This is a genomic window from Streptomyces sp. SD15 (genome assembly GCF_054462255.1).
Window position 1 is genome coordinate 1 of record NZ_JBTLMO010000029.1, and the last position, 55,962, is coordinate 55,962.

Consider the following 55,962-nt stretch of genomic DNA (forward strand, 5'->3'; position numbering starts at 1 on the left):
GCCCAAGGAACTCGCCGTCCAGCGCACCCTGGTCGAGGACCTCGGCGGCACCTTCCACCACGTCATAGGCGAAGACACCCCCTCGGCCCTGCTCGACTTCGCGCGCGGTGTCAACGCCACGCAGATCGTCCTCGGGGTGTCCCGCCGCAAGGGATGGCAGTACGTCTTCGGACCGGGCGTCGGCGCCACGGTCGCCCGCGAGTCGGGACCGGATCTCGACGTCCACCTGATCACCCACGACGAGGCGGGCAAGGGGCGGGGCCTGCCGGTCGCGCGGGGCGGGCGGCTCGGTCGCTCCCAGGCAGCCGGACGTGGTGAACATGATCTCCACCGCCGGCGTCCCCGGCCACCACCGCTCGGACGCCCACGCCGCCTTCTACGCCGCCAAGAGCGCCCAGGCGGGCTTCGCCGACATCCTCTCCAAGCGGCTGCGGCCCGAGGGCGTGCGAGTCATCTCCCTGTACCCGCCGGATTTCGCCAACCCCGACCCGCTGTCCCCGGACTGGGACGCCACGCCGCGCAGTGCGCGGGACGGACTGACCGCCCACTCCCTCGTCGACTGCGTGATGTTCGCCGTATCCCAGCCGCGGGACTGCTTCATCCGCGCCATCCATTTCGAACAGCTCGACTGACCCCGGAGCCGCCTGGATCGACGGGCGGCGCGGTCAACCGGCTGCTGTTGCCTCCACCACCTCCACGGAGAGGTCGTTGTCCACCGTGTAGTAAGCACGCACGGCGACACCGCCCACCGTGACCGCCGGACAGACGAAGATCTCCTTGCGGTCCGCCACGTCGTCGAGCAGACGGCCCATCCGGATCAGTGGGGCTCCCACAGCGGGTCGGGCCTGGACGAGGATGTCCCAGACGCGGTTTCCGGTGCCTGTCTCGGCGGTCAACTCCTCGTGATCCATGGTGAAGGAGAACCCCCGGCCGTCCTTCTCGGCCCGTGGCTCGAGGGTCCGTATGAGGCCGTCCCCGCCCCGCAGGCGCAGTCGTACGGTGGCTTCCTCGGCGAGTGAAGCACCGTGCAGCCGTGCCCTGACCGTCATCGACCGGTCCGTGACGTCGATGCCGCCGACCTCCGCATGGGCGGTGCGCAGCCAGGCCCGTACCGCGAGGTAGCCGTCCTTGGTGGCGTACGGAACCCGCACGGCCACCGGCGACGACCAGTCACGGACGTGTCCGTCGACGAGGGCCCGCAGGTCTCGCGGACCGGGGCGCAGCCGCTGCCGCTCCGCTCCCGGCTCGCGGAGCAGGTACACGTCCCACCGCCCTTCCGCGAGAACGGTCCCCGGCTTCAGGACGGCGCGTCGGCGGCCGTCGTCCACCGGCTCCAGATCGAGGACATGCAGGATCTTCTCGGGCTGTCCCTTCCTGGGACGCAGCCGCAGCAGCAGCTGGGGTCGGACGGCCGCCGCCCCCAGCTGAAGGACGAAGGTGATCCGGCCGTCCGCGTCGACCGTGCAGGCGGTACGAGGTTGCGTGTCGTGTTCCATGCTCATCACCGGCTCCTCCGCACCGTGTGCAGCACGCTGCCGGCCGCGGCATACGCGGCGTCGCGTGCGGCGAAGCCCTGGCTGACCAGAGCGCGCTGCATCCGACCGCGTTCCGGTGCGACCGGTCGCCCGGTCTCTCTCGCCGAGATCGCCTCGCCGAACAGGTGCTCGGCCTGCTCCACGACAGGGACCGGGGCGAACCGTCGTGCGTTCTCCAGGGCCTGACGGCCCATCCGCCCGCGCCGCTCGTCGTCGCGGACGAGCTCCAGCAGTGCGGCGCCCATCGCCTTGTGGTCCCCGACCGGCACCAGCCGGCCGTCGACCCCGTCCTTGATGATCTCGCCGGGTCCGTAGGGACAGTCGGTGCTCACCACCGGCAGTCCGCAGCGCATCGCCTCGACGATGGTCATACCGAACGGTTCGAAATTGGACGCGGCCGCGCCGATCGAGCCCTTGACCCACTCCGCCTCCATGGGAGCCGCCGCGCCCATCAGGAATACGTTGTCGTACAGGCCGAGGCTCTCGATGAGCCGCCGCAGCCGGGCGTGTTCCTCGCCCTTGCCGTAAATGCGCAGCTGCCAGTCCGGGTGCTCGGCGGCGACCAGCGCGAACGCCTCGATGAGCAGGTCGTAACGCTTCACCGGGACCAGCCGGCCGGCCGCGATCACCACTTTCGCGGTGCCGTCCGCGGCAGGCAGCACGGGATCGGGAACGCTGTTCGGGAGCGCCTCCACGCGGACCCCGGGCAGCCGCATCTTGCGCCGGTAGGTGACGGCGTCCGCCTCCGTGACCGTGGTGATCACATCGAGCCGGCGGTAAGCCCGGCGCAGTGTGGTGCGCAGCCGGGGTGGATGGTTGTCCAGGGTGAGGTGTTCCTGCCCGACGCGCACCACCCGTCGAGGGGCCTCGAGCGCGAGATGCACATTGAGCCCCGGCCGGGTGCCGATGACCACGTCGGCGTCGGTCGCCGCCAGGCTCTCGGCGATCCGCTGGTCGGTCAGCTCGCTGTACTGCTGGTAGCGGTACTCGGCGGTGGGGAACACTCTCGCCGGTCTCAGATGCAGCGGATGTTCCTTCTCCTGCCGCAGATCCACCAGCGGCCGTAGCGAAACTCTCGGGTCCAGGGTGAAGTTCGGGTGTTCCCGGTGCCGCAGCACGGAGACGATCTCCACCTCGTGCCGCTCGGCCAGCGCTTGGGCCAGGTTGAAGGTGGTGGTGATCGTGCCTCCGATTCCGTAGGCGTTGTGTATCAGGAAGGAAATCTTCATGGCGGACTAGACCCCGTCAACTGCCCCAAGGTTGCCCGCCGTTACCGCTTCGTTCACCGGACGCTTACCTCCAGCCACACGTACTTTCCCAACCACCTTTGCCGTGACACGGTTTGACCAGGGAATCGCCTCCAATGATCCTCGGCGGCTCGGCCCCTACCGGCTGCTGCGGCGGATCGCCACGGGCGGCATGGGCCGCGTCTATCTCGCCCGGCAGGAGGCGCCCGGGACCCCCGCCAGCGCTGCGGGGCCCACCGGAACCGTGGTGGAACACGGGCTCGTCGCGGTCAAGACGCTCCTCGCCGAAGGGATCGTGAGCAGGCCGGAACGGGAGCGGTTCGCCCGCGAGGTGGAGCTGGCGGGGCGGGTCGACAGTGCCTACACCGCCACCGTGGTCGACGCCAACGCGAAGGCGGAGCGCCCGTGGCTCGCCATCGAGTTCATCCCGGCGCCCAGCCTGGCCGAACTCGTCGTCAGTGCCGGGACGTTGCCCGTCGACGCGGTGCGCTGGGTCGCGGCCGGAGCCGCGCGGGCGCTGGTCGAGCTGCACGGCCTGGGGGTCGTCCACCGGGACATCAAACCGTTCCTAAAGACTGAGTGGGAGTGAGTCCTGTTGCCAGGACTCCTGCTCAGCCGCGTGCCCCGAACGGTCTTGGGCACACTGGTCCCCCGCTTTCGCTCCACGGCCCGGTGGCGCGCATCCGGTGCGCGGTCCGGGCGGGTGGGGGCGGGTTTCCTCACGCCGTCGGGTGTCCGGTCGGGCCTGGACGGTCCGATGCCCACCACGATCACTCTGGTCGGGGTGGGGCGGTGCCGTCCGTCGCCGGATCGGATGCCCGAGAGCGCGTCGCCCGACCGCGACGCTTGCCGCATCGTGCCGGGACGTCTGACGTCGTGGGGCGGTCAGCGGTTTCTGCCAGTGCTGAGCGCCCCACCGGCTGGTGTAGGCGGGGTCGACCGCGACACCGCCACCTGCTGCTCGGCGGCCATCGACACCAGCCGGGCCTTGAGCTTGGCGGTGGGGAAGCGGGAGATCAGGCGGCGGAAGCGCTTGTTGCGGCCGTGCTTCTCCCGGCCCTTCTCCGCCGCGAAGTCGAGGTCCTCGATGGCGATCGCGGCGGCCCCGCACCGTCGGGTGTAGTGCAGCAGCCGGGTCAGCGCGTGCCGGATCTGCGCGTCCCGGTGTTCGGTGCTGCCCGAGAGGTCGTAGAAGTAGCGCTGCGGCTCGCCGACCGGGTTGCCGTGCCCATCGAGTTGCCAGGCCGCGAGGTGGTCGTCGTTCATGTCCACCCCGACCACCCCGTGCGCGAGGGCCGCCTGTAGCGGCAACACGGGGGCGGCGGCGCGCTGCCAGGAGGCGGTCACATACCAGCGGCCACGTGCAGTGTCGTGGTGGATGCGGTAGGCCACCGCCCGGTTGGCGGTGATCCGGTCACGCCACTCCGCGCCCCGGTGCTGGAACCGTACGGGCGCATCCAGCAGGTACCGGCCGTGCGGCGCGTTCGCCAGGTGGGCCAGCGGGGCGGGGAGTCTGATGGAGATCTGTCCGGTGTCGGTGATGCGAATGGTTTCGTTGCCGAAGCGTTTGCCGGACTCCCCGTCGGCGGCCAGGAACATCCGCTCCGCCTGCCACCGCTCCCGCCACCCCTGCTCGCTCAGCCCGGCCGCCTGAAGGTGGTGGCGGGTGTTCGCGAGGCGTTTGCCGCCGCGCACCACGCGCACCCGGCCCGCCGCCCAGTCTGCCTCCACCACCGCCAGCCGGTCCTTGAGGGTGTGCAGGCGGCGGGACTTGGCATGCCACTCGCCGCGCGTGGCATACCCGCGCGCCAGCCCTTCCCGCTTGTTCGCCTTGGCGCCCAGCGGCCGGGCCAGCCGCGCCTCGACCGAGACGATCTGGCCGCGCAGCCAGGCCAGATGCGCCACCTGGCCGCGCCGGGCCAGCGCCCACTGGTCATGCGTGGCCTTGGTGATACTGCCCGACCAGCGCGCCGACGACCGCCCCGTCAGCCCCCGCTTGCGCACCGCCCACCCCGCCGCATCATGCGCCAGCCCCTGACGGGACCGCTCCGCGAGATCACCAGCAGCCAGCGAACCCAGAAACATCCCCACCTCGGCCAGCACCACCGCATCCGCCGCTGACACCCGCAGCTGGTCCCGGATCGCCACCCCGACAGGACCGGGCACCACGAACGACGCCGCCAACTCCCGCAGCCCGCCCACCCGTTCCCCCTCCCCACCGGCCGAAGATCCCCGTCACGACAGTCAACGAGCAGCCCCTGCAAAGGTCACCCATTCGACCCAAGAACTCCAGTTCCCCTCCTCGAAGAACGAAGGGCAGAGCCACACCCCCCATAGCAGAGGCGCCCCGGCGCACAGCGGAACAACCGTATCCAGCCCCGGCGCTCAACCACGCTCACCAGAAGTCACTCCTGCTCAGTACACCGGCAGCAGTTCCCAACCCCTCAACATCCTGCTGCCCCATGACGGCCCCCGCCTCATCGACTTCGGCATCTTGCACGCCAACGACCACACCAGCTCGACGACGTCCATCGGCACCTTCGCGTTCACGTCGCCGGAGCAGGCGTGCGGCAAGAAGTCGACCGCCGCGTCCGACATGTACTCCCTGGGTGCCACCCTCTTCTTCCTCGCGGTCGGCCGCCCGCCGTACGAGCAGACCGACCACTCCATCGGGGTCCTCGCCCTCGTCCAGCGCGGCGAGCTCGACACGAGCGGGCTGCCGCCGGAACTGGAACCGCTGATCCTTCCGTTGCTGGAGGTCGCCCCCGAGAGGCGTCCCGCTCCGTCCGACGTGCTGCGGGACATCCTCACCGACCTCGACGACCAGGCGCTGGCGGACCGGAACGCCGAGCGGTGGCTGCCGGGGGCCTGGACCGCGCTGATCGAGGAGTACGCGGAGCAGGGGCGGCAACTGCACGACGGAACAGTGGACTTCGACGCGGCCGAAGCGCCGACGCGGATCAAGTCCGAGGGCACCCCGGAGGGTTCGGACGAGGAGATCAGCAAGATGCGCGTGCAACTCGAGGCCCTGCACAAGCAGCGGGACGCCTTGATGCGGGCGCAGGCCGAGGAGCAGGCGGAGGCGGAGGCGCGGGAGCGCAAGGAACAGGAGAGGAAGGAGAAAGAACAGAAGGAGAGGCAACGCAAGGAGAAGCAGCGCAAAGAGCGCGAGCGCCTGGCGCGCGAGAAGACCGAGACCTCCACCAAGAACAAGAGCACCGGCACGACTTCGACGCCCAAGGCCCCGCCGAAGTCCGCGCCGCCCCCGAACCCCGGAGCGACCGGGAAACCCACCAAGAAGTCGGGTTCCTCGGAAGGCTGGGGCGGCCTGCTCGTGGCCGCACTCATCATCGGCGTCCTGGTCTGGCAGCCCTGGGACAAGAAGGAGGACGACGACACTCCGACAAGCAGCCCCACCTCACGTTTCACCTTGTCCAGCAGCGGCGGCACCAGCGGCCTCGGCACCGGCGGCAACCTCGGCGACACCGACACCGACAGCTCCTCCGTGTCGTCGAGCGGCGGCTTCGACGACACGGAGCCCGAGCCGGAGCCCAGCTCCCTCGAGCCCGACCCCACCGAAGACGCCTTCAAGGCCGTCTCGTACGGGGACTGTCTGGACGTCGTCGACACCGGTTACGGCGGTCTCAGCAAGTTCGACTGGAGCGAGGAGGAGCCGAACACGACGTCCTGCGGCTACGGGACGCGCGTGAAAGTCACCGGCACCACCGACGACTGCACGTCCGGCGTGGGCAAGGCCACCTGGTCGTACTACTCCACCAGCAGCGGCGAGCGGACCGCGCTCTGCCTCACCGGCCAGTACCACCAGGGTGACTGCCTGCTCGCCAAGCACGAAGACAACGACGTCCTCAGCAGCATCGCGATGCTGTCGTCCCCGAACTGCACGGACCGGAGGGTTCCCGCCGCGTACAACGAGATCCTGGTCGTCACGGACGTCTACCGGGCGACGGCGGGCGCCGGCGCCGAGGTCTGCCGCCACGGGCAGTACGACGCCGGCACGTACTGGTCCACGAAGGTGGACGACGGCGCGACGCTGCTGTGCCTGAGGGCGTACGACTGAGGCCTCCTCCACCGCCGCCGACCTGTAACCCCAGGTCAGGGCCACACAAGGCAGTGTGGAGGGAGCGCGGAATGGCTGCCAGGGGGTCAACGGGTCCTGGCGGTTGACCATCGACTGTGTCGAGTCTCCTGGCGCACCGCCGGACACGGACACCCGGCAATAAAACTCTTAACTCCCTTGCCTCTCAGGTAAGTTCAGGCGCCAACAGTTGTCCGAAGAGAGGAACACTGCCTTGCGCACGTCCTACCGCCGTCTGACGACCGCCCTCGGGATAGCCGGGGCCTCCGCGTCGGCGCTCGTCCTGGCGACCGCCCCGGCACAGGCCGCCGGCTACATCTTCGAGGCCTACAACGCCATCTCTTCGCCGAGCGCGAAGACCGAGTTCGCCCAGGACGGCGAGATCCTCACCGCCCTCGACATGAAGAGTGACGGTCACGGCGTCGCCGCCCAGTGGCGCTACAACTCGAGCTCCGCCACCCACTCGTACTACAGCGCCAACGGCTACGCCGTCCCCAAGAACTGGAACCTGTCCTTCGCGGAGGGCACCACCCTGCAGATCCGCGCCTGCCTGCAGGAAGGGTCCAGCGGCACCCCGTACAGCTGCGGCGGCTGGGAGTACGCCCAGGCCTGACCGTCAGAACACGAAAGGGGCGGGCCCGAGGGCCCGCCCCTTTCGTGTTCTGACGGTCAGTGCGGACATGCTCCTGGCCGGCAAGGCGTATTCCTCCCGCGCGATCCGCAGCCACTTGCGCACGCGCGGTATCCGGACGGTGATCCCCGTCCCGGCCGACCAGCGACGTCACCGACTGCGGGCGGGGAAGCCGGGGCGGCAGGCCATCGGCCTTCGAGCGCGAGACCTACAAGCAGCGCAACACCGTCGAGCGGTGCATCAACCGCCTGAAGCAATGGCGCGGCATCGCCACCCGCTACGAGAAGACCGCGACCATCTACCTGGCCGGACTCCACGTCGCGGGCATCTTTCTCTTGGTCCGCTCGGTGATCTAAACGAAACCGCTTAGTAGCTGTCGTAGCTGGGCTTACCGTTCGGCCGGTAGACGCCGACGATGGTGCCGCCCTTCGTCGTCGAGACGCTGACGGGCTCCAGCGCAGTGGGGATCGCTCCGTCGGCGAACAGCCGCTTGCCGGTTCCGATGATCACCGGATGGATGGTCAGCCGGTACTCGTCGACGAGGCCGTGCTGCATGAGGGTCTGGGCGAGGTCGCCGCTGCCGACGACGTTGATGTTGCCGCCGTCGGACGCCTTCAGCTTGCGTACGGCATCGACGGTGTCGCCCTCCAGCAGCGTGGAGTTCTGCCACTCGACGGACGTCAGGGTCCGAGACGCCACGTACTTGTGCATGCTGTTCATCCGATTGGTGAACGGGTTGTCGGGATCGGCGGTCGGCCAGTACGACGCGAAGATCTCGTACGTCTTGCGGCCGAGCAGCATCGCGTCGGAGTGCTCGTACCAACCGGCGATGGCCGTGCCGACCTCGTCGTCGGCCACTGGTTTCTGCCAGCCGCCGTGCTCGAAGCCGCTCTCAGCGTCCTCGTCCGGACCGCCCGGCGCCTGCATGACGCCGTCCAGCGTCAGGAACGTGCAAACGATGATCTCGCGCATGGTGCGCTCCCTTCGTCGGCGGGTAGACCGGACAACCGCCGGAAACTCATCGGCGGAACTTCCGCGGCGCAGCACCAGGGCCGTCGTTTGGATCAGCCCTGCTGTGAGGTGCGGTATCTCTCGGGATGATCCAAACGACAGGCCCGTTTCGTCGCTGAAGGAGGCCCCCAGCTGGCCTTCGACAGGGGCTTCCCTCATGGCCTCGGGCCCTTTGCCAGCCTTGTGTCCGAGGCGCCTCTTAGGATGCCGCCGCTTGAACCGCTGGCTGGCCGGCCATGACCCGCATCGCCTGGACGACAAGGGCCTGTACCTGTATGGGCGTTCACTCGTCTTGCCCGGCGACGTCCAGCGAGACCAGGGGGCGATCCTCGGTCCGCTCTCCGCCCGCCAGTCCTACCTGAACGCGCGCGGCATGTTCACCGAGCTGGACATCCCTCGCCGGGTGGCGCAGATCGAGCTGTCTCTCGCCGTCGTCCAGGAGATGTCTGGTCAGCTCGAAGCTTCCGCTCGCAGGTACGAACTACTTGCCGCTGACGAGCGGTTGAGTTCTCGGGATCGTGCCCGTGCCCGTCTCTGGGTGGGCACGGCGCTCAGCAAGGAGGGCAACAACACGTACGCCACCGAGGTCATGGCTGCCGCCACCCGCGAGTTCGAGACGCTGGGCGAGCCGGAGGACTGGTCGGTCGCGCACCAGAAGCCGGCCCTGGCCCACCGGGGCGCCGACCACCTGGACCAGGCTCTGCACTACATCGACATCGCACGCACCACCGGCTCCCCGATGCAACGGGAGCGGTTGGACACCGCGTACGGGCACATCCTTCTGTCGGATGCGGCGACCCGGAATGATGGGCTGTCCGTCCTCGATCAGGCGGCACAGGTGGCCCGCCAGTACGGGCTGAGCCACCAGCTGCGCAGCATCGAGGGCATCCGAAAGGGCCAGCAAGGATGAGCCAGGGAGTGCCAGTGCCGGAGCACCAGCAGCGCCAGATCACCGACGAGCAGTTCCACGACGCGACGTTGATCTGGAACTACCACCAGATGGGCCACGAGCTGCGGCCCTGCTCGGCGGCGATCGGTCTGGGCAGCCACGACCTGGGCGTCGCCACCGCTGCCGCTGATATCTACCGTGTCGGCCTCTTCCCGGTCGTGGTGTTCAGCGGCGGCAACAGCCCCACGACCCGCGCACGCTTCCCGCGAGGCGAGGCCGTTCACTACCGCGAGCACGCGCTGAGCCTGGGTGTCCCGGACGAGGCGATCCTCGTGGAACCGAAGGCCGCGAACACTGGCCAGAACATCACGTTCTCAAGGGAGTTGCTGTCCGAGGCCGGCATCGCGGTCGAGTCGCTGCTGTTGATTTCCAAGCCGTACATGGAGCGCCGCTCCTATGCCACCTGCCGCAAGCTGTGGCCCGAGGTGGACGTCGTCTGTGCTTCCGAGCCGCTGGAGTTGGACGACTACATCAAGTCGATCGGCGACGAGAAGCTCGTCGTCGACATGCTCGTCGGCGACCTGCAGCGGGTGATCGAGTATCCGAAGCTCGGGTTCGCCGTCGAGCAGGACGTACCGGGGGATGTGCATGACGCTTACGAGCGCCTCTTGGGCGCCGGCTTCGACAGCCGCCTCATCAGCACCTGACACACGCCGATTCCAGACGTCCGGCGGGGTGTGCGCGATCCACCAGCCGAACCTGTTCCCGCGGCTGTCCACGCTGGCCAAGCTATACGCCGCCGACCGGTGGATCGTCCTCGACGACGTGCAGTTCGCGCGACGCGACTACCAGCACCGTGCACGGCTCGCCGCCCTGGACGATCCCGACCGGCAACAGTGGCTCACGCTCCCCACGCGCCTGCCCCACGGTCGCCCCACGCGCGTCAACCAGGCACGACTGGCCGACGCAGAACGTTCCCGGCGTACCGTCCGACTGCTCATTCGCCAGTACTACGGCCGTAGCCCCCACTGGCCTGCGGTGGAAGAGGTTCTGGACGCGGTCCTCGACCGGTTCGAGACCACGGAGCGCGTGGCGGACCTGGCCAGGACGTCCACGATCGCCTTGCTCACCGCTCTCGGCTGGAGCGGGGAAGTGCTGGACAGCAGCGCTGTCCCGACCCGTGAAGGCCGGTCGGAGCGCCTCGCCGACCTCGCCGTGACCAGCGGCAGCACGTACTACCTGTGCGGCCCCGGCGGCTGGCGCTACCTGGATCACCAGCCGTTCGTCGCCCACGGCATCCCCGTTCTTGCTTTCCACACGCCTGTGGATACAGACGACCGGCTCTGGAGCCGGGCCCGGCGGGTCAGCAGTCTCTGGGCATTGAGCGAGCTTGGGCCTCACAACCTCGCGGTCCGGCTGGATGCCGTACGAACAATGTGCCCTGGCCGCCTGACGGCCGCTCTCCGGCACTGAAAAGGGCGAGGTCCGAAGACCCCGCCCGCTACCAGTGAAACCCCAGGTCAGGGCCACACAAGGCAGTACGGCTGATGCCCCGCCTCATGCAGCCGGTGGCTGAAGTCCTGCCACTCGTGCAGCAGCTGGTACACGTTGAACGCGTCCCGCGGCCCGCCCCGGTCCGGGACCGTCGACCAGATGAAGGCGGCCGCGCCGACCGCTTCCTCGCCGATGCCGCGGAGGGGGTCGACGACGGTCATGGGGAGTTTCACCACGGCGTAGTCGGGGTGGAGGACGACCAGCTCCAGCGGGGGCACCTTGTGGAGGGGGACGCCCTCGATGCCGGTGAGGACCATCGCGGCCATCGTCTCCGGCTTGATCTTGGTGAACATGCCGTTCATGCCGAGCTCGTCGCCGCCGAGTTCTTCGGGGCGCATCGAGATCGGTACCCGGGCCGCCGTCGCGCCGTCGGGCGCGCCGAAGTATTTGTACGTCACCCCCACCCGGCCACCATTCCCGCTCCCTGCCCCGAGCCGGTCTGCCCTACGGTCCATGTAGTCCATACCGTCCATACGCGCCGACTGGTCGATCCGCTCAGGTGTCTCTGCCGCTTCCTCCGCCTCGCGCCGGTGCTTCCCCCGCCGGGCACGCCGAGGGCCGAGGTCATCGGTCCCCTCGCCCAGTCCGCCACCGCGATGCATATCTCCACCCGACTGCTTTTCTAAGGCGCGCGACCCCCGCCACGCAACCCGATCATCGTGACAGTGACCTCCCCCACGGCCGCACGCCGAAACGTGCGTTGAAACACCTGTCCGCAGGATCTTCGCAGCCTCTGACACCATGGCTCGTGTGAGCTATCCGTACGAAGCCCCAGTTTCGCAGACTCTTTTCGACCGTGCGGCTGCCGTCACGCCCGGCGGCGTGAACTCTCCGGTGCGAGCGTTCCGTGCCGTGGGCGGTACGCCCCGTTTCATGGTGTCCGGTAACGGTCCATACCTGACCGATGCCGACGGGAGGGAATACGTCGACCTTGTTTGTTCGTGGGGGCCGATGATTCTCGGGCATGCGCAGCCCGACGTCATCGCCGCCGTCCAGGAGGCCGTGGCGCGCGGCACCTCTTTCGGTACGCCGGGGGAGGGCGAGGTCGCCCTCGCCGAGGAGATCGTCGCGCGGGTCGAGCCCGTAGAGCAGGTCCGGCTCGTTTCCAGCGGGACCGAAGCGACCATGTCCGCCATCCGTCTCGCGCGCGGGTTCACCGGGCGCCCCAAGGTGATCAAGTTCGCAGGGTGTTATCACGGGCATGTGGACGCCCTGCTCGCGGCGGCGGGGAGCGGCGTGGCGACGTTCGCGCTGCCGGACACCCCCGGTGTCACCGGCGCCCAGGCCGGGGACACCATCGTCCTTCCTTACAACGACCTCGAAGCCGTGAACGAGGCCTTCCACGCGCATCCCGGTGAGATCGCCTGCGTGATCACCGAGGCCTCCCCGGGGAACATGGGTGTCGTGCCGCCGCGGCCCGGGTTCAACCAAGGGCTCAAGGACGCCTGCGCGAAGAACGGCGCGCTGTTCATTTCCGATGAGGTCATGACCGGGTTCCGGACCAGTAAGGCCGGCTGGTATGGAATTGATGGGGTTCGTCCCGATCTCATGACCTTCGGCAAGGTCATGGGCGGCGGGTTTCCTGCCGCCGCCTTCGGTGGGCGCAAGGACGTCATGGGGCATCTCGCGCCCGCCGGGCCGGTCTACCAGGCCGGCACGCTGTCCGGGAACCCGGTGGCGACGGCGGCGGGGCTCGCGCAGCTGCGGCTGCTCGACGACGCCGCGTACGACAAGGTCGACGCCGTCTCCGAGCAGATCCGTGGGCTCGTCACGGAGGCGCTGAGCAAGGAGGGCGTCGCGCACCGGCTGCAGAACGCCTCCAACATGTTCTCGGTCTTCTTCACCGGGCGCGAGGTGCGCGACTACGAGGACGCGAAGGCGCAGGAGTCCTTCCGGTTCACCGCGTTCTTCCATTCGATGCTGGCGCAGGGCGTCTATCTGCCGCCGTCGTCCTTCGAGTCGTGGTTCGTGTCCACGGCCCATGACGAGCGGGCCGTCCAGCGGATCGCCGACGCCCTTCCGGCGGCGGCACGGGCGGCTGCGGAGGCCACGGCATGAGCGACACGGGGATCGGGGCCAACATGGGGATCGGGACCGAGAAGAACGACAGCGACATCACCGTCGTACACCTCATGCGGCACGGCGAGGTCGCCAACCCGGACGGGGTGCTGTACGGGCGGCTGGCCGGCTACCACCTGTCCGAGCTCGGGCGGCAGATGGCCGACCGGGTCGCCGAGCATCTCGCGTCGCGCGACGTCACCCATGTCGTCGCCTCCCCGCTGGAGCGGGCGCAGGAGACGGCGACGCCCATCGCCAAGGCGCACGGGCTCGACCTGAACACCGACGGGCGGCTGATCGAGGCCGACAACGTCTTCCAGGGGAAGACGTTCGGGGTGGGCGACGGGGCGCTGCGGCGGCCCGAGAACTGGAAGCACCTCGTCAACCCGTTCAAGCCGTCCTGGGGTGAGCCGTACGTGGAGCAGGTCGTACGGATGATGGGGGCGCTGGACGCCGCCAAGGACGCGGCCCGGGGTCATGAAGCGGTGCTCGTCAGCCACCAGTTGCCGATCTGGACCGTGCGCAGCTACGTCGAGCGGCGGCGGCTGTGGCACGACCCGCGCAAGCGGCAGTGCACGCTGGCGTCCCTCACCACCTTCACCTACCGCGGCGACAAGATCGTCTCCGTGGGTTACAGCGAGCCCGCCCGGGATCTCGTCCCGGCCCATCTCCTCGCGGGCGCCAAGCCGGTGAAGGGGAAGGGCAAGGCGTTCGGGGCGTAGGGCGCCACCCGGTCGGAGTCTTCGTAAAATACGATTAATGTGAGTTTGGTGGAACCCGTCCCCTCCTCGCGCCCTCTCATTGAGTGCCGGCCGAGAGCCGGCTGAGAGGGAGCGAGGAGATGGGGACCGAATGCGGGACATCAGCCGACGGGGAATCCTCGGCCTTGGGGTGGGTGCCGGAGCCGCGTGGGGACTCGCGGCGTGCGGCACCGCACCACAGGACGGTGCGGGGGGAGCGGGTGGTTCCGGGTCGGGCGAACCGGGTCGGCCCGCTCGACCCGGCCCTTCCCGGCACACCGCCCGCCCACTCGGCGACGGCTCCACCGCCTATACGGGCAAGCAGCCGAACCAACCCGCGAAGCCCGTGCCCCTCGAACCCGGCGAAACCCCGCCGCAGTTCGTGATCTTTTCCTGGGACGGGGCGGGAGAGGTCGGGACCGGTCTCTTCCCCCGATTTCTCCAGCTCGCCGAAGAGCACGACGCGCACATGACCTTCTTTCTCTCCGGGCTGTATCTCCTGCCCGAGTCGAAAAAGCGTTTGTACGTGCCGCCCAATAACCCCAAGGGCGCTTCGGACATCGGTTATCTCACCGACGACCACGTCAAAGAGACGCTGAAGTACGTCCGGCAGGCCTGGCTCGACGGCCATGAGATCGGCACGCACTTCAACGGTCACTTCTGCTCCGGCTACGGCACTGTCGCCAACTGGACGCCGGAGCAGTGGCGCAGCGAGATCGACCAGGCCAAGTCCTTCGTCACCCAGTGGCGGACCAATACGGGCTGGAGCGATCTGCCTGCCCTGCCCTTCGACTACGAGAAGGAACTCGTCGGCGGGCGCACGCCTTGTCTGCTCGGCCAGAACAACCTGCTGCCCACGGCCAGGGAACTCGGCTGGCGCTACGACGCCTCCTCGCCCGGCGGCCGCCAGTGCTGGCCGCGCAAGAACCAGGGGCTGTGGGACCTCCCGCTGCAGGCGATCCCCTTCCCGGGGCACAGCTTCGAGGTGCTCTCGATGGACTACAACATCCTCGCCAACCAGTCGCTCAACTCGACGCGGGCGCCGTCGTACAACTACCCGGGCTGGCTCAGGCAGTCGACCGGGGCGTACATCGCCGGATTCAAGCGGGCATACGAGACAAATCGCGCACCCTTCTTCATCGGCAACCACTTCGAGACATGGAACGGCGGCATCTATATGGACGCCGTCGAGCAGGCCTTCACATACATAGGCCGGGAGAAGGAGAAGGGCGGGGACGTACGCCTCGTCTCCTTCAGGCAGTTCGTGGACTGGCTGGACGTGCAGTGCCCCGAGGTGCTGGCCAAGCTCCAGACGCTGGACGTGGGGCAGCAGCCGGACGGCGGCTGGAAGACGTTCCTCGGCGATGCGGGCAAGGGCGGTACGGGCAAGGGCGGTACGGGCAAAGGCGGTGCCGGCGAAGGCGGTGCGGGCGAAGGGGCTTCCGCGGGGGCTGGGTCGGCCGCCTGAAATGGTGTTTTCCGCCCGCAAGGGGGGTGCGGAAGATCCTCGAAACGGGCATGCGAAACTTTTCACATGAGTGCCGCCTGCCGCGCCGAACAGCGGTCGAACCGCATCCGCACCCGTAGCCGCGCCGCCCTGTTCACCGCCGGGGCCGCCGTCGCCGCGCTTGTCCTGTCCGCGTGCGGTTCCGGGGGCACCTCCGGAGGATCGGGCGACACCAACTTCGTCGCGGGCGAAGACGGCATCTCCACCGTCAAGAAGGGCTCGCGCACCGACGCCCCCGACCTCTCCGGCAAGACCGTCGACGGCGGGCAACTCGACGTCGCGGACTACAAGGGCAAGATCGTCGTCCTCAACGTGTGGGGCTCCTGGTGCGCGCCGTGCCGCGCCGAGGCGCGCAACTTCGTCAAGGTCGCCAAGGACACCGCGGCGCAGGGCGTGCAGTTCGTCGGCATCAACACGCGTGACCCCAGCACCGGTGCGGCCAAGGCGTTCGAGAAGGAGCAGGGGGTCACGTACCCCAGCCTGTACGACCCCACGGGCAAGCTGATGCTCCGCTTCGAGAAGGGCACGCTGAACCCGCAGACGATCCCGTCCACGCTCATCATCGACCGGGACGGGAAGGTCGCGGCCCGGACGCTGCAGGCCCTCAGCGAAGAGACGCTGCGCGAGATGCTCGATCCCATCCTCGCGGAGAAGTGACCTGACGTGTCCCTTCTCGCCGTGTCCGCGGACATCACGACGTCCCCGCACCTTGCAACGACCCTCGCCGAGGTGACGGGCAGGAACGAGACGGTCTACAGCGGGGCCCTGCTGCTCGCCCTGCCGGTCGCCGTGCTCGGCGGGCTCATCTCCTTCTTCTCGCCGTGCGTGCTGCCGCTCGTCCCCGGTTATCTGTCGTACGTCACCGGCGTCACCGGTACGGATCTGGCGGAGGCCAGACGGGGGCGGATGGTCGGGGGCGCGAGCCTGTTCGTGCTCGGGTTCACCGTGGTGTTCGTCTCCGGCGGGGCCCTGTTCGGGTACTTCGGGTCGACCCTGTACGAGTACCAGGGCACGCTCAGCAAGGTGCTCGGCGGGCTCATGGTCCTCATGGGGGTCTTCTTCATGGGGCTGATGCCCTGGCTGACCCAGCGTGAGTTCCGCTTCCACAAGCGGCCGGTCACAGGGCTGGTGGGGGCGCCGCTCCTCGGCGCGCTGTTCGGCATCGGCTGGACGCCGTGCATCGGCCCGACCCTCGCCTCGGTGCTGGCGCTCTCCTCCAACCAGGCCAGCGCGGGGCGCGGGGCCATACTGACCGTCGCGTACTGCCTCGGCCTCGGCGTGCCGTTCGTGCTCGCCGCGGTCGCCTTCCGCAAGGCCCTGGGCACCTTCGGCTGGGTCAAGCGCCACTATGTCTGGGTGATGCGCATCGGCGGCACGATGATGATCGCGACCGGACTGCTCCTGCTGACCGGCGCGTGGGACAGCCTCGTGCAGGAGATGCAGGTCTGGTCCAACGGCTTCACGGTAGGGATCTGATCCATGAGCACGACCGACACCGACAAGACGACGGGTCAGGCGACCGCTGCGCGGCACATCGGAACCAGCGCCGACGGCGATCTCGGCGAAGCCGGATCCCAGCTTTCCACCGCTCCGGTGGAGAGCGCCGTGCCCGGCTCGTTCGGCGGGATGCGGGCGCCCGGTGCCGCCGGGTGGCTGGCGTGGACCGGCCGCGAGGTCATCGGCTGGACCCGCTGGTTCTGGCGGCAGCTGACCTCCATGCGGGTCGCGCTGATCCTGCTGTTCCTGCTGTCGCTGGGGGCGATCCCCGGATCGCTGATCCCGCAGTCCGGGACCGATGCGCAGAAGGTGGCGGACTTCAAGGACGCGCACAGCGTGCTCGGGTCGGTCTACGACAAGCTCGGGCTGTTCCATGTCTACAGCTCGGTGTGGTTCTCGGCGATCTACATCCTGCTGTTCGTCTCGCTCATCGGCTGCATCGTGCCGCGCACCTGGCAGTTCGTGGGGCAGCTGCGCGGCCGCCCGCCGGGTGCGCCCAAGCGGCTGAACCGGCTGCCCGCATACGCGACCTGGCGCACCGAGGCCGAGCCGGAGCAGGTCCGCGAGATCGCGCTCAAGGTGCTGGGGCAGCGCCGGTTCCGGGCGCACATCGAGAAGGACGCGGTCGCCGCCGAGAAGGGGTACCTCCGCGAGACCGGCAACCTGATCTTCCACATCGCGCTCGTCGTGATGCTGGTCGCCTTCGCCTGGGGCCAGCTCTTCAAGTCCGAGGGCAACAAGCTGATCCTCGAGGGCGACGGCTTCTCCAACACGATGTCGCAGTACGACGACTTCAAGTCCGGCAACCTCTTCAGCACCGACGACCTCACGCCGTTCAGCTTCAACCTCAAGAAGTTCACCGGCACCTACGAGCGGACCGGCCCCAACAAGGGCACCCCTCGCACGTACGAGGCGGACATCACGTACAGCGTGGGCGCCTACGGCAAGGACAAGAAGACCACCGTCAAGGTCAACGAGCCGCTGGAGATCGGCGACTCGAAGGTCTACCTCACCGCGCACGGCTACGCGCCCGTCGTCACGGTCCGGGACGGCAACGGCAACGTCGTCTACCACGACGCCGTGCCGATGCTGCCGCTCGACTCGAACGTCACCTCGCAGGGCGCGATCAAGGTCATGGACGGCTACAAGAACGCGAAGGGTGTGAGCGAACAGCTCGGCTTCGCCGCCTTCTTCGTGCCGACCTTCGCGGGCGCGGGCGAGGGCACGATGTTCTCCCAGTTCCCCGCGCTGGACTTCCCCGTGCTCGCGCTGACCGGCTACCACGGCAGCCTGGGTGTCGATTCGGGCATTCCGCAGAACGTGTACCAACTGGACACCTCCAAGCTGAAGCAGTTCAAGAACTCGAAGGGCGACGTCCTCAAGGCGCGGTTGCTGCCCGGCGAGACCATGCAGCTGCCGAACGGTGCCGGGTCGATCACCTTCGACAAGGGCATCAAGGAGTGGGCGAACTTCCAGGTCACCCAGCAGCCCGGCAGTGACTGGGCGCTGATCGGAGCCTTCGCCGCGATCTTCGGTCTCGCCGGTTCGCTCTTCATCCAGCGCCGTCGGGTCTGGGTGCGGGCGACGGCCGGGGCCGACGGTGTCACCGTGGTCGAAATGGCGGGCCTCGGCCGCAGTGAGTCCGCCAAGCTTCCCGAAGAACTCGGTGACCTGGCCGCGCTCGTGCACGAACGGGCGCCAACGAAGACCGACGAACCCGACCCCGACGTCGAACCCCCCGTACCTGCCGAAGGGGCTGAGAAGTGACTCTCGCCACCGCCACCAACGAACACCTCGCCAACGTCAGCAACACGCTGATCTACTCCGCGATGGCCGTCTACACCCTGGCCTTCTTCGCCTACATCGCCGAGTGGCTCCTCGGCAGCCGCAGCAAGGTCGGCCGCACGGCCGCCGCGCTCACCGCCACGAAGGACACAAAGAAGGCGGCGGCTCCCGCGGTCACGGTGAACAAGGCCGGCGGCACCGCCGTCCTGGAGCGGCCCCAGGTCGTCACCCGGTCCGCGGCCGGCGCCCGTGATGTGCCCGACGGGCCCGGGGCGCACGGCGGGGACGAGCAGGGCGACCTCTACGGCCGTATCGCCGTGTCCCTCACCGTGGTCGCCTGGGCCGTCGAGGCGGCCGGGGTGGTCGCACGCGCTCTGTCGGTGCAGCGGGCGCCGTGGGGCAACATGTACGAGTTCAGCATCACCTTCTCCACCGTCGCCGTCGCCGTGTACCTGGCGCTGCTCGCGCTGAAGAAGAACGTCCGCTGGATGGGGCTGCCCCTGGTCACCACGGTCCTCCTCGATCTCGGTCTCGCCGTCACTGTCTTGTACACCGCCAGTGACCAATTGGTTCCCGCCCTGCACTCGTACTGGCTGTACATCCACGTCTCGACCGCGATCTTCTGCGGCGCGGTCTTCTACGTGGGCGCGGTCGGCACCCTGCTGTACCTCTTCAAGGACTCGTACGAGAACAAGCTGGCCACCGGCGGCAAGCCGGGCCGTTTCGCGACCTCCGTCATGGAGCGGCTGCCCGCCTCGGCCTCCCTCGACAAGTTCTCGTACCGCGTGAACGCCGCCGTCTTCCCGCTGTGGACCTTCACGATCATCGCGGGCGCGATCTGGGCGGGCGACGCCTGGGGCCGCTACTGGGGCTGGGACCCCAAGGAGACCTGGGCGTTCATCACCTGGGTCGCGTACGCCTGCTATCTGCACGCCCGCGCCACGGCCGGCTGGAAGGGCCGCAAGGCCGCCTACATCGCGCTCATCGCCTTCGGCTGCTGGCTGTTCAACTACTACGGCGTCAACATCTTCGTCTCCGGCAAGCACTCCTACGCGGGCGTGTAGCCCCCGCACGACGCTTACGGCAAAGGCCGGTCCCATGTGGCGTGAGTCACGGGAACCGGCCTTCGTCGTACGGACAGGTAGGAGGCGTGGGGACGACCCTGGTCGACAAGGCCGGTCAGCGCCCCTGACGCGCGCGCCAGCACGTGCCCAACGCGTGCGAAACCCCCGGTCACGCGCCACGCTGGTGTCATGACCCGAGCCATCGAAGAGGGCGCCGTCGAGATGCGGGGGGACATGCGCGTTCTGCACTACCTGATGCACTTTCCCCAGCCTGTGGAAAACGTCTGGACGGCGCTGGCCACCCCCGAAGGGCTGCGGGGATGGCTGGCCGTCGCTCAGGTGTTCGAGCCGCGGCTCGGTGGCGCGGTCACCCTGGACGGGATCGGTGCCGGGCGGGTCACCGCGTGGGATGTCGAGCGCATCGCCGAGTACACCGTGGCGGAGCGGGGGCGGATCCGGTTCCATCTGGAGCCGGGGGTACCGGACGGCTCCACCGTCCGGTTCACCCATGAGCTCGAGGCCGAGCAGGAGCCGCCCGGGTGGCGCGCCCGCTTCGAACGCCTGCTCCACATGCTGACCGCGCGCTGACCGTCCGCGCGCTGACCGTGCGCTGACCGTGCGCTGACCGTCTAGGACGGCGGCAGACACTCCTTCGCCGGTGGCTTCCCCTCCGGCCAGGCGATCTTCACGAAGCGGGCGCGGGACTCCGGGGTCAGTTCCACGATCGGTACGGCCTTGTCGTACGGATTGCCGTGGGCGTCCAGACAGATCCACCCGCTCGCCCCGTCGACCCGCAGCTGCGTGCCCTTCACCTGCGGCCACTGGAGCCCCACGTCCACCAGGGCCGGGATCTTCCCCGTCGGTGACGCCCCGCGGATGCCGTGCACGGCGAGCCGCATGGCGTCGTACGCGATGATCAGCTGGCCGTCGTCGAGGGCGATCGGGCCGAGGGGGCCGACCGGTTCCTTCTCGGCGTCGGTCAGCAGCTCCTCGAGCGCCTTCGCGTCGGTGGCGCTGCCGCCGGTCTTCGCGGTGTCCTTCAGCCAGGCGTCCGGGTGGGCGAGGGCCGTGTAACGCACGGTCAGCAGCGGGTCCTCGAGGGCGGCCGGGTCGAGATCCTTGTCCCCGGCGAGATACGAGCCCTCGTCGCCGGTGAGCACGGTGAACCGGCGGTGGTCGCAGCCGCGCTGGCCCAACATGTTGATGAACTGGCGCAGTTGGGTGTGCCGGCCCGCGAACAGGACGGTGTCCGTGCTGGTCGGCGTGTCGCACAGGATGTGGGTGATCTGCTCGAAGACGTTGGCGGTGCTGCCCTCCTTGCTGCGGTCGGCGGGAGGGGTGAACGGCTGCGCCCCGTAGCGCGAGCCCTTGAGCATCTTCTCGAAGGAGCTCTGGAGCGTACGCGTGTACGGGTCGCCCGTGCGGTCGTAGACCAGGAACGCGTTGGCCGCCGAGACATTGGCGAAGGAGGCCAGGGCGCGGGCCTCGTCGGTGTTGGTGGGGGAGACGCGGGCGAGCCCGGGGAAGGGGTCCTTGCCGTCCTGACCGTTGGCGAGGTCGTCGGCCGTGATCGAGCTCCCTATCACCGGGATGCCCCGCCGAGTGAGTTCTGTGACCGCCCTCTTGTTGTTCTCGGTGCTCAGCCCGACCCCGGTCACCGCGCGCAGCCGGTCGGGGCTCGTCGTCATGCGCGCCAGCTGGTCGACCGTGTGCTGCCAGTGCGCGCCGGTGCCACCGGGGTTGGCCAGCACCAGCCGGATCTTCGGCTTCAGGCCGGTGGATTCGTGGTTGGCCCGGTACTGGGCCAGATAGGCGCCCTGGAGCTCGTGCAGCACATCGTTCAGGTTGTCGGCGTCGGTCGCGGTGAAGGGTTCGAGGAGCGCGACGGTGACATAACTGCCGGGCTCCAGCCGGGCGTTCTCGCGGTGGATCGCCCGTACGGTGTCGGCGAACTGCGGACGTCCGAAGGCGTACGTCGTCGACGAGACGCCCACGCATTCCTCGCTGTCCTCGGGCCGGACGACGCCCGGGGCGCAGGACCGGTCCTCCTTTGTGGCCGTCATGCCGCCCCAGATGCCGAGGCCCGCGAGGACGGCCGCGAGCGTCAGGGCGACATATCGGCGGAAACGTATCTCCCAGACGTCCTCACGCAGCCACACCCACAAGCGGCCCATCATTGACCCCTGCCTTGAGTCATCACTGACCCCTGCCCTGTGTCATCCCTGACTCCCGTCTTCGTCGTCGCCCGGGATGCGCAAGGGGCGGCCGGCGAGCGCGTCCGACGGCCACTCCCGCGAGGCCCGCCACAGCAGCGGGTTGCCCGCGGTCCGCAGATTCGACAGTTGCTCCAGCTCGAAACGGAGCCGGTCGGACACCTTCGGGTCCGGCAGCACCAGCGGGTCGGTCAACTGCCACACGGCGTGCAGCAGCCGTCGCACCCGCAGATGCAGTACGGCGTCCACGCCGTCCGGCTGCGGCGGCTGGGCCGCGTCCGTGCGGCCGAGCGCGATGGCCGCGCGGTGGTCGTGGCCGGCGAAGTCGCGGCCCTCCGGGTCGTGCGCGTGGTAGTACGGCGCGGACGCGATGAAGACCAGCGCCGAGAGCCAGCCGCGGGTTTCGCTGCCCGGGAAGGCCTCCCGGAGGTACGCCACCGCGACGTCGGCCTTGCCCAGGGCGAGTTCGTGGTGCAGCCGGTAGCGGGCGCGGTCCGCTCGGTCCCCGTCGCCGTAGTGGTCGATGAGGGTGCGGTGGACGGCGCGCCAGCGGGCGTGGTCCGGGTCGCTGTGGTGCAGCCGCAGCAGGAGCAACGCGCGCAGGAAGGGGTCGCCGACGAACTGCCCGTCAGCCGTCGCCCAGCCTTCCTCCGCGAGTCGCTCCTCCAGGTCGAGGACGCCCGACGCGCCGAAGTCGTCGGAGAGCTGGACCTCCGCGAGCGCGCACGCCGAGTCGCGGTCGTGGGCCGCGGCGAGCACGGTCAGCTCGTCCAGGCGGCCGCCGGGTACGAGCCGGTCGAGGAGTTCCTGATAGGTGGGGTGGCCGTCGTGGTCCTCGTGGACGGCGACGTCCGCCGTGAGCATCTGGCCCAGGGAAGTGGCCCCTTGGGGCAGGTTCTGCCGGGCGGACTCCGCGAGCAGGGTGACGCCGAGCGGGCTGCCGCCGGACAACCGGTGTGTGGCGTGCGGGAGTTGTGGCGGCATGTTGAAGCCCTGGGCGGCGCCGCCGACGAGGTGCAGCGTGTCGTCCGGGGTGAGCGGCGGCAGCGCGACGAGCAGGGCCCGCGAGGACGGCGAGGTGCCGGGTGTCCAGCCGGTGTGCCGGGCGACCTCGGGCAGGGCGCGGCGGCCGGCGTTGCGCAGCGCCGGGTGGGTGTATCCGCGGAGGGCGGCGAAGAAGACGACCTGGTCGGCGATGCCGTCGGCGCGGTCGCGCAGCACCGGCTCCATGAGGCCGAGGCCCGCCGGATCCTGCACGTTGTCTATCAGTACGACCGGGCGGCCCAGCCGGTGCGAGCGCTGCATGACCCCCGCGTACGCGTCGTCGAGGTCGGCCAGCAGGGCCCGTACGAGATAGCGCTCGGCGTGTGTGCGGGAGTCGCCGCCCGCCCGGAAGTGCGCGGAGAGCAGGATCAGGCCGAGCTTGGGATTGCCGCCGGCGTTCGGATAGTCGCGGTACCAGGCGGCCGCCCGGCGCAGTCGGCGGTGGGCGGGGGCGATCCCCTCGGCGAACGCCTCCAGGGTCGCCTCGATGATCGGCTCGACCACCGGCCCCGTACTGCTCATCGAGGCGACGAGCTTGGCGATGACCTTGCTCACCCAGCGTCCCGCGAACCCCGACAGTCGCGAGCCCGTCTCGTTCAGCAGCAGGATGCGCTCCGCCTCCTGCCGGATGCGCGGCACGTCACGGTCGCTCCAGCCGCCCGCCGCCACGGCGAGCAGCCCGGACGCCAGCCGCGGAAAGCCGATCCGCCCGGCGCCCGTCACCGGCTCGGCGAGCTGCTCGGCGACGGTGGTGAGCGCCTGCCCGACGGGAGACCAGGCCTCCGCGGGCCGCTCCGGCGGCGGGCCGGTTAACTGCCGCTCCTCGCCGTCGATCAACGCGACCGGCGTATGGCCGCGATACGCGTCCCGCAGCTCGCGCAGCACCGCGCTCTTGCCGAGCCCGCGACCGCCCGCGAACACCACGAAGGGCAGTTCCTTCGGGTGTTCGTACGGGGACGCGCGGTGCTGGTACGGGCGCAGGCCGACGAGCCGCGGAGCGAGACCGGGCGGATCGATGTCGAACAGCGCTCCGCGTCCGTGCAGCCCTCTGTGCACCGCATCTCCCCCTGGCGCGGTCCGGTCCTGCTTATGCTGCTGTGAGGTGTATCAACACCAGGGTAAAGAGGGGGAGTTGGTTCGGACTAGGGCTGGTGATGTCCGTTTGGTTACGAAAGTTTTCCGCGGTGTTCCCGGACCTACTCGGACCTATCCGACGGTGATCGAGTCCAGCTTCTCGCGCAGATAAACGTGAGAGTCCACGGGCGGGTACGCGACGCGCCCCACCGGAGCGGGCACGGACTCCACGACCGTCCCCGGTGTGCACTCCCCGAAGTAGACGAGGGACATCAGCTCCTCGGCGGGCGCGTCGGCGGGTGGCGGCAGCACGCGGTGCCGGCCCGAACGCCACCGGTCTCCGGTCCAACGGGCCATCAGGTCACCGATGTTGATGGTGAAGGCGTCCGCGTCGAAGGGCGCGTCCTCCCAGCCGCCCTCGTCCGTGTAGACCTGAAGACCACCCTTGCCCGCCTGCCGGTCGAGGATCGTGACCGTGCCGAAGTCGGTGTGCGGGCCGATGCGGAACTGACCCGGCTGGGGCTCGCCGATGACCTCCGTCCCCGGGTACCAGTTGATGTTGAAGCCGTAGGTGGGATGGTCCATGTGCCGGGTGAAGAAGTCCGGCTCCAGGCCGAGGGCTTCGCCGAGGAGCTCGAGGAGATGGTTCTCCAGCTCGCCCATCCTCGTCAGATACTCCTCGCACAGCTTCTGGAGTTCCGGGGCCTCGGCGGGCCACACGTTCGGCGCGTACCACTCCGCGTTGATCTCCGGGTCCTCGAACGGCTCGTGCGTCGCGAACGTCAGCGACTCCTTGAGGTCCGGCGGGGTCTCCGTACCCTCCGAGTACCCGTTCGCCTCGGCTCCCGGCCCGAGCCAGCCGCGCCCGCCGACCTGGGCGGCGTACGGCTGCTTCGTCTCGGCGGGCAGGGCGAAGAAGGCGCGGGCGGCCTCACGGATACGGGTGCGCAGGGCGGGGTCCACGCCGTGGCCGGTGACGAGGAGGAAGCCCGCGGTCCGGAGCGCGTCGTCGACGGTGCGGGCGATGCGGGTGCGGGCATCGGGGTCGCCGTCCAGCCAGGGCCGCAGGTCGATGGTCGGGATGCGGGGCTCACTCACCGATGTCCTCATTCCACAGTGCCGGGTTGTTCTTGATGAAGTCGCGCATCACGGCGGTGCACTCGGGGTCGTCCAGCAGCACGATCTCCACGCCGTGCTCGGCCAGCCAGTCGTGGCCGCCGTGGAAGGTGGTGGCCTCGCCGATGACGACGCGGGAGATCCCGAACTGTCGGACCAGACCGCTGCAGTACCAGCAGGGGGAGAGGGTGGTCACCATGGTCGTACCGCGGTAGCTCTTCTGCCGTCCGGCGGCGCGGAAGGCTGCCGTCTCCGCGTGCGTCGACGCGTCGTCGTCCTGGACGCGGCGGTTGTGGCCGCGGCCGAGGAGGGTGCCGTCCGCGCCGTACAGCGCCGCTCCGATGGGGATGCCGCCCTCGGCGAGCCCGGCGCGGGCCTCCGCGACGGCGGTCGCGAGCCACACGCGTGCCTGTGCCTGATCGATGCGCTCCATGACTCCTACTCTCCTGTGGCCGAAACACCAGGGCAACGTGCGGAAAGTACTCTCCCGGGAGCCCGCACCCGGACGGACTGTCAGCGCCTCTGGAGGTTCCCGTGCCCGCACTCACCCTCCGCGAGATCCTGGCCCTCGACCCCGTCCGCGGCAGCGAACCCGAACTGCTGGCGGGCGAGAGCGCCCTGGACCGCCCCGTCCGCTGGGTGCATTCGAGCGAGGTGTACGAGGGTGCCAACTTCCTCGACGGCGGCGAACTGCTTCTCACCAACGGCTTCGGGCTGACCGACGCCGACGAGGGGACCCGGCGGCGGTACGTCCGTGAGCTGGCCGCGCGCGGTGCGGCGGGCCTTGCCGTGGAGGTCGGGCGGTCGCTGGTGCGGATGCCCGAGGAGGTCGCCGACGAGGCGCGACGGCTCGGCCTGCCGCTGCTGGCCCTGCACCGGGTGGTCCCGTTCGTCCGCATCACCGAGGCCGCGAACCGGGCGATCGTCGCCCGCGGTCTTTCGGGGCGCTCTTCGGCCGTACGGCCCTGGGGCGACGACCACTCCGCCGCCCTGCTCGCCGACCTCGCCGACGGGCAGGCCCTCAACCAGCCCGAGGTGGAGGCGCGGGCCGCGCTCGCGGGGTTCCATCCGGGGCCGGGGGCGCGGCTGCTCGGGGTGTCGGCGCACGGGGCGCGGGATCTGAGCGGGGTGGACCGGGCGGCACGGTCCCTGGGCGGGGTCGCGGTGCTGCGGGCGGCGTTCCCGGGGGACGTACTGGCGCTGGTGGCGATGCCCGGGGCGGGCGGCGCCGCGGCGTCGGGCGCGCGGGATGTCGTACGGGCCGTGCAGGAGGCCTTCCGGGCGGTCGCGGAGCCTGGGGTGACCGTGGCGGTCGGGCACGCGGTCGTCGCGGGCGGCGGCTGGCTGCGGTGGAGCGAGACGCTACGGGCGGCGCGGACCACGCTGGAACTGGCGCTCACCGTCCCGTCGGCCGAGCCCGGCGTGTCCGGCGGCCCGGTCGTCACGTCCTCCCGCGCCCTCACCTTGGAGCGGGAGCTCACCCGCGGCGGCGTGGACGCCAACCGTGACCGCCTCGCCCGCCTGGTCCAGCACACCCTGGGCCCCCTGCTGGCCTGGGAGGCGGCCCACCCCAGCGACCTCGTCCGCACCCTCGAGGTGCACCTCCGCCACGGCTGCTCACCCACCCGCACGGCCGCCCTGCTCCACATCGGCCGCCAGTCCCTCTACCAGCGCCTCGAACGCATCGAATCGTTGCTCGGCCTGGAGATCGGCGACCCGGATCTGCTCGGCGAGCTGCTGGCGGCCCTGTGCGCGCACCGGATCGTGCGGGGGGTGCCGGTGGCTACGGGGGCGGGCTTGCGGACGGTGGCGTGACCGTTGGCGGGGCCGTGCGGGTCAGCCGTGCTGCTCCGGCTTCCGGGCGAGGACGAAGGCCTGCGGGGTCTTCTCGCGGGCGTCGGCCTCGCGCACGAGCCGGGCGACCTCGATGAGCCCGGCCGCGCGGAGGAATTCGGCGACGCGCTCGGGCGGGAACCGATAGACGTGGAGGTCCACGTCATGGCCGTACGCGTGCTCCAGGCGCACTCGCTCGTCGCCCACCTTGAAGGCGATCAGCAGGTGGCCGCCCGGCGCCAGCACCCGGTTGAACTCCTGGAAAAAGATCGGCAGTTCATCGAGTGGTGTGTGCACCGTGGAGTACCAGACGAGAGCCCCCGCGAGCGAGCCGTCCTTGATGCCGAGGTCGGTCATCGACCCGACCTCGAACCGTAGTTGAGGATGATCACGCCGGGCCACCGCCACCATCTCCGGCGACAGATCGATCCCGTACGCGTCCAGGCCGAGCCCCTCCAGATGCGCGGTCACCCGCCCCGGCCCGCACCCGAGGTCCGCGACCTTCCCACCCCCGCCTGCCCGCACCTTCTCCGCGAACGCGGCCAGCATGGCCCGGTCCAGCGGCTTGTTCCCCAACTCGGCCCTGAGGAGATCGGCGTAGTCGACGGCGACGGTGTCGTACGACGCCCTGATGGCGTCCAGGTGAGAGGTCATGGCCGCGAAGGCTAGCCCCGGGCACTGACAGTCCGATGCGTGCCACCGTTGGGGTGGGTCAGCCGGCCGGCCCCCACGGCCACTTCGCGAGGGACGTTCAGGTTGTCGCCCGGAGCAGCAGCTTCGCCGTGCTGGTTCGCGTTCCCATCAGATGGTGGGCCGCTTCCGCCTCCTCCAACCCGAACTCAGCGGTCACCGGCAGGGACACCACCCCGTCGGCCACCGTCCGGAACGCCCGTTCGGCGAGGGCGCGCAGTTCGGTCGGTGCTGTCTGGGCCAGGGTGAGGATGGAGAAGCCGGAGACGGACAGGGCCAGCGGGTAGAGCTCGGGCCGGCCCACCTGCCACGGCTCGGCCGAGCTCGCGTTGCCGAAGGAGACCGGGCGGCCGAAGGGGGAGAGGGAGGCGAGGCTGCCGCGCAGGGTTTCGCCGCCGACCGGGTCGAGGGCCAGGTCCACTCCGCGGCCGTCCGTCGCGGCCCGCACCTCGGCGCTCGTGAAGGGGCCGACGAAGACCTCGTCGTAGCCGTGGACCAGCGCGTACTTGGCCTTCGCCTCGCCCGACACCACCCCGTACACCGCCCCCGCGCCCGCCGCCTTCGCCAACTGGCCCACCACGGTGCCGACTCCACCCGTCGTGCCTTGCACGAGCACCGTCTCGCCGGGCTGGAGTCGTCCCACGGTGTGGATCAGGGCGTACGCCGTGGGCACCACGGTCGGCAGGGTGGCACCCGTGCGCAGGTCCAGGCCGTCCGGCAGCGGGAACACGGTCACGGCGTCCGCCACGGCCACGTCCGCGTACGCGCCGCCCGCCGTCAGCGCGGTGACCTCCTGGCCGGGCCGGAGCCCCTCGACGCCGCCGCCGACCGCGTGCCAGACCCCGCGTCTCCGGCATGATCCGCCGGACCGGCCCTAACCGGTCGGTGTGCCGTGGTCTGCCCGCAGGTGGCGGCGCAGCAGCACGTTGGCGTCGGTCTCTTCGGTGCCGTCGCGTCGGGCGCGGGCGTCGTCGCGCAGTACGGCGAGTTCCGTGCACGTCGGGCAGTCGGGCACGGGGGTGGGCGGTCGGGTCAGGTCCTCGCCGTGACATACGGTCGCGGCGGCCTGTCCGGAACGGGCGTTGGCCGCCTTGAGCGTGGCGGCGAGCCGTTCGTCCGCCGTGGCCGGGCGGAGCCGCCCCGGGTCGGCCTGCCACTCCCGCCCGCCGCCCACGGGTCGCAGCATCACGTAGGGCCCCGCCCTGTCCCGGTACTCGCCCACCTTGCACTCCACCGGGTCGTAGACGAGCGTGCCGGGCTCCGGATGCGTCGTTTCCGTCATGTACGTCCGTCCTCGCTGGTTACTCTGGGTGTGATCAGCGTTGCCCAGCGCAACGGCCGGGTTCAATGCGGGACGCGTGACAGTGGCCCACTGTCACGAAGGGGGATGTCATGAGCCGACGCAATGCCGAGGGCGGATCGGCGGCCAGCACGGCCGTCGTGTTCGGGGAGGTGTTGAAGCACTTCCGGGAGGCGGCCGACCTTCCCCAGGAGGGCCTCGCCCGCCAGATCCCGTGCGATCGCTCTCAGGTGGCGAGGGTGGAGGCGGGTACGCGGGTCCCGCAGGACACGTTCGCGAAGAAATGCGACGAACTGCTCGGGACGGGTGGGGTGTTGCTGCGGTTGTGGGGGCGGATCGACTGGTATCCGGAGGTGCAGCATCCGGACTGGTTCGAGCGCAGGGCCGAGATGGATGCGAAGGCGGTGGCGCTGCGGGCGTATCAAGAGCGGGTCATCCCCGGCCTGTTGCAGACGCCGGGCTACGCGCACGCGCTGTTCTCCCAGATCGCGAGCGGTGACGAGGTGGAGGAACGCGTCCGGGCCCGGCTGAGCCGCCAGCCGCGCTTTCTGGCCGACGGCGGCCCGCTGTACGTCGCCGTCCTGGACGAGAGCTGTCTGCGCAACGCGGTGGGGAGCCCGGAGGTCATGCGTGAGCAGTGCGCGCATCTCCTGAGTGTCGGGCGGCGCCCCAACATCCGTATCCAGGTGGCCCCGGCAGGGCTTTTCGGGCTCATCCGCCCCAGGGGCTCGATGTCGTTGATCGCGCTGCCCGACGGGCATCAGTGGGTCTACTCGGAGTCGCTGGACCGTGGCCATTTCAACGACGATCCGGCCGTCTTCGCGCGCTACCGCCAGACCTATGATGTGCTCAGAGCGGACATCCTGTCAGCCCGCGAATCCGCCGCTCTGATCAGCGATGTGATGGAGGGGTACGAGCACGATGGACAGTCACGAACTCGTCGCGGCGACCTGGATCAAGAGCAGCTACAGCGACAACAACGGCGGCGACTGCGTCGAAGTGGCCCCCGGTTTCCCCGCCGTCGTCCCCGTCCGCGACAGCAAGAACCCTGACGGGCCTGTGCTCATCGTCGAACGTGCCGCCTGGGCGGCGTTCGTGGCGTACGCGAAGTAGGCCCGAGGCCGCCGCCGAGGGGACCCTTCTTGGAAACGGCCAACACTTTGACCCAAAGTGTTGGCCGTTTCCAAGAAGCCTATGCCGCGTCGGCGGCACGGGGCGGCACGCGCCGCCCCCGCAGGGCCGCGTACAGCCCCGCACTCACCGCGAAGCCCACCAGGCACGTCACATCCCCGAACGACGGCCAGTGCTCCGGCACCCACCCCACGTACTTCTCCTGGTTGGAGAAGAGGGGGACGGAGACCGCGACACCGGTCAACAGCGCGGTCACGCCGGGCCAGTTGGTGAAGGAGAGGTCGCCCAGTCGTCGCGTCAGTTCCTCGTCGGGGACCCGGGCCTGACGCCAACGCTCCACCAGGGCGACTCCCAGCCAGGGGCCCACCCAGTACGCGATGATCAGCAGGAACGCCTCGTACGCATGGCCCGCGTCCGACAACGACGCCCACGCCGCCGCCGTACCCGCGACGCCGCACAGGACGACGATCGCGCTGCGGCCCAGCCACTTCGGCAGCTTCAGACCGAGCGACGTGATCGACATGGCGGAGGAGTAGACGTTGAGGGCGTTCGCCGAGACCGCGCCCAGGATGATGGCCAGCAACACCAAGTTGCCGAGCCAGGAGGGGAGATGGCCGGTGAAGGCCGCCGTGGGCGTCGCGCCTTCGGGGGCCACGATCGTTGCCGACGCGGCGCCGATGAGGGCGACCACCGCGATGGAGATGAAGAGGCCGAGGGCCGGGTAGAGGGCCGTCTTGAAGCGGTTCGCCGTGCGCGGAAGGTAGCGCGAGTAGTCCGAGGCACCCGGGTTCCAGCCGGCCGCGTACCCCCACGCCGCGCTGAAGGCGAGCAGGAAGCCGCCGATGCCGCCGCCGGCGTCGGGGGCGCCGAGGTCGGCTTCCTTGAAGGTCCACACGCCCGCCAGCAGGAAGACGAGCGCCAGCACCGGGAACGCGTACTTCTCGAAGGCGTGTACGAAGTTGTGGCCGATGAAGCCGATCACGATCTCGGCCACGACCACCAGCAGCAGAGAGGGCAGGGGGCGCAGGTCCGTCAGGGTGTTGAGCGCGAAAGCGGCGCTCACACTGTTCACCGCGAACCAGCCCACGCCCGCCACCAGTGCGTTCACACCCGACGGGAGCAGGTTCCCCCGGTAGCCGAAGGAGAAGCGGCCGAGCGCCATCTGCGGGACGCCGAACCGCGGCCCGTCCAGCGACAGCACCCCGTGTGTCAGCGAACCCAGCGCCGTACCCAGCAGCAGCGCCGCCGACGCCTGCCAGAAGTTCAGGCCGAAGAAGAGGACCGAGATCACGCCGATGTACACGGTCGCGAACTCGATGTTCGGGGAGGCCCACGTCCACAGCAACTGGAGCGGGCTGCCGTGGCGTTCGGCGTCGGGGATCGGTTCCGAGCCCGCCGTCTCGACGGCGATGACTTTGTCGCCGTACTCGGGGGTGATCGGTGCGGTGGTGGTACCGGCGGGTGCGGTCGTCATGCACCGTAAGTGTCCGGGGCCGACCCCCGCACGGGCAGGGGCGCACTGTCCGCTTCGGGAGGCTCGTCGGCGTACACCTTGTACGGGCGCCGGACCGGGCGCCGGACCGGTATCGGCGCTGCCGATCGGGCCATCGGCAGGACGCCCCACTGGCCCGTGGCCCGCCCCCGGCCGCCGCTCCTACCTTCGGGCCATGACCACGGACAGCAAGGGCATTGCCCAACTCACCACCGCCATGATCCTCTCCGGCACCCTCGGCGTCTTCGTCGTCGAGTCCGGCGCCTCCCCCTTCAACGTCGTCTTCTTCCGCGTTCTCTTCGGCGCTCTGGCGCTGGGCGCGTACGTCGTCGCCCGCGGCTGGCTGCGCGGCCACGGGTTCACCCCGCGCACCCTCGGACTCGCCGCGCTCGGCGGCGTGTTCATCGTGTTCAACTGGGTCTTCCTCTTCCAGTCGTACGAGAACACCTCGATCTCGGTGGCGACGGTCGTCTACCACACCCAGCCGTTCTACGTGGTGCTGCTCGGCGCCCTGCTCTTCCGCGAGCGGCTGACCGTGGCGAAGGTCGGCTGGATCGCGCTCGCCTTCGCGGGGCTGATCCTGGTCTCGGGCGTCACACCGGGGGACCTCACCAGCGGCGGCGGCTATCTGACCGGCATCGGCCAGGCCCTCCTTGCCGCACTCCTCTACGGCCTGTCGACGGTGGTCACCAAGCGCATCACCGGGGTACGCCCGCACCTCATCGCCCTCGTCCAAGTCGTCGTCGGCATCCCCCTGTTGCTTCCCTTCGCCGACTTCGGCGCGATGCGCGGGACGGGTGCGGGGTGGGGCTGGCTGGTCGGGCTCGGGGTCATCCACACCGGTCTGATGTACGTGCTCATGTACTCCGCGTACGCCAAGCTCCCGACCGACAGGATCGCCGTACTCGCCTTCACCTACCCGGCGGTCGCGATGGTCATGGACTGGGCGGTGTACGGGCACCACATCGGGCTTGTCCAGGCGCTGGGTGTCCCGCTGATCGTGACCGCCAGCCTGAAGGTCACCCTTGCTCGGCCACGAGCCGCCGCGCCTGCTCCACGAACAGCCGCGCCCGCGCCGGAAGCCGCTTCCCGGCCCGCCACGCCAGTTGGGTCCGAAGCGTGAAAGGCGGCTGCCAGCGCAGTCGTACGAGAGAACCCTCCGCGAGTTCGGCGGCGACCGTCACCTCGGGCAGCAGCGCGATCCCGAGGCCGGCCGCCGCGGCCCGTTTCGTCGCCTCGATCGTGCCGAACTCCGTGAAGGACACGGGTGAGTGCGAGGTGAGCTCGCGCTCGAACAAGTCCCGGTAGGCGCAGCCGGGTTCGGTGGCGAGCAGCGACTCCCGCACGAGATCGGGCGTGGTCACCGTCTCGTCGGAGAGCGGATGGCGCGGTGCCGCCACCAGTGCCAGCGGTTCCACCGCCAGCACCGCGACCTCGAGACCCGCGTGCTCGGTCTCCTCCTCCATCAGGAAGCCGACGTCGTAGGTGCCCTGCCGCAGCGCCTGCCGGGTCTCGTCGCCGATGGTCGTGCGCAGGGAGAGCCGTACGCCCGGATAGCGGTGGTGGAACAGTTCCAGGAGGGGGAGGAGGCGGTAGGAGGTCAGCGACTCCATCGTGCCGACGGTCAGCGTGCCCGACGGCTCCCCGGTGCCGACGACGGCCGCCCGCGCCTCGTCGTTCAGCTCGATGATCTGCCGGGCGTACGGGAGCAGGCGCTCACCCGCCTCCGTGAGCCGGATGCGGCTGCCGAGGCGGTCGAAGAGTTCGGTGCCGAGCGAGGACTCCAGGGCGCGGATCTGACCGGTCACGCTGGACTGGGCGTACTTCAGCTCGGTCGCGGCCTGGGTGAAGCTCAGTACCGTCGCGACCTTCTCGAAGGTCACCAGCAGCCGTAGCTCCATCAGCCCCCGGACTCCTCACCCCGCTCGCGCCGCCGCAGTTCCTCCTCGCGGCGGTGCAGGTCGGCCTCCCAGTCCTTGAGGCGTGCGTCGTCGTTCTTCTGGCTCTCGTCCTTGAGGGACTTCAGGAACTCGGGGTTGTCGTCGGGCGCGACGAACTGGCTGCGGCCGTTGCGGGCGGGTCCCGGACCGTTCCCCGCGGCCTTGCGCACCTTGCCCGCCACCAGCCACGCGACCGGACCGATCAGCACCTCGCCGAAGAGCAGCACGATGATCACCCACACGACCTTGGGCAGGTGCCTGACCTCCTCCTCGGGGGTGTTCAGGCAGTCGATGAAGGCGTAGATCCACAGCGCCAGCACCAGTAGAAACGGCAGATACCTGAGCATGGCCGAATGATCCCCCAGGGAGCGGCGGCGGGGCGGCGTGGGGCCCCGGTGACGCGGCCAGGGTAGCGGGTGTCCGATACTTGGCCGTATGGCTTACGACGATCTTCGCTCTCTGCTCCGGGCGCTGGAGCGCGAGGGCGACCTCAAGCGCATCAAGGCCGAGGTCGACCCGTATCTGGAGGTCGGGGAGATCGTCGACCGGGTACAGAAGGCGGGTGGACCCGCGCTGCTCTTCGAGAACGTGCGCGGTTCGGCGATGCCGCTCGCCATGAACGTGTTCGGGACCGACCGGCGGCTGTTGAAGGCCCTGGGGCTGAAGTCGTACGGCGAGATCAGCGAGAAGATCGGCGGGCTGCTCAGGCCCGAGCTGCCGCACGGGTTCGTCGGTGTCCGCGAGGCCTTCGGGAAGCTCGGCGCGATGACCCACGTACCGCCGAGGAAGGTCAAGGAGGCGCCGGTCCAGGAGGTGGTCCTGCGGGGTGACGACGTCGACCTCGACGCCCTCCCCGCGCTCTTCACCTGGCCTCAGGACGGCGGCTCCTTCTTCAACCTCGGGCTCACCCACACCAAGGACCCCGAGTCCGGCATCCGCAACCTCGGGCTCTACCGCCTCCAGCGCCACGACAAGCGCACCATCGGCATGCACTGGCAGATCCACAAGGACAGCCGGAACCACTACCAGGTCGCGGCGCGGCGGGGCGAGCGGCTGCCGGTCGCGATCGCCTTCGGGTGCCCGCCTGCCGTGACGTACGCCTCGACGGCCCCGCTGCCCGGTGACATCGACGAGTACCTGTTCGCCGGGTTCATCCAGGGCAAGCGGATCGAGATGGTGGACTGCAAGACGGTGCCGTTGCAGGTGCCCGCGAACGCCGAGGTCGTACTCGAAGGCTGGCTGGAGCCGGGCGAGATGCTGCCCGAGGGGCCGTTCGGTGATCACACCGGGTTCTACACGCCGCAGGAGCCGTTCCCGGCGCTGACGATCGACTGCGTCACGATGCGGAAGCGGCCGCTGCTTCAGTCGATCGTCGTAGGCCGTCCCCCGACGGAGGACGGACCGCTGGGCCGGGCGACGGAGCGGTTCTTCCTCCCCCTCCTGAAGATCATCGTGCCGGACATCGTGGACTACCACCTCCCCGAAGCGGGCGGCTTCCACAACTGTGCGATCGTGGCGATCGACAAGAAGTACCCCAAGCATGCCCAAAAGGTGATGCATGCTGTCTGGGGCGCGCACATGATGTCGCTGACGAAGCTCATCGTGGTCGTCGACTCGGACTGCGACGTCCACGATCTGCACGAGGTCGCGTGGCGGGCGCTCGGCAACACGGACTACGCCCGCGATCTCACCGTCGTCGAAGGACCGGTCGATCACCTCGACCACGCCTCCTACCAGCAGTTCTGGGGCGGCAAGGCGGGCATCGACGCGACGCGGAAGTGGCCCGAGGAGGGGTACACGCGGGACGGGGGGTGGCCGGAGATGGTGCTGTCCGACCCGGAGACGGCGGCGACGGTCGACCGCCGCTGGAAGGAGTACGGACTCTCGTGAGCAGCGCATCAGCCGCGATCCCGCAGCCGGGGCGCACCAAGGCATTCCTGCGTCTCGTCATGATCGAGCACTCGGTGTTCGCGCTGCCCTTCGCCTACATCGCCGCGCTGACCGCGATGTTCCAGATGGACGAGAACATCCACTGGGGCCGGCTGCTGCTCGTCACGATCGCGATGGTCGGGCTGCGCACCTTCGCGATGGCGGCGAACCGGATCATCGACCGTGAGATCGACGCCCGCAACCCCCGTACCGCCCACCGTGAGCTGGTCACCGGCGCGATGACGGTGAAGCACGCCTGGACGGGCGCGCTGGTGGCCCTGGTCTTCTTCCTCGGCGCGGCCGCCCTCCTGAACCCCCTGTGCCTCGCCCTGGCCCCCATCGCGGTGATCCCGATGGTGGTGTACCCGTACGGCAAGCGGTTCACGAACTTCCCGCAGGCCATCCTGGGTCTCGCCCAGGCCATGGGCCCGGTCGGCGGCTGGCTGGCCATCACCGGCGAGTGGTCCTGGGACGCGGTGATCCTGGGGCTCGCCGTCGGGATCTGGATCGGCGGCTTCGATCTCATCTACGCCTGCCAGGACGTCGAGACGGACCGCGAGGTCGGCGTGATGTCGGTGCCGGCGCGCTTCGGGATCCCGGCCGCGATCCGGGGCGCCCGCGTCTGCCACGCCATCACCACGGCGCTCCTCGTCTGGTACGCCCTCGCCACCGACGCGGGTGCGTTCTTCTGGTTCGGCCTGGTCATCGTCGCGGGCGCCTTCCTCTACGAGCACTCCATCGTCAAGCCGCACGACCTGTCCCGCCTGAACCGGGCGTTCTTCTCGACGAACGGTTTCATCGGGATCAGCCTGTTCGTGTGTGCGCTGCTCGATCTTCTGGTGCGGGGTCTGACCGTCTGATGCGGGGTCTGACCGTCCGAGTGGATCCGAAGGCGTCCGGCCGGTCCTGAGCGTCGTCCGACTCGCCGGTAGCATCAGGGTGTGAACGCAGGAGAAACACAGCGCACGCCTTGGATCGTGGGGGTGTCGGGCGCCTCCGGTACGCCGTACGCGGCCGCTGTGCTGCGTGCCCTTCTGGCAGCGGGGGAGAGCGTCGACCTGGTCGTCAGCAGGGCCTCCCGGCTCACCCTGCTCGACGAGACCGGCCTCCCCTTCCGTGACGCCCACTGGCAGGACGACCTGCGGGAATGGCTCGCGCGGGGCGCCGACGGAAAGCCCGGCGTCTTTGACGTACCCATCGACGACGTACGGCACTGGAGCGCGGGCGACTTGGCGGCGGGGCCGTCCTCGGGCTCGTACCCCGCGAAGGGCATGCTCATCGTGCCCGCCTCGACGGCCTGTGTGGCCGGAGTCGCCCTCGGGCTCTCGAAGGACCTGTTGCAGCGCGCCGCGAGTGTGACGCTCAAGGAGGGGCGCAAGCTGGTCGTCGCCGTGCGGGAGACTCCGCTGAACGGGCAGACGCTGCGGCATCTGGTCTCCCTGGACGACGCGGGAGCGACCGTGCTGCCCGCCTCGCCGGCGTTCTACGCGGGGGCCACGCACATTCAGGACCTGGTGGACTTCGTCGCCGGGCGGGTGCTGGACGCGGCGGGCGTCGGGCACCGGCTGTACCGCCGGTGGGAGGGCGAACTCGGCGGCGGCTCCCGTACGACCTGAGCGGCACCGTACGACCTGAGCGGCACCGTACGACCTGAGCAGCACCGGGCAACATCGCACCACCCACGACTCACACACACTTCAGCGGAAGGCTAGCGATCGCATGGACGCGGTGGACAGGCAGCTCATCCAGGCCCTGAGAGAGAACGGCCGGGCCTCCTACGCGGAGCTGGGGCGCCTAGTCGGTCTGTCGGGACCCAGCGTCACCGACCGCATCAACCGGCTGGAGGCGGCCGGTGTCATCACCGGTTACCGCGCCACCGTCGACTCCGCCTCGCTCGGCCTCGGCGTCACGGCCCTCATCGGCATCTCGCTCTCCGACGCCGCCGACCACGAGGACGTGGCCCGTCGGTTGCGGGACCTCAGCGAGATCGAGGACTGCTGGTTCATCGCGGGCGACGACTCCTTCATGCTCAAGGTGCGGGTGAGCGATGTGGACGGTCTGGAGAAGACCATCCGACGTCTGTCCGGAACGAAGGGCGTCTCCCGGACCCGTACGACGATCGTGCTCTCCACGAAGTGGGAGAACCGGGTCGGGGAGCTTCCGGAAGAAAGCTAGGCGTACGGTTGGGACGGTTCGTCACGAGGAGAGGTAAAGGCATGGATGTCGGGCTCAAGCGCGAGCTGGAGGACAAGGTCCGGGCCGGTGAGCGGCTGACCCGCGAGGACGGCATCGCACTCTACGAGTCGGACGACCTGGCCTGGCTCGGCGGTCTCGCCCACGAGGTGCGGACGAGGAAGAACGGCGACGTCGTCCACTTCAACGTCAACCGCCACCTCAACATGACGAACGTGTGCACCGCGTCTTGCGCGTACTGCTCGTTCCAGCGCAAGCCGGGCGAGAAGGACGCGTACACGATGCGCATCGAGGAGGCCGTCCGCCTCGCCAAGGCGATGGAGAACGACAACCTCACCGAGCTGCACATCGTCAACGGCCTGCACCCGAACCTGCCGTGGCGGTACTACCCCCGGTCGCTCAGCGAGTTGAAGAAGGCGCTGCCGAACGTCTCGCTGAAGGCGTTCACGGCGACGGAGATCCACCACTTCGAGACGATCTCCGGCATGTCGGCCTCCGACATCCTGGACGAGCTGATCGAGGCCGGCCTGGAGTCCCTCACCGGCGGCGGCGCGGAGATCTTCGACTGGGAGGTCCGACAGCACATCGTCGACCACCGGACGCATTGGGAGGACTGGTCGCGCATCCACCGGCTCGCGCACGAGAAGGGACTCAAGACCCCGTGCACGATGCTGTACGGGCACATCGAGGAGCCTCGGCACCGGGTCGACCACGTCCTGCGTCTGCGCGAGCTGCAGGACGAGACGAACGGCTTCCAGGTCTTCATCCCGCTGCGCTACCAGCACGACTTCGTGGACATGAAGGACGGCAAGGTCCGCAACCGCCTTCAGGCACGCACCCAGATGGCGACCGGCGCCGAGGCCCTGAAGACCTTCGCGGTGTCCAGGCTGTTGTTCGACAACGTCCCGCACGTCAAGGTCTTCTGGGTCATGCACGGCGTCCAGACCGCGCAACTCGCCCTCCAGCACGGCGCCGACGACATGGACGGCTCGGTCGTCGAGTACAAGATCACGCACGACGCCGACAACTACGGCACGCCGAACAAGCTGACGCGCGAGGACCTGCTCGATCTGATCCGCGACGCGGGCTTCCGGCCGGTGGAGCGGAACACGCGGTACGAGATCATCCGCGAGTACGACGGTCCGGACCCGGCGCGCAGGGAGTCCCCGCAGCCGATGCGCGTCTGACGCCCTGACCCCGGCGTTCCACCCTCGGCGTTCTACCCTCGGTGGTTGTGCCACTGACTTTCACCGTTTTCACGCGGGACGCGAAGCCGACCCACCCCCTGCCCGACCAGTTGCTCACCCTCTGGACGGATGTCACCGACGCGGGAGGTGCGGTCGGCTTCGTGCCGCCGGTGACACCCGCCGACATACGGCCCCGGGTCGAGGACCACCTCACCGCGATAGCCGACGGCCGCACCCGTCTCGTGGCCGCCTTCACCGCCGACGGGCGGCTCGCCGCCACCGCGTTCCTCGCCTTCAACGACCACCCTCTGATGCGCCACTGGGCCTGGCTCTACACCGTCATGGTCGACCCCGCCCTCCAGGGCCGCGGCTACGGCGCCGCCCTGCTCCGCGCGGCCGAGGAGGAGGCCCGTTCGCTGGGTCTGGAGGCGCTCCGTCTCACCTGCCGGGGCGGCACGGGCCTGGAGCGCTTCTACGCCGCCGCGGGTTACAAGGAGGTGGGCCGTGTCCCCGACGCCATCCGGGTCGCCCCCGGTGACGACCGCGAAGACATCATGCTGTTGTTGCCCCTCCCGCAGGGTGACTGACGCGTGGGTGACCGAGGGCCCCCTGCAAGATCGTGCCGTCGTCGTGCTTCACTGGACGGTGGATTTTGGGAACGTTCCGGCGGTTCGAAACGGAAGAGTGGATTGAGATGCTCCGCTACACACTGATGCGCCTAGGTATCCTCGTGGGCTGCTTCGTGGTCGTCTGGGGCCTTGTCTACTCGGGTATCGCCCCGCGCGGCCTGGGATCGTCCAACGGTATGTGGATCGTGCTGCTCTCGCTCGTGATCTCCGCACCGATCAGCTACGTGGTCCTGCGCAAGGAGCGTGACCGGGCGTCGGTCCAGATCGTGGAGCGGGTGGACCGGGCGAAGGCGAACCTGAACGCGAACCGCGACCAGGAGGACGACGCGGTCGACGAAGCGGCGCGGGCGCAGAGTCAGGCCTCCTAGCCCGGTCCGACGAAAACACGGCAACCGGGGCCGTCGAAATCAGGCCCCGGGACCGCGGGCCTAGGCTGTGGCGTATGGGTGCAGTGAAGAGCAAGCGGATGCCACGTGCGGTACGCGAACAGCAGATGCTGGACGCGGCCGTGCGCACCTTCGGCCAACGGGGCTACCGCGCCGCTTCCATGGACGAGATCGCCGATTACGCGGGCGTGTCGAAACCGCTGGTGTACCTGTACCTGAACTCCAAGGAAGACCTCTTCACCGCCTGCATCCGCCGCGAGGCGACCGCGCTCACCGCCGCCGTCCGCGCGGGCGTGCGCCCCGGCCTGCCCGCCGACCGCCAACTCTGGGAAGGGCTACGGGCGTTCTTCACGCACACCGCGGAGAACCCCGACGGCTGGGCGGTCCTGCACCTCCAGGCCCGTACGCACGGCGAACCCTTCGCCGCCGAGGTCACCGCGATGCGCGAGGAACTCGTCGCCTTCGTCACGGAGTTGATCGTGGTCGCCGCCCGCGAGGCACACCGTGACCCGAATCTCCCGGAGCGCGAGGTGGCCGGGCTGGCCGAGGCCCTGGTCGGCGCCGCCGAGTCCCTCGCCGCCTGGGCGAACGCCGCCCCCGGCGTCTCCGCCAAGCAGGCGGCGGCGACCTTGATGAACTTCGCGTGGGCGGGCCTCGGCAACCTCATGGAGAACCGTCCCTGGTCGGCTCCGCAGGAAGCAGGGGGTGGATCTCTCCGGTGAGGTGGAGAAGGGGGCGTTCGCCCGGACCCGCACCCGGGCCGCGGAGTGCGAACACGGAGCCGTCGGCGGCGTAGGCGACGGTGCCCGGGAGGAGTACGGGGGCCCTGAAGTCGGCGCGTACGCGCACCGCGGACTGCGGACCGTGTTCGGCGAGGCAACGGGCGACGGTCCACATGCCGTGGGCGATGGCGCGCGGGAAGCCGAACAGGCGGGCGGCGAGCGGGTGCAGGTGGATGGGGTTGCGGTCGCCGGAGACGGCGCCGTACCGCCGCCCGACGTCGCCGCCGAGACGCCATTCCGCGCGGACGGGAAGGGGTTTGCTCTCATCGGGGGCCCGCTCGGGCGTGCGCGCCCCGGTAGTCGTCCGGTGTCGCGCGAGATACGTACTTCTCGACTCCCACACAAGCACGCCGTCGACTCGTGCCTCGGTCACCACGGCGGCCTCGGTACCGCGTCGGTGCGGCGCCAATCCCTCGACCCGCACGCCGAGTTCGTACGCGCCGGTGGCGGCCAGCTCCTGCCGCTGCCTGATCTCGATCGAGGTGTGGACGAGCCCCAGCAGCGGCAGCGGGAACGAGCGGCTCGCCATGATCCGCATGGCGAGCGGAAACCCGAGAACATGCGGGTACGTGACCGGCAGGGCGTCCGCCCCCGTGGCGAACCCGCAGACCCGCTCGTACCTGGCGAGCCGGGCGACATCGATGCGGATGCCGGGGAGGACGAGGCGGCTCGGGTGGACTTCGGCGTCGGAGCGCGGGCGCTTGAACGGGGAGAGCAGGGCGCCTTGGGCCAGGAGAGGGGTCAGGGCGGGGGAAGAGCGGTCGGCCATGGTCCAACTCCCAGCTCGGACATGTATGTACGCCAGAGTAGGGTTACCCGGGGTAAGGGCATATTAGGCAGGGTACTCAGCCCGTCCGGCGCTTGAGGGTGAGCCTTTCTCGGCACCCCGGGTAACTCGCACCCCGCCCGCCCCAGACGCCCACAAACCCCACACCCCGGCGCCGTACGATCCATCACTCCTGCCACGAATGCCTCACATGCTCTCGCATGAACCCCCCATCTCCCAGGCCCGTATGAGGCTTTAGCCCCTCACGTCACCCTGGCCCCGGCAGACAAGGAGCCGCCCCATGTCCAGCCTGTCCAGCCCGTACTCCTCCGCACCCACCCTCGTGGAGCCCGAGATCAGGCGGCTGGACGGAGTCGTGCGCGAGGTCGCCGTGCCACCGCTCGTGGGCGAGGTGACCCACGGCTCCCTCGCGGACATCCCGTTCGACAACGCGACCGCGGCACCCGGGGAGGCGGTCCTCAGCCGCAAGGGCCTCGACGGCGCATGGGAGGACGTGACCGCGTCCGAGTTCGCCGCACAGGTGCTGGCGGTCGCCAAAGGGCTGATCGCCGAGGGCCTGGTCCCCGGGGACCGGCTCGCGATCATGGCGCGGACGACGTACGAGTGGACGCTGCTGGACTTCGCGGCCTGGGCGGCGGGCCTGGTCACCGTCCCCATCTACCCCACGTCCTCCCTCTTCCAGGTCCGCTGGATCCTCCAGGACTCGGGGGCGGTCGCCCTCGCCACCGAGACCGTCGCGCAGTCCGCCGCGATCGGCCCGGAACGCGACCGGATCCCCGATCTGCGGCACATGTGGGTCTTCGAGAAGGGGCATGTGGAGCGGCTGGCCGAGCTGGGCCAGGACATCCCCGACCAGGAGGTCGCCGTACGCCGTGGGGTGTTGGGTCCCGACACGCTCGCCACCCTCATCTACACCTCCGGCACGACCGGCCGCCCCAAGGGCTGTGTGCTCACCCACGGCAACTTCTTCGCCGAGATCGACAACGCGATCGATCTGCTCTACCCCATTTTCAAGGCGAAGACGTCGGACCCCGCGTCCATGCTCCTCTTCCTTCCCCTCTCGCACGTCTTCGGGCGGATGGTCGCGATCGCCTGTCTGCGGGCGCGGGTGCGGCTGGGTCACGCGCCGAGCCTGCGGACCGAGGAGCTGCTGGCGGACCTGGCGAGCTTCCGGCCGACCGTCCTGCTGGCCATCCCGTACGTCCTGGAGAAGGTCTACAACACCGGCCGGGCGACGGCCGAGAAGATGGGCCGCGGCTCGTCCTTCGACCGGGCTGCGGGCATCGCCGGCCGTTTCGGGGAAGCGGTCGAGGCCCGGCAGCACGGCACGGGCCCGGGGCCCTCGCGCTCCCAGCGGGCGGCCCGCGCCCTGTACGATCCGCTCGTCTACCGCCGTATCCGCAACGCCCTGGGCGGCAAGGTCCGTTACGCGATCTGCGGCGGCTCCCCGCTCGGCCGCCGCCTCGCCGCGTTCTACGCGGGCGCCGGCATCGAGGTCTACGAGGGTTACGGCCTGACGGAGGTGACGGGGGCCGCGACGATCACGCCGCCGCTCAAACCCCGGCTGGGGACGGTGGGCTGGCCGTTGCCGGGCACCCGGGTACGGATAGCCGCGGACGGCGAGGTACTGCTGAGCGGCGGGCAGGTGTTCCGCGGGTACTGGGATCCGCAAGGGGGCGGTGTGGTCGACGCGGCCCCGGACGGCTGGTTCGCGACGGGTGACATCGGCGAGCTGGACGACGGCGGCTATCTGACCATCACCGGCCGCAAGAAGGAGATCCTGATCACCGCGGGCGGCAAGAGCGTGGCCCCCGCGCCCCTGGAGAACTGGCTCCGCTCACACCCGCTGATCGCGCAGGCCATCGTCCTGGGCGACCGCCGCCCCTACGTCACCGCTCTCATCACCCTCGACCTCAACGGCGTCACCCACTGGCGCCAGATGATCGGCAAGCACCCCGTGCCGCCCGAACTCCTCGTCGACGACCCGGAGTTGCGGGTCATTCTCCAGCGTGCCGTCGACGAGGCCAACAAACTCGTCTCCCGGCCCGAGTCCATTCGCCGCTTCGCCGTCCTCCCGGTGGACTTCACGGAGGAGGCGGGCCATGTGACCCCCACCATGAAGCTCAAGAGGGCGGCGGTCGAACGGGACTTCAGCAAGGAGATCGAGGAGTTGTACGTGCGCTAGCCGGCTAGGGGGTGTCGTTTGGATCACCTCGGATCAGGCCGCGGCGCCTGGTGCGGCGCATCGCAAGGCGGAGCATGACCCGCGTACTGGGCGTACTCGGGTGAGGCGACAACGCGGCGAGGTGCCGTGCCAGGCGTCGCGGACCCGGGGTGATCCAAACGACACCCCCTAGCTGTTCTCCGCTCCCTCCGTGACGGTCAGCGGCTTGGCGAAGCACAGGCTCAGCTCGTCGAAGCGGTAGTGGCCGAACTTGGCGCAGGGTTCGTAGCCGCTGGACATGTAGAGGGCGACCGCCTCCGGCTGCTTGGCGCCGGTCTCCAGGACCATGCGGGTGCGGCCGGCCGTGCGGGCGTCGTCCTCCAGGGCGGCCAGGATGCGCCGGGCGAGGCCGAGGCCGCGCGCCTCCTGGGTCACGAACATGCGCTTGAGCTCGGCGTCGCCGTCCGAGTACCCCTCGTCGTTCTCGTCCTGGCTGCGCCAGCCGCCGGTCGCGACCGGGCGGTCCTGCTCGTCGTACGCGAGGAGGTACAGGCCGAGCGGCGGCTCGAACATCGACGCGTCGAGCGGGGTGGCATCGCCCTCGCCGTTGCCGTACCGCTCGGCGTACTCGAGCTGCACCTTGTCGTTGAGCTTGACGGCGTCGGGGTGGTCGAAGGGGACCGGACGGATATACATGCGGAGCATCGTACATCTATGCATATGATGAGCGGTAGGAATTAAGTATCGTGCCCGGGTGCTGACTATTACCTCGGTCAATGTGAACGGGCTCAGGGCCGCCGCGAAGAAGGGCTTCGTGGAGTGGCTCGCGCAGACCTCGGCGGACGTGCTGTGCCTTCAGGAGGTGCGGGCCGAGCCCGGACAGCTGCCCGAGGAGGTCCGCGAGCCGGACGGGTGGCACGTCGTGCACGCGCCCGCCGCCGCCAAGGGGCGTGCGGGCGTGTCCCTGTACACGCGGCGCGAGCCGGACCGCGTCCAGGTCGGGTTCGGGTCCGAGGAGTTCGACTCCAGCGGGCGGTACGTCGAGGTCGATCTGCCCGGTGTCACCGTCGCCAGCCTCTACCTGCCCTCCGGCGAGGTCGGCACCGAGCGGCAGGACGAGAAGATCCGGTTCATGGGGGAGTTCCTCCCCTATCTGAAGGGGCTGCGCGAGCGGGCCGCCGCCGACGGGCGCGAGGTCGTGGTCTGCGGCGACTGGAACATCGCCCACCAGGAGGCCGACCTCAAGAACTGGCGGGCGAACAAGAAGAACTCCGGGTTCCTGCCCGACGAGCGGGAGTGGCTGGGGCGGGTCTTCGACGCGGCTGACGGCGGGTACGTCGATGTCGTGCGAGAGCTGCATCCGGATGTCGAGGGGCCGTACTCGTGGTGGTCGTACCGGGGGCGGGCCTTCGACAACGACTCGGGTTGGAGGATCGACCTCGCTGTCGCCACGCCGGGGCTCGCGGGCAAGGCGGTCAAGGGGTTCGTGGAGCGGGCCGCCAGCCACGGGGAGCGGTGGTCGGACCACGCTCCGGTGACCGTGGTCTTCGAGAGGTGAGGGTCGCTGCCGCCGTCCCACTCCGTGCTGTCTAGAGGGGCCGGCGGCTGAGTCTGCGGTCCAGGGCCATCGACAGTTCCGCCTCCACCACGCTCTTCGCCAGGGGGCGCAGGCGCCGCAGGTCCTCCGTGGTGCGGTCCTCGGTGAGGACGAGGGCGGTGAAGAGTTCGGCGAGGGCGTCGGCATGGTCGCGGACGCGGCGGGCCGCGGCCAGGACGTCGGCCAGCGGGATGCCCTCGCGGACCAGGGCCGCCGAGACGTCGAGCAGACGCCGGCTGACGTGGACGATCTCGCCGCCGTCGGTGCCGAGATAGCCGAGGTCGAGCGCGGCGGCGAGGTTCTCCGGGGTCGCCTGACCCGCGAAGACGTCGGCCAGCTCCTCGGGGGAGAGGCGGACCGGGGTTTCCTCCGTCACCTCACCGAGGCCGAGCAGCTCGCCCACGTCGCGGCCGTGGTCGAAGGCCTCGGCCAGTTCCGCGATGCCGCTGAGGGTGTGGCCGCGTTCGAGGAGCGCCGAGATCGTGCGCAGGCGGGCCAGGTGCGTGTCGTCGTACCAGGCGATACGGCCTTCGCGGCGGGGCGGCGGTATGAGCTTGCGCTCCCGGTAGAAGCGCAGGGTGCGCACGGTGATGCCGGCCTCCTTGGCCAGCTCCTCCATCCGGTACTCGCGCTTCTGTGCCACGGGCGAAACCCTACGTCGTACCGTCGGCACCCGCGGCGGAGCCGCTGATGTCAACGCCGTGGCCGCGACCCCTACCCATGAGTACGCGCCTGCTCTACCCTCCCCATTGTGCCAGTGTTCACTGGCAGGGTCGGGTGGCTAGGGAGGCGTCGGAATGAGCGACGGGACGACCGAGCGCGAGCATGTACGAGTGGCGGTGATCGGGTCCGGGTTCGGTGGCCTGGGGGCGGCGGTGCGGCTGCGCCGCGAAGGGATCACCGACTTCGTCGTCCTGGAACGGGCCGACAGCGTGGGCGGCACCTGGCGGGACAACAGCTACCCCGGGTGCGCCTGCGACGTGCCGTCCCACCTCTACTCGTTCTCGTTCGCGCCCAACCCCGACTGGCCGCGCACCTTCTCCGGACAGGAGCACATCCGCGCGTACCTGGAGCATGTGGCGGACGTCTTCCGGCTGCGGTCGCATCTGCGCTTCAACTCCGAAGTCACGATGATGACGTGGGACGCGGAGCAGCTGCGCTGGGAGATCGAGACCAGCGGCGGGTTCCTCACCGCCGACGTCGTCGTGTCCGCGACCGGACCGCTCTCCGATCCCAAGGTCCCGGACATCCCGGGCATCGACACCTTCCCCGGCAAGGTCTTCCACTCGGCCCGCTGGGACCACGACTACGACCTGCGCGGCAAGCGCGTCGCCATGATCGGCACGGGCGCCTCGGCCATCCAGATCGTGCCGTCGATCCAGCCGGAGACCGCCCGCCTCACCCTCTTCCAGCGCACTCCGCCGTGGGTGATGCCCCGGGTCGACCGTGCCATCAGCGGCGCCGAGCGCTGGCTGCACCGGCAGCTGCCCTTCACCGCGCAGATGCGGCGCGGACTCCTGTGGGGCATCCGGGAGGTGCAGGTCCATGCGTTCACCAAGCGGCCCGATGAGCTGGGGATGGTGGAGAAGCTGGCCAAGCGCAATATCGCCCGGGCCATCAAGGATCCGGCGCTGCGCGCCAAGCTGACCCCCGACTACCGCATCGGCTGCAAGCGCATCCTGCTCTCCAACGCGTACTACCCGGCGCTCGCCCAGCCCAATGTGGACGTGGTCGCGAGTGGCCTGAGCGAAGTCCGCGGCTCCACCCTCGTCGCCGCCGACGGCAGCGAGGCCGAGGTCGACGCGATCGTCTTCGGTACGGGTTTCCACGTCACCGACATGCCGATCGCCGACCGGGTCGTCGGCGCCGACGGCCGGACGCTCGCGGAGAGCTGGAAGGAGGGCATGAAGTCGCTGCGCGGCGCCACCGCCGTCAATTTCCCCAACTGGATGACGATCATCGGACCCAACACGGGGCTGGGGAACTCCAGCATGATCCTGATGATCGAGTCCCAGCTGAACTACATGGTCGACTACATGCGGCAGTTGAACGTCCTCGGCGGGCGCGTCGCCCTCGACCCGCGGCCGGGCGCCGTGGACGCCTGGAACGACCGGGTCCAGGAGCGCATGAAGCGCACGGTGTGGAACACCGGCGGCTGCACCAGCTGGTACCTCGACGCGAACGGCCGCAACACGACCGTCTGGCCGGGCACGACAGCCGAGTTCCGGAGCAACACGCGGCGCGTGGACCTGGGTGAGTACGAGGTCCTGCGGGCACCCCGGCCGCGTACCGAGAACCCGGCCGAGACGGTGGAGGCCGGAGCGTGAGCCGACCGACCCCCGTGGCGAGCGGCCCGTACGCCCCGCCCACGCCCGCGCGCGAACTGACCGCCGTCTCCGCCGACGGCGCCCGGCTGCACGTCGAAGTGCACGGCGCCGAGGGCGCGCCCCCCGTCGTCCTCGCCCACGGCTGGACCTGCTCGACCGCCTTCTGGGCCGCCCAGATACGGGATCTCGCCGCCGACCACCGCGTGATCGCGTACGACCAGCGCGGACACGGACGCAGCCCCGCGAGCGACGCATGCGGTACGGACGCACTCGCCGACGACCTGGAAGCCGTCCTCGCGGCCACGCTCGCGCCGGGCGAGAAGGCGGTGCTCGTGGGGCACTCCATGGGCGGGATGACACTGATGGCCGCCTCGGCCAGACCGCGCTTCCGCGCGCATGCGGCCGCCGCGCTGCTGTGCAGCACGGGCAGTTCGCGACTGGTCGCCGAGTCGCGGGTGGTGCCGATGCCCGCCGGGCGGCTGCGCACCGGGGTCACCCGGCAGATCCTCGGATCGCGGGCGCCGCTCGGACCGGTCACGCCGTTGGCCCGGCGGATCCTCAAGTACGCGACCATGGGCCCCGGTTCGTCGCCGGGCATGGTCGAGGCCTGCGCGCGGATCGTGCACGCGTGTCCGCGCACGGTGCGGCACGCCTGGTCGCAGGTGCTCGACCGGCTCGATCTCGACCACGGCGTACGGGAGTTGACGGTGCCGACAGCCGTAGTGGCGGGTACGGCGGACCGGATGACGCCCGTGACACACGCCCGCGCCCTCGTCGCGACGCTGCCGAACTGCGTCGGACTCACCGAGCTGACAGGGCTTGGGCACATGACGCCGGTCGAGGCGCCCGAACTGATCACTTCCCGCATACGCGAACTCGTCTCCACTCACGCACAGATCAAGGAGGGCGCATGAGCAGGGTCAGCCGCCTGGAAGGGCAGGTCGCGGTCGTCACGGGAGCCGCGCGGGGCGTCGGCGAACTCCTCGCCCGCAAACTCTCCGCGCGCGGCGCCAAGGTCGCGCTCGTCGGTCTCGAGGCGGACGCCCTCAAACAGGTCTCGGAGCGGCTGCACAGCGAGAGCGGCCACTGGTACGCCGATGTCACCGACCACGAGGCGATGACGCGGGTCGCGGCCGAGGTGAAGGAGCGGTTCGGCAAGGTGGACATCGTCGTCGCCAACGCCGGTGTCGCGAGCGGCGGTCCCTTCGTGGACTCCGATCCGGTCGCGTGGCGGCGGGTCATCGAGGTCAACCTGATCGGATCGGCGGTCACCGCCCGCGCCTTCCTGCCCGTACTCCTGGAGAGCCGGGGCTACTTGCTCCAGATCGCCTCGCTCGCGGCCATCACGCCGGCGCCGATGATGACCGCGTACTGCGCGTCCAAGTCGGGCGTCGAGGCGTACGCGCACAGCCTGCGCGCCGAGGTCGGCTACAAGGGCGTACGCGTCGGGGTCGGTTACCTGTCCTGGACCGACACCGACATGGTGCGCGGGGCCGACCAGGACGACGTGATGCGCGAACTGCGGCAACGACTGCCGTGGCCGTCCAACAAGACGTACCCGCTGGGCCCGGCGGTCGATCGGATCGTGGCGGGCATCGAGCGTCGCTCCAGCCATGTGTACGCGCAGTGGTGGCTGCGGGGGATGCAGGGCGTCCGGGGATACCTCCCCGGGATCATCGGGACGGTCGGCCAGCGGGAGATGCGGCGCTTCGAGTCGCGGCTCAAGGGTGTCGGTACGGGGCTCGTCGGCGCCGGTGGAGCGGCCGACGAGCAGCAGCGGCAAGGGATCTCACCGTGAGTAACTGATCGAAATGCGCAGCGTGTTCCCCCGTGTAACTCTGGTCGAGGCCCGATCCCCCTCACCCACAACGGAGTGATTCTCATGGGCATGCAAGACCAGTTCAAGGACAAGGCTGAGCAGCTGAAGCAGCAGGGCAAGAAGAAGATGGGCGAAGTGAAGGGCGAAGCGAAGGAGCAGACGGGCGAGCGCACGGCCAAGGGTCGTGCCCGTACCCCGCAGGAGCCTGAGCGCGGCCGTTCTCCGCAGGAGCGCCGCTCCCCGGAGGGGAGCCGCAGCAAGCAGGAGCCTGAGCGCATGCAGCGGGAGGCTCAGGACCGCCTCGACCAGGACTACGACGTCTGACGGTCGTTGCACTGGGCTTCGGCAGAGTGTGGGGTGCCCTCTTTCTTGGGGGCGCCCCACGCTTGTTGTTCGGGGAGGCGCCCCTATGGGGCGCCGATCCTCGCGTCTTCTACCGGGGACTCCTTGGGGGCAGCTTCGGTCTTGTCCTGTCCGGGACGTTGGAATAGTCCGGTGGGGAACACGCGGGGTGGGTGGCCAGTAGGTCCAGGGCGAGTTGGATCGCGGTGTCCATCTCGGCGTGGCGGCCCTCCGCCCAGTCCAGCGGGGTGCGCAGGATCTCCAGGTCCGGGGTGACGCCCTGGTTCTCGACGGACCAGCCGTACGCGTCGAACCAGGCCGCGTTCATCGGAACCGTGATCACCGTCCCGTCGCCGAGGCGGTGGCGGCCGGTCATGCCGACGACTCCGCCCCAGGTGCGCTGACCGACCACCGGACCGAGCTTCAGCAGCTTGAACGCGGCCGTGATCATGTCGCCGTCGGACGAGGTCGCCTCGTCGGCGAGGGCGACCACCGGACCCCGTGGGGCGTTCGACGCGTACGACACCGGCTGGGCGTTGCGCGTCAGGTCCCAGCCCAGGATCGCGCGCGTCAATTTCTCGACGACGAGCTCGCTGATGTGGCCGCCCGCGTTGCCGCGCACGTCGACGATCAGCGCCGGGCGCGAGACCTCCAGACGCAGGTCACGGTTGAACTGGGCCCAGCCCGAGCCGCCCATGTCCGGGATGTGCAGGTAGCCGCAGCGCCCGCCGCTCAACTCCCGTACGACATCCCGGCGTTTGGCCACCCAGTCCTGGTAGCGCAGGGGCCGCTCGTCGATCAGCGGGACGACGGCGACCCGGCGTGACCGGCCCTCGCCCTCCGCCGTCGTGAACGTCAGCTCCACCGTCGTACCGCCCGCGCCCGCCAGCAGCGGATACGGCCCCGTCACCGGGTCCACCGGGCGGCCGTCCACATGCGTCAGTACGGCGCCCTCGCGAATGCCCGTGCCGGCGAGGGGGGAGCGGGCCTTGGAGTCCGACGAATCACCGGGGAGGATCCGCCGGAGCGTCCAACTCCCGTCGCGGCGCACGAAGTTGGCGCCCAGCAGGCCCTGCCAGCGCTGGTAGTGGGCCGGGCCCTCGTTGCGGCGGGCGGCGGCGACGTACGCATGGGAGGTGCCGAGTTCACCGAGGACTTCGCGCAACAGGTCCGCGAACTCGTCCGGGGACGCGACCCGTTCGACCAGCGGGCGGTACTGCGCGAGCACCGCGTCCCAGTCGATGCCGCACATGTGGGGTTCCCAGAAGTAGGAGCGGATGATGCGGCCCGCCTCCGCGTACGCCTGGCGCCACTCGGCGGGCGGATGCACCTCGTGGATGATGCGGCGCAGGTCGATCCAGACCGTCGAGTCGCTGTCGCCGGCCTCGGTGGCGGGGACGGCGCGCAGGTCGCCCTCGTCCACGACCACCAGCCGAGAGCCGTCGCCGCTCACCGCGAACCAGTCCAGATGCTCGACGAGTTCGGACTTCTTCGCCTTGGCGATGTTGAAGTACTCGAGGGTGGGGCGGCCGGAGGTGTCGTCGGGATTGACGAAGGTCTCGCCCAGCGCGCCCGAGATCGGCCAGCGCAGCCAGACCAGGCCGCCACCCGCGACCGGGTACAGCGCCGAGTACTTGGACGCGGTGACCGGGAACGGCGTCACCCGGCTCTCCAGCCCCTCCAGCTCGACGCTCACCGCACCGTCGGCGCCCTCGTCCTCGACCGGGTCCAGGCCCCCGGCGACCGGCCGCCCGTCGGGGTTCAGCGCGAACGGGGACGGGGTGGCGGAGGACAGCGGCACCAGGTACGGGCGGCAGCCCAGCGGGAAAGAGAGGTCGCCGGTGTGGACGTCGTACACCGGGTCGAAGCCGCGCCAGGACAGGAAGGCCAGATACCGGCCGTCCCGGGTGAACACGGGGTTCTCGTCCTCGAAGCGCCCGTTGGTGACGTCGACGATGAGCCGGTCCTTTATACGCGCCATCTTGATCTGGCGCAGGGACCGGCCGATTCCGGGGTGCGACCACGTCAGCCACGCCCCGTCCGGCGAGAAGGCGAGATCCCGCACCGGCCCGTTGATGGACCGGATCAGCTCCGTGACCTCGCCGTTCGACTCCTCTGTGCCCGCGGTGGCAGCCGCTCCATCAGACACAGTCGTCAGGAGCAGCCGCCCGTCGTTCGACGCGATCGCCAGCCGCTCGCCCTGCGGATCCGCCACCAGCTCCAGTACGCGGCCCAGGTCGCCGGAGGCGGGCCGGCGCGCCTCGCGTTCGCCGGAGGCCCGCGGCAGCGAGGCGATCTCGATCGCGTCCTCGCCGTCCGCGTCCGTCACATAGGCGACCTGGTCGCTGGAGCCGAGCATCTCGGGGAGCCGGACCCGTACCCCCGGGGTGTCCGCGATGGTGCGCGCGGGGCCGTCGCGGTGGGTGAGCCAGTACAGGCTGCCGCGTACGACGACGGCGCTGGCCCGGCCCGTCTCGTCCACGGAGATACCGTCGATGTGCTGGGTGGCCGGCACCTGGTACGTACGCCGTCCGGCGCGCGGGCCGCCCAGGCGGACGTCGAGACGGCGCGGCAGCGAGTCCGGGGACAGGTCGTCGACGATCCACAGGTCCCCGGCGCACTGGTACACCACCCGGTTGCCGTCGCTGGACGCGTGGCGGGCGTAGAAGGCGTCGTGGTCGGTGTGGCGGCGCAGGTCGGAGCCGTCGTACGCGCACGAGTACAGATTCCCGACCCCTTCGTGGTCGGAGAGGAAGGCGATACGGCCGCCGACGAACATGGGGCAGTCGAAGTGGCCTTCGAGGTCGGCGAGCAACCGCTGCCCGTGCAGCCACAGTCGGCCCGTCGCGCCACCCCGGTAGCGCTTCCAGGCGGCGGGTTCGTGCGGCGGGGTGCCGGTGAGCAGCAGGGTCTTGCGTTCGCCCTCGATGTCGGCGACCTGGATGCCGGCGACCGGGCCCCAGGGGAGCCTGCCGCCGGGGTCGCCGTCGGTGGGGACGCTGTAGGCCCAGGTGAAGTACGAGAACGGCTGGCCGTGCGAGGCCACGGCGAGGATGTCGCCGTCGGGGGACCAGCCGCAGACCTGGGTGTCCGCGCTGCCCCAGTAGGTGAGCCGTCTGCCGGGGCCGCCGTCGACCGGCGCGAGATGGATCTCCGGCACGAAGCTGCGCCAGCTGGTGTACGCGATGTGGCGGCCGTCGGGGGAGAAGCGGGGGTGCCCGATCTTGGTGCGGTCGACGGTGAGCCGCCAGGCGCGGCCGGGTCCGTCGAGGGGGGCAACCCACAGGTCGTCCTCGGCCGCGAAACAGAGCCGATCGCCGCTGAGGTGGGGGAAGCGTAGGTAGCCGGGGGTGTTCTGGTCCTGGGGCGCCTTCTCGAACTCGTCGCTCACCCATCCATGCTTTTCCCCCTGACGGACCCTGGCAACTTGTGAGTGTGCGTGGCGTGTGCGCGGGGCGTTCCTGCGTGGAAAGTGTGCGTGACCCATGCCACGTACGAAACGGTTTCGTTTCGCTCGCTCTCGGGGTATCTTCAGAGACGTACGACGGTGATGTACGAAACCGTGTCGTTCGGAGCAGACCGCTTCGGGCGCGGAGCAGGAGAAGGTGAGTGGGATGGCTGAAGTCGCAACGGCGCGTCGCAGTCGGATCACGCCCGAACGTGAGGCCGAGTTGTACGCGGCCGTGCTCGAACTGCTCCGGGAGGTCGGCTACGACGCCCTGACGATGGACGCCGTGGCCGCTCGCACCAAGTCCAGTAAGGCCACCCTCTACCGCCAGTGGGGCGGCAAGGCCGAGCTGGTCGTCAAGGCGTTGAAGAGCCAGAAGCAGACGGTCTCCCTCGCTGATGCCGACACCGGGTCCCTGCGGGGCGACTTCCACGCTCTGGTCCAGCGTGGGGACGACTGCGGGCTGGAGCAGAACTCCGCGCTGATGCGGGGTCTGGCCATGGCGATGCACGGGAACCCCGATCTCCTCAGGGCTTTCCGGGAGATGATCATCGAGCCCGAGCTCGAGGCGATCCGGCTGGTGCTGCGACGTGCTGTCGACCGGGGCGAGATCCGTCCGGACAACCCCGCGATGAACTACGTGGTGCACATGATGATCGGCGGCTTCGCGGCCCGGACCATGATCGACGACCTGCCTCCGACGCAGGCCTTCCTCACCTCGTACGTCGACGCCGTGATCCTCCCCGCTCTCGGCGCCTGAGCCTCTCAAACCCTCAAGACCACCCCCCAACCCTCTGACGAGTCCCCGAATCTGCACCTGACGCGACCGCTCACGTCGTCGGGCTGATACCCCCTGCCCAACCGGGTGACCACACCAGCCCCCTGCCATCCACGACCTGACCGGGAGTACGCCCTCGTGGCCACGTTCCTCTATAAACTCGGCCGATTCGCCTTCCGGCGACGGCACTTCGTCGCCCTGATATGGGTGGCGTTGCTGACACTCGCGGGCGTCGGTGCGGCCAGCGCCCCCGCCGCCGGCACCTCGTCGTTCTCGATCCCCGGCACCGAGGCGCAGAAGGCCTTCGACCTGCTGGAGCAGCGCTTCCCCGGCTCGAGCGCCGACGGAGCGACCGCACGTGTCGTCTTCAAGGCGCCCAGCGGCGAGAAGATGGACGACCCGGGCAACAAGGCGACCGTCAAGGAGGCCGTCAAGGCGCTCGGCAACGGCTCCGAAGTCACCTCCGTCACAAACCCCTTCAAGTCCAACGCCGTGAGCAAGGACGGGTCCGTCGCCTACGCGTCGGTGTCCTACGAGGTCTCCGGCAGGGAGCTGAAGGACTCCTCGACCCAGGCCCTGGAGGAGGCCGCGCAGGACGCGCGGGACGCCGGGCTGAGTGTCGAGGTGGGCGGTGACGCGCTCGAGGCGTCGCCCGAGACCGGCTCCACCGAGATCATCGGCATCGCGGTCGCCGCGATCGTCCTCGTCATCACCTTCGGTTCGCTGATCGCGGCCGGGCTGCCGCTGCTGACCGCGATCGTCGGCGTCGGCATCGGCGTCTCCACCATCACCGCCCTCGCCTACACGCTCGACCTCGGCGACAACACCTCGACGCTGGCGATGATGATCGGCCTGGCGGTCGGCATCGACTACGCGCTGTTCGTCGTCTCCCGCTACCGGGCCGAGCTGGCCGAGGGCCGGGAGCGCGAAGAAGCGGCCGGAAGGGCCGTCGGTACGGCGGGCTCCGCGGTGGTCTTCGCGGGCCTCACGGTCGTGATCGCACTCGCGGGCCTCTCGGTCGTCAACATCCCGATGCTGACGAAGATGGGCCTCGCGGCGGCCGGCACGGTCGCCATCGCCGTCGTCATCGCGCTGACGCTGATCCCGGCGCTGCTCGGGTACGCGGGCAAGAAGGTCCAGCCCGCCGGCAAGAAGAGCAAGCTGCTCGGCGGCGGCCGGGCCTCCAAGAACGAGGGCAAGCCCAACATGGGCACCCGCTGGGCGAGCTTCGTCGTCCGCCGTCCGCTCGCCGTGCTGCTGCTCGGCGTCGTGGGCCTGGGCGCCGCCGCCGTCCCGGTGGCCTCGCTCGAACTGGGTCTGCCCGACGACGGTTCGCAGCCGACGTCCACCACGCAGCGCCGGGCGTACGACGCGCTGTCCGACGGCTTCGGGCCCGGCTTCAACGGTCCCCTGATGCTCGTCCTGGACGCCAAGTCGAGCGACGACCCCAAGGGCGCGGCCGCCCAGGTCGAGGACACCGTCAAGGACCTGAACGGCGTCGTGGCGGTGAGCCCGGCGGCGTTCAACAAGGCCGGGGACACCGCGATGATCACGGTCATCCCCGACTCGAAGCCGTCGTCGGTCAAGACCGAGGACCTGGTGTACGCCATCCGCGACGCGGGCGGCGACATCAAGGCGGACACCGACGCGAACGTCTACGTCACCGGCACCACCGCGATGAACATCGACTTCTCGCAGAAGCTCAACGACGCGCTGGTCCCGTATCTGGCGCTGGTGGTCGGCCTCGCCTTCCTGCTCCTGATCCTCGTGTTCCGCTCGATCCTGGTCCCGCTGAAGGCGGCGCTCGGCTTCCTGCTGAGCGTGATGGCGGCGCTCGGCGCGGTGGTCGTGGTCTTCCAGTGGGGCTGGCTGTCCGGCCTGATGGGCGTCGAGGAGACCGGCCCGATCATGTCGATGATGCCGATCTTCATGGTGGGCGTCGTCTTCGGTCTCGCCATGGACTACGAGGTGTTCCTCGTGACCCGGATGCGCGAGGCGTACGTCCACGGCGAGAAGCCCAACCAGGCCATCGTGACCGGCTTCAAGCACGGCGCCCGGGTGGTCACGGCCGCGGCCGTCATCATGATCGCCGTCTTCTCCGGCTTCATCGGCTCCAGCGAGTCGATGATCAAGATGATCGGCTTCGG

The 55,962-nt window shown here is 69.8% G+C and carries 51 protein-coding genes and 5 pseudogenes (1 of these 56 only partly in view); 37 read left to right on the forward strand and 19 right to left on the reverse strand.

The genetic code is table 11. The features are described 5' to 3' along the window. Window positions 1-301, forward strand: a pseudogene (locus ACX28W_RS26220) (adenine nucleotide alpha hydrolase family protein); the annotation flags it as partial. A 1-nt stretch (window position 302) separates the two neighbouring features. Continuing rightward, window positions 303-632, forward strand: a pseudogene (locus ACX28W_RS26225) (SDR family NAD(P)-dependent oxidoreductase); the annotation flags it as partial. A gap of 33 nt (window positions 633-665) precedes the next feature. Here the strand turns inward: ACX28W_RS26225 and ACX28W_RS26230 are convergent. Both ACX28W_RS26230 and ACX28W_RS26235 read right to left on the reverse strand, forming a co-directional pair. Next, window positions 666-1,502, reverse strand: a complete 837-nt coding sequence (locus tag ACX28W_RS26230) for a transferase (RefSeq protein WP_459001875.1) — start codon at window positions 1,500-1,502, stop codon at window positions 666-668. Then, complete coding sequence (locus ACX28W_RS26235) at window positions 1,502-2,764, reverse strand: glycosyltransferase family 4 protein (protein WP_459001876.1); 1,263 nt, start codon at window positions 2,762-2,764, stop codon at window positions 1,502-1,504. Before ACX28W_RS26235 ends, ACX28W_RS26230 begins: the two co-directional genes overlap by 1 nt. A gap of 103 nt (window positions 2,765-2,867) precedes the next feature. Between ACX28W_RS26235 and ACX28W_RS26240 the strand changes: the two genes are divergently transcribed. Then, window positions 2,868-3,371, forward strand: coding sequence for a protein kinase domain-containing protein (locus ACX28W_RS26240; protein ID WP_459001877.1), 504 nt, complete (start codon window positions 2,868-2,870; stop codon window positions 3,369-3,371). A gap of 296 nt (window positions 3,372-3,667) precedes the next feature. On the opposite strand, the gene ACX28W_RS26245 is transcribed toward ACX28W_RS26240, so the two are convergent. Continuing rightward, the gene (locus ACX28W_RS26245) at window positions 3,668-4,984 is read right to left on the reverse strand and encodes an IS200/IS605 family accessory protein TnpB-related protein (protein ID WP_459001878.1); all 1,317 of its coding nucleotides are present in this window, start codon (window positions 4,982-4,984) and stop codon (window positions 3,668-3,670) included. A gap of 250 nt (window positions 4,985-5,234) precedes the next feature. On the opposite strand from ACX28W_RS26245, the gene ACX28W_RS26250 reads away from it, so the two are divergent. The 3 genes and pseudogenes from ACX28W_RS26250 to ACX28W_RS26260 form a co-directional block, all read left to right on the forward strand. Beyond that, window positions 5,235-6,860: a protein kinase domain-containing protein gene (locus tag ACX28W_RS26250; RefSeq protein ID WP_459002025.1), complete on the forward strand. Its 1,626-nt coding sequence runs from the start codon at window positions 5,235-5,237 to the stop codon at window positions 6,858-6,860. 232 nt (window positions 6,861-7,092) lie between these two features. Next, complete coding sequence (locus tag ACX28W_RS26255; RefSeq protein ID WP_459001879.1) at window positions 7,093-7,491, forward strand: hypothetical protein; 399 nt, start codon at window positions 7,093-7,095, stop codon at window positions 7,489-7,491. A 16-nt stretch (window positions 7,492-7,507) separates the two neighbouring features. Further along, window positions 7,508-7,865: pseudogene (locus ACX28W_RS26260) on the forward strand (transposase); the annotation flags it as partial. Between the two features lie 10 nt (window positions 7,866-7,875). On the opposite strand, the gene ACX28W_RS26265 reads toward ACX28W_RS26260, so the two are convergent. Next, the gene (locus tag ACX28W_RS26265) at window positions 7,876-8,481 is read right to left on the reverse strand and encodes a dihydrofolate reductase family protein (protein ID WP_459001880.1); all 606 of its coding nucleotides are present in this window, start codon (window positions 8,479-8,481) and stop codon (window positions 7,876-7,878) included. Window positions 8,482-8,734: 253 nt separating this feature from the next. On the opposite strand from ACX28W_RS26265, the pseudogene ACX28W_RS26270 reads away from it, so the two are divergent. From ACX28W_RS26270 to ACX28W_RS26280, 3 genes and pseudogenes are all read left to right on the forward strand, one after another. Next, window positions 8,735-9,430, forward strand: a pseudogene (locus tag ACX28W_RS26270) (hypothetical protein); the annotation flags it as partial. Beyond that, complete coding sequence (locus ACX28W_RS26275; protein WP_459001881.1) at window positions 9,427-10,116, forward strand: YdcF family protein; 690 nt, start codon at window positions 9,427-9,429, stop codon at window positions 10,114-10,116. The pseudogene ACX28W_RS26270 and the gene ACX28W_RS26275, both read left to right, overlap by 4 nt. Before the next feature lie 28 nt (window positions 10,117-10,144). Then, complete coding sequence (locus tag ACX28W_RS26280; protein WP_459001883.1) at window positions 10,145-10,882, forward strand: WbqC family protein; 738 nt, start codon at window positions 10,145-10,147, stop codon at window positions 10,880-10,882. A 47-nt stretch (window positions 10,883-10,929) separates the two neighbouring features. On the opposite strand, the gene ACX28W_RS26285 is transcribed toward ACX28W_RS26280, so the two are convergent. After that, window positions 10,930-11,367, reverse strand: coding sequence for a hypothetical protein (locus ACX28W_RS26285; protein ID WP_003974483.1), 438 nt, complete (start codon window positions 11,365-11,367; stop codon window positions 10,930-10,932). Between the two features lie 337 nt (window positions 11,368-11,704). Between ACX28W_RS26285 and hemL the strand changes: the two genes are divergently transcribed. The 8 genes from hemL (at window position 11,705) to ACX28W_RS26325 (ending at window position 20,202) form a co-directional block, all read left to right on the forward strand. After that, a complete protein-coding gene (gene hemL / locus ACX28W_RS26290) occupies window positions 11,705-13,021 on the forward strand; it encodes a glutamate-1-semialdehyde 2,1-aminomutase (protein ID WP_459001885.1) in 1,317 nt (438 codons plus the stop codon). Then, a complete protein-coding gene (locus tag ACX28W_RS26295; protein WP_459001886.1) occupies window positions 13,018-13,743 on the forward strand; it encodes a histidine phosphatase family protein in 726 nt (241 codons plus the stop codon). Before hemL ends, ACX28W_RS26295 begins: the two co-directional genes overlap by 4 nt. Before the next feature lie 130 nt (window positions 13,744-13,873). Then, a complete protein-coding gene (locus tag ACX28W_RS26300; protein ID WP_459001888.1) occupies window positions 13,874-15,229 on the forward strand; it encodes a polysaccharide deacetylase family protein in 1,356 nt (451 codons plus the stop codon). Between the two features lie 66 nt (window positions 15,230-15,295). After that, window positions 15,296-15,925, forward strand: coding sequence for a TlpA family protein disulfide reductase (locus tag ACX28W_RS26305; RefSeq protein WP_459001889.1), 630 nt, complete (start codon window positions 15,296-15,298; stop codon window positions 15,923-15,925). 6 nt (window positions 15,926-15,931) lie between these two features. After that, on the forward strand, window positions 15,932-16,744 hold the full coding sequence (locus tag ACX28W_RS26310) for a cytochrome c biogenesis CcdA family protein (protein WP_459001891.1): 813 nt from the start codon (window positions 15,932-15,934) through the stop codon (window positions 16,742-16,744). A 3-nt stretch (window positions 16,745-16,747) separates the two neighbouring features. Beyond that, on the forward strand, window positions 16,748-18,532 hold the full coding sequence (gene resB / locus ACX28W_RS26315) for a cytochrome c biogenesis protein ResB (RefSeq protein ID WP_459001893.1): 1,785 nt from the start codon (window positions 16,748-16,750) through the stop codon (window positions 18,530-18,532). Continuing rightward, on the forward strand, window positions 18,529-19,614 hold the full coding sequence (gene ccsB / locus ACX28W_RS26320) for a c-type cytochrome biogenesis protein CcsB (RefSeq protein WP_459001895.1): 1,086 nt from the start codon (window positions 18,529-18,531) through the stop codon (window positions 19,612-19,614). Before resB ends, ccsB begins: the two co-directional genes overlap by 4 nt. 189 nt (window positions 19,615-19,803) lie before the next feature. Then, window positions 19,804-20,202, forward strand: a complete 399-nt coding sequence (locus tag ACX28W_RS26325; RefSeq protein ID WP_459001896.1) for an SRPBCC domain-containing protein — start codon at window positions 19,804-19,806, stop codon at window positions 20,200-20,202. A 41-nt stretch (window positions 20,203-20,243) separates the two neighbouring features. On the opposite strand, the gene ACX28W_RS26330 is transcribed toward ACX28W_RS26325, so the two are convergent. The 4 genes from ACX28W_RS26330 to ACX28W_RS26345 all read right to left on the reverse strand — a co-directional run bounded on the left by ACX28W_RS26330 (window position 20,244) and on the right by ACX28W_RS26345 (window position 25,494). Next, the gene (locus ACX28W_RS26330; protein ID WP_459001898.1) at window positions 20,244-21,791 is read right to left on the reverse strand and encodes a hypothetical protein; all 1,548 of its coding nucleotides are present in this window, start codon (window positions 21,789-21,791) and stop codon (window positions 20,244-20,246) included. Between the two features lie 39 nt (window positions 21,792-21,830). Further along, window positions 21,831-23,927: a hypothetical protein gene (locus tag ACX28W_RS26335; protein WP_459001900.1), complete on the reverse strand. Its 2,097-nt coding sequence runs from the start codon at window positions 23,925-23,927 to the stop codon at window positions 21,831-21,833. 150 nt (window positions 23,928-24,077) lie between these two features. Further along, entirely contained in the window at window positions 24,078-25,055 is a 978-nt protein-coding gene (locus ACX28W_RS26340) for an isopenicillin N synthase family dioxygenase (protein WP_459001901.1), read from the reverse strand. Beyond that, window positions 25,036-25,494, reverse strand: a complete 459-nt coding sequence (locus ACX28W_RS26345; protein WP_362066519.1) for a nucleoside deaminase — start codon at window positions 25,492-25,494, stop codon at window positions 25,036-25,038. Before ACX28W_RS26345 ends, ACX28W_RS26340 begins: the two co-directional genes overlap by 20 nt. Before the next feature lie 101 nt (window positions 25,495-25,595). Between ACX28W_RS26345 and ACX28W_RS26350 the strand changes: the two genes are divergently transcribed. Further along, window positions 25,596-26,876, forward strand: a complete 1,281-nt coding sequence (locus tag ACX28W_RS26350) for a PucR family transcriptional regulator (protein ID WP_459001903.1) — start codon at window positions 25,596-25,598, stop codon at window positions 26,874-26,876. 21 nt (window positions 26,877-26,897) lie between these two features. On the opposite strand, the gene ACX28W_RS26355 is transcribed toward ACX28W_RS26350, so the two are convergent. From ACX28W_RS26355 to ACX28W_RS26365, 3 genes and pseudogenes are all read right to left on the reverse strand, one after another. Beyond that, on the reverse strand, window positions 26,898-27,548 hold the full coding sequence (locus ACX28W_RS26355; RefSeq protein ID WP_459001904.1) for a class I SAM-dependent DNA methyltransferase: 651 nt from the start codon (window positions 27,546-27,548) through the stop codon (window positions 26,898-26,900). Between the two features lie 97 nt (window positions 27,549-27,645). After that, window positions 27,646-28,416: pseudogene (locus tag ACX28W_RS26360) on the reverse strand (zinc-binding dehydrogenase); the annotation flags it as partial. 42 nt (window positions 28,417-28,458) lie between these two features. Beyond that, on the reverse strand, window positions 28,459-28,866 hold the full coding sequence (locus ACX28W_RS26365; RefSeq protein ID WP_459001905.1) for a hypothetical protein: 408 nt from the start codon (window positions 28,864-28,866) through the stop codon (window positions 28,459-28,461). A gap of 110 nt (window positions 28,867-28,976) precedes the next feature. Between ACX28W_RS26365 and ACX28W_RS26370 the strand changes: the two genes are divergently transcribed. Both ACX28W_RS26370 and ACX28W_RS26375 read left to right on the forward strand, forming a co-directional pair. Beyond that, on the forward strand, window positions 28,977-29,936 hold the full coding sequence (locus ACX28W_RS26370) for a helix-turn-helix domain-containing protein (RefSeq protein WP_459001907.1): 960 nt from the start codon (window positions 28,977-28,979) through the stop codon (window positions 29,934-29,936). After that, entirely contained in the window at window positions 29,884-29,997 is a 114-nt protein-coding gene (locus ACX28W_RS26375) for a DUF397 domain-containing protein (protein WP_459001909.1), read from the forward strand. Before ACX28W_RS26370 ends, ACX28W_RS26375 begins: the two co-directional genes overlap by 53 nt. 79 nt (window positions 29,998-30,076) lie before the next feature. On the opposite strand, the gene ACX28W_RS26380 is transcribed toward ACX28W_RS26375, so the two are convergent. Further along, window positions 30,077-31,489 (reverse strand): purine-cytosine permease family protein, encoded by a 1,413-nt coding sequence (locus tag ACX28W_RS26380; RefSeq protein ID WP_459001910.1) that lies wholly within the window; start codon window positions 31,487-31,489, stop codon window positions 30,077-30,079. Between the two features lie 193 nt (window positions 31,490-31,682). On the opposite strand from ACX28W_RS26380, the gene ACX28W_RS26385 reads away from it, so the two are divergent. Beyond that, a complete protein-coding gene (locus tag ACX28W_RS26385) occupies window positions 31,683-32,630 on the forward strand; it encodes a DMT family transporter (protein WP_459001912.1) in 948 nt (315 codons plus the stop codon). On the opposite strand, the gene ACX28W_RS26390 is transcribed toward ACX28W_RS26385, so the two are convergent. Both ACX28W_RS26390 and ACX28W_RS26395 read right to left on the reverse strand, forming a co-directional pair. Then, window positions 32,527-33,408: a LysR family transcriptional regulator gene (locus ACX28W_RS26390; protein WP_459001914.1), complete on the reverse strand. Its 882-nt coding sequence runs from the start codon at window positions 33,406-33,408 to the stop codon at window positions 32,527-32,529. The genes ACX28W_RS26385 and ACX28W_RS26390 overlap by 104 nt on opposite strands. Then, entirely contained in the window at window positions 33,408-33,794 is a 387-nt protein-coding gene (locus tag ACX28W_RS26395; protein ID WP_459001916.1) for a PLD nuclease N-terminal domain-containing protein, read from the reverse strand. Before ACX28W_RS26395 ends, ACX28W_RS26390 begins: the two co-directional genes overlap by 1 nt. 88 nt (window positions 33,795-33,882) lie before the next feature. On the opposite strand from ACX28W_RS26395, the gene ACX28W_RS26400 reads away from it, so the two are divergent. From ACX28W_RS26400 to ACX28W_RS26435, 8 genes are all read left to right on the forward strand, one after another. Next, a complete protein-coding gene (locus ACX28W_RS26400) occupies window positions 33,883-35,337 on the forward strand; it encodes a menaquinone biosynthesis decarboxylase (protein WP_459001918.1) in 1,455 nt (484 codons plus the stop codon). Further along, entirely contained in the window at window positions 35,334-36,236 is a 903-nt protein-coding gene (gene mqnP / locus ACX28W_RS26405; RefSeq protein WP_362066497.1) for a menaquinone biosynthesis prenyltransferase MqnP, read from the forward strand. The genes ACX28W_RS26400 and mqnP overlap by 4 nt, the downstream gene beginning before the upstream one ends. Window positions 36,237-36,317: 81 nt before the next feature. After that, window positions 36,318-36,992, forward strand: a complete 675-nt coding sequence (locus ACX28W_RS26410) for a UbiX family flavin prenyltransferase (protein ID WP_459001920.1) — start codon at window positions 36,318-36,320, stop codon at window positions 36,990-36,992. Window positions 36,993-37,095: 103 nt separating this feature from the next. Then, window positions 37,096-37,551: an Lrp/AsnC family transcriptional regulator gene (locus ACX28W_RS26415; protein WP_459001922.1), complete on the forward strand. Its 456-nt coding sequence runs from the start codon at window positions 37,096-37,098 to the stop codon at window positions 37,549-37,551. Between the two features lie 41 nt (window positions 37,552-37,592). Then, window positions 37,593-38,756 (forward strand): aminofutalosine synthase MqnE, encoded by a 1,164-nt coding sequence (mqnE, locus tag ACX28W_RS26420; RefSeq protein WP_362066489.1) that lies wholly within the window; start codon window positions 37,593-37,595, stop codon window positions 38,754-38,756. 47 nt (window positions 38,757-38,803) lie between these two features. Then, window positions 38,804-39,343, forward strand: a complete 540-nt coding sequence (locus tag ACX28W_RS26425; RefSeq protein ID WP_459001924.1) for a GNAT family N-acetyltransferase — start codon at window positions 38,804-38,806, stop codon at window positions 39,341-39,343. A gap of 107 nt (window positions 39,344-39,450) precedes the next feature. Further along, window positions 39,451-39,753, forward strand: coding sequence for a DUF4229 domain-containing protein (locus ACX28W_RS26430; RefSeq protein WP_459001926.1), 303 nt, complete (start codon window positions 39,451-39,453; stop codon window positions 39,751-39,753). Between the two features lie 74 nt (window positions 39,754-39,827). Then, the gene (locus tag ACX28W_RS26435) at window positions 39,828-40,493 is read left to right on the forward strand and encodes a TetR/AcrR family transcriptional regulator (RefSeq protein ID WP_459001928.1); all 666 of its coding nucleotides are present in this window, start codon (window positions 39,828-39,830) and stop codon (window positions 40,491-40,493) included. Here ACX28W_RS26435 and ACX28W_RS26440 read toward each other — a convergent pair. Beyond that, the gene (locus ACX28W_RS26440) at window positions 40,435-41,322 is read right to left on the reverse strand and encodes a MaoC/PaaZ C-terminal domain-containing protein (RefSeq protein WP_459001930.1); all 888 of its coding nucleotides are present in this window, start codon (window positions 41,320-41,322) and stop codon (window positions 40,435-40,437) included. The two genes, ACX28W_RS26435 and ACX28W_RS26440, sit on opposite strands and share 59 nt — an antisense overlap. A gap of 298 nt (window positions 41,323-41,620) precedes the next feature. On the opposite strand from ACX28W_RS26440, the gene ACX28W_RS26445 reads away from it, so the two are divergent. After that, on the forward strand, window positions 41,621-43,525 hold the full coding sequence (locus tag ACX28W_RS26445; RefSeq protein WP_459001932.1) for an AMP-dependent synthetase/ligase: 1,905 nt from the start codon (window positions 41,621-41,623) through the stop codon (window positions 43,523-43,525). A gap of 168 nt (window positions 43,526-43,693) precedes the next feature. On the opposite strand, the gene ACX28W_RS26450 is transcribed toward ACX28W_RS26445, so the two are convergent. Continuing rightward, window positions 43,694-44,200 carry a GNAT family N-acetyltransferase gene (locus tag ACX28W_RS26450; protein ID WP_459001934.1) on the reverse strand — a complete coding sequence of 169 codons (507 nt, stop codon included), beginning with the start codon at window positions 44,198-44,200 and terminating at the stop codon, window positions 43,694-43,696. A gap of 58 nt (window positions 44,201-44,258) precedes the next feature. On the opposite strand from ACX28W_RS26450, the gene ACX28W_RS26455 reads away from it, so the two are divergent. Beyond that, window positions 44,259-45,062, forward strand: coding sequence for an exodeoxyribonuclease III (locus ACX28W_RS26455; protein ID WP_459001936.1), 804 nt, complete (start codon window positions 44,259-44,261; stop codon window positions 45,060-45,062). Window positions 45,063-45,093: 31 nt separating this feature from the next. On the opposite strand, the gene ACX28W_RS26460 is transcribed toward ACX28W_RS26455, so the two are convergent. Then, window positions 45,094-45,720 (reverse strand): MerR family transcriptional regulator, encoded by a 627-nt coding sequence (locus ACX28W_RS26460; RefSeq protein WP_459002028.1) that lies wholly within the window; start codon window positions 45,718-45,720, stop codon window positions 45,094-45,096. A 178-nt stretch (window positions 45,721-45,898) separates the two neighbouring features. On the opposite strand from ACX28W_RS26460, the gene ACX28W_RS26465 reads away from it, so the two are divergent. The 4 genes from ACX28W_RS26465 to ACX28W_RS26480 all read left to right on the forward strand — a co-directional run bounded on the left by ACX28W_RS26465 (window position 45,899) and on the right by ACX28W_RS26480 (window position 49,571). Beyond that, window positions 45,899-47,428: a flavin-containing monooxygenase gene (locus ACX28W_RS26465; protein WP_459001937.1), complete on the forward strand. Its 1,530-nt coding sequence runs from the start codon at window positions 45,899-45,901 to the stop codon at window positions 47,426-47,428. After that, a complete protein-coding gene (locus tag ACX28W_RS26470; protein ID WP_459001939.1) occupies window positions 47,425-48,342 on the forward strand; it encodes an alpha/beta fold hydrolase in 918 nt (305 codons plus the stop codon). Before ACX28W_RS26465 ends, ACX28W_RS26470 begins: the two co-directional genes overlap by 4 nt. Beyond that, a complete protein-coding gene (locus tag ACX28W_RS26475) occupies window positions 48,339-49,226 on the forward strand; it encodes an SDR family oxidoreductase (protein ID WP_459001941.1) in 888 nt (295 codons plus the stop codon). The genes ACX28W_RS26470 and ACX28W_RS26475 overlap by 4 nt, the downstream gene beginning before the upstream one ends. A gap of 84 nt (window positions 49,227-49,310) precedes the next feature. Next, window positions 49,311-49,571, forward strand: a complete 261-nt coding sequence (locus ACX28W_RS26480; protein ID WP_459001943.1) for a hypothetical protein — start codon at window positions 49,311-49,313, stop codon at window positions 49,569-49,571. A gap of 109 nt (window positions 49,572-49,680) precedes the next feature. Here the strand turns inward: ACX28W_RS26480 and ACX28W_RS26485 are convergent, their stop codons facing one another. Beyond that, on the reverse strand, window positions 49,681-52,980 hold the full coding sequence (locus ACX28W_RS26485) for a S41 family peptidase (RefSeq protein ID WP_459001945.1): 3,300 nt from the start codon (window positions 52,978-52,980) through the stop codon (window positions 49,681-49,683). Between the two features lie 223 nt (window positions 52,981-53,203). Here ACX28W_RS26485 and ACX28W_RS26490 point away from each other — a divergent pair, with 223 nt between their 5' ends. Together ACX28W_RS26490 and ACX28W_RS26495 are read left to right on the forward strand one after the other, a co-directional pair. Then, entirely contained in the window at window positions 53,204-53,797 is a 594-nt protein-coding gene (locus ACX28W_RS26490; protein ID WP_459001947.1) for a TetR/AcrR family transcriptional regulator, read from the forward strand. A 156-nt stretch (window positions 53,798-53,953) separates the two neighbouring features. After that, a protein-coding gene (locus ACX28W_RS26495; RefSeq protein WP_459001949.1) for an MMPL family transporter crosses the window boundary here: on the forward strand, window positions 53,954-55,962 show its 5' portion. Its footprint extends 211 nt past the window's final position; 2,009 of the gene's 2,220 nt are visible here — the first part of the coding sequence; its start codon is at window positions 53,954-53,956; the stop codon falls past the right edge of the window.

Excerpts from the sequence above, each read along its gene's own strand:
- ACX28W_RS26235 (WP_459001876.1), bottom strand. The coding sequence starts at position 2,764 with ATGAAGATTTCCTTCCTGATACACAACGCCTACGGAATCGGAGGCACG.
- ACX28W_RS26400 (WP_459001918.1), top strand. The coding sequence starts at position 33,883 with ATGGCTTACGACGATCTTCGCTCTCTGCTCCGGGCGCTGGAGCGCGAG.
- resB (WP_459001893.1), top strand. The coding sequence starts at position 16,748 with ATGAGCACGACCGACACCGACAAGACGACGGGTCAGGCGACCGCTGCG.
- ACX28W_RS26365 (WP_459001905.1), bottom strand. The coding sequence starts at position 28,866 with ATGACGGAAACGACGCATCCGGAGCCCGGCACGCTCGTCTACGACCCG.
- ACX28W_RS26475 (WP_459001941.1), top strand. The coding sequence starts at position 48,339 with ATGAGCAGGGTCAGCCGCCTGGAAGGGCAGGTCGCGGTCGTCACGGGA.
- ACX28W_RS26445 (WP_459001932.1), top strand. The coding sequence starts at position 41,621 with ATGTCCAGCCTGTCCAGCCCGTACTCCTCCGCACCCACCCTCGTGGAG.
- ACX28W_RS26325 (WP_459001896.1), top strand. The coding sequence starts at position 19,804 with ATGACCCGAGCCATCGAAGAGGGCGCCGTCGAGATGCGGGGGGACATG.
- ACX28W_RS26465 (WP_459001937.1), top strand. The coding sequence starts at position 45,899 with ATGAGCGACGGGACGACCGAGCGCGAGCATGTACGAGTGGCGGTGATC.
- ACX28W_RS26440 (WP_459001930.1), bottom strand. The coding sequence starts at position 41,322 with ATGGCCGACCGCTCTTCCCCCGCCCTGACCCCTCTCCTGGCCCAAGGC.
- ACX28W_RS26345 (WP_362066519.1), bottom strand. The coding sequence starts at position 25,494 with ATGGAGCGCATCGATCAGGCACAGGCACGCGTGTGGCTCGCGACCGCC.
- ACX28W_RS26450 (WP_459001934.1), bottom strand. The coding sequence starts at position 44,200 with ATGTATATCCGTCCGGTCCCCTTCGACCACCCCGACGCCGTCAAGCTC.
- hemL (WP_459001885.1), top strand. The coding sequence starts at position 11,705 with ATGGCTCGTGTGAGCTATCCGTACGAAGCCCCAGTTTCGCAGACTCTT.
- ACX28W_RS26435 (WP_459001928.1), top strand. The coding sequence starts at position 39,828 with ATGGGTGCAGTGAAGAGCAAGCGGATGCCACGTGCGGTACGCGAACAG.
- ACX28W_RS26355 (WP_459001904.1), bottom strand. The coding sequence starts at position 27,548 with ATGACCTCTCACCTGGACGCCATCAGGGCGTCGTACGACACCGTCGCC.
- ACX28W_RS26480 (WP_459001943.1), top strand. The coding sequence starts at position 49,311 with ATGGGCATGCAAGACCAGTTCAAGGACAAGGCTGAGCAGCTGAAGCAG.
- ACX28W_RS26490 (WP_459001947.1), top strand. The coding sequence starts at position 53,204 with ATGGCTGAAGTCGCAACGGCGCGTCGCAGTCGGATCACGCCCGAACGT.
- ACX28W_RS26430 (WP_459001926.1), top strand. The coding sequence starts at position 39,451 with ATGCTCCGCTACACACTGATGCGCCTAGGTATCCTCGTGGGCTGCTTC.
- ACX28W_RS26340 (WP_459001901.1), bottom strand. The coding sequence starts at position 25,055 with ATGAGGACATCGGTGAGTGAGCCCCGCATCCCGACCATCGACCTGCGG.
- ACX28W_RS26370 (WP_459001907.1), top strand. The coding sequence starts at position 28,977 with ATGAGCCGACGCAATGCCGAGGGCGGATCGGCGGCCAGCACGGCCGTC.
- ACX28W_RS26330 (WP_459001898.1), bottom strand. The coding sequence starts at position 21,791 with ATGATGGGCCGCTTGTGGGTGTGGCTGCGTGAGGACGTCTGGGAGATA.
- ACX28W_RS26460 (WP_459002028.1), bottom strand. The coding sequence starts at position 45,720 with ATGGAGGAGCTGGCCAAGGAGGCCGGCATCACCGTGCGCACCCTGCGC.
- ACX28W_RS26390 (WP_459001914.1), bottom strand. The coding sequence starts at position 33,408 with ATGGAGCTACGGCTGCTGGTGACCTTCGAGAAGGTCGCGACGGTACTG.
- ACX28W_RS26415 (WP_459001922.1), top strand. The coding sequence starts at position 37,096 with ATGGACGCGGTGGACAGGCAGCTCATCCAGGCCCTGAGAGAGAACGGC.
- ACX28W_RS26385 (WP_459001912.1), top strand. The coding sequence starts at position 31,683 with ATGACCACGGACAGCAAGGGCATTGCCCAACTCACCACCGCCATGATC.
- ACX28W_RS26305 (WP_459001889.1), top strand. The coding sequence starts at position 15,296 with ATGAGTGCCGCCTGCCGCGCCGAACAGCGGTCGAACCGCATCCGCACC.
- ACX28W_RS26380 (WP_459001910.1), bottom strand. The coding sequence starts at position 31,489 with ATGACGACCGCACCCGCCGGTACCACCACCGCACCGATCACCCCCGAG.
- mqnE (WP_362066489.1), top strand. The coding sequence starts at position 37,593 with ATGGATGTCGGGCTCAAGCGCGAGCTGGAGGACAAGGTCCGGGCCGGT.
- ACX28W_RS26395 (WP_459001916.1), bottom strand. The coding sequence starts at position 33,794 with ATGCTCAGGTATCTGCCGTTTCTACTGGTGCTGGCGCTGTGGATCTAC.
- ACX28W_RS26300 (WP_459001888.1), top strand. The coding sequence starts at position 13,874 with ATGCGGGACATCAGCCGACGGGGAATCCTCGGCCTTGGGGTGGGTGCC.
- ACX28W_RS26295 (WP_459001886.1), top strand. The coding sequence starts at position 13,018 with ATGAGCGACACGGGGATCGGGGCCAACATGGGGATCGGGACCGAGAAG.
- ACX28W_RS26275 (WP_459001881.1), top strand. The coding sequence starts at position 9,427 with ATGAGCCAGGGAGTGCCAGTGCCGGAGCACCAGCAGCGCCAGATCACC.
- ACX28W_RS26265 (WP_459001880.1), bottom strand. The coding sequence starts at position 8,481 with ATGCGCGAGATCATCGTTTGCACGTTCCTGACGCTGGACGGCGTCATG.
- ACX28W_RS26230 (WP_459001875.1), bottom strand. The coding sequence starts at position 1,502 with ATGAGCATGGAACACGACACGCAACCTCGTACCGCCTGCACGGTCGAC.